The organism is Pseudomonas sp. CCC3.1, assembly GCF_034347405.1.
Classification (GTDB): Bacteria; Pseudomonadota; Gammaproteobacteria; order Pseudomonadales; family Pseudomonadaceae; genus Aquipseudomonas.
In genome coordinates this window covers 2,300,016-2,357,686 of sequence record NZ_CP133778.1, presented here as the reverse complement: position 1 = coordinate 2,357,686, position 57,671 = coordinate 2,300,016, and the positions used below count along the sequence as shown (strand labels likewise).

At 57.7% G+C, this 57,671-nt stretch carries 45 protein-coding genes, 1 tRNA gene and 3 pseudogenes (2 of these 49 cut by a window edge); 32 read left to right on the top strand and 17 right to left on the bottom strand.

Annotation, left to right across the window (positions count from 1 at the left end; all coding sequences use genetic code 11):
* Positions 1-1,433 carry the start of a SpvB/TcaC N-terminal domain-containing protein gene (locus RHM56_RS10700; protein ID WP_322241130.1) on the bottom strand. 3,079 nt of this gene lie to the left of the window's left edge, so only the first 1,433 of its 4,512 coding nucleotides appear in the window; its start codon is at positions 1,431-1,433; its stop codon lies off the left edge, out of view.
* Positions 1,434-1,832: 399 nt separating this feature from the next.
* On the opposite strand from RHM56_RS10700, the gene RHM56_RS10695 reads away from it, so the two are divergent.
* Positions 1,833-3,134: a hypothetical protein gene (locus RHM56_RS10695; RefSeq protein WP_322241129.1), complete on the top strand. Its 1,302-nt coding sequence runs from the start codon at positions 1,833-1,835 to the stop codon at positions 3,132-3,134.
* A gap of 38 nt (positions 3,135-3,172) precedes the next feature.
* Entirely contained in the window at positions 3,173-3,595 is a 423-nt protein-coding gene (locus tag RHM56_RS10690) for a hypothetical protein (RefSeq protein WP_322241128.1), read from the top strand.
* On the opposite strand, the pseudogene RHM56_RS10685 reads toward RHM56_RS10690, so the two are convergent.
* The 6 genes and pseudogenes from RHM56_RS10685 to RHM56_RS10660 form a co-directional block, all read right to left on the bottom strand.
* Positions 3,592-3,798: pseudogene (locus tag RHM56_RS10685) on the bottom strand (Arm DNA-binding domain-containing protein); the annotation flags it as partial. The gene RHM56_RS10690 and the pseudogene RHM56_RS10685 sit on opposite strands and share 4 nt — an antisense overlap.
* Before the next feature lie 396 nt (positions 3,799-4,194).
* Positions 4,195-4,270 (bottom strand) — tRNA-Gly (locus tag RHM56_RS10680).
* A 66-nt stretch (positions 4,271-4,336) separates the two neighbouring features.
* Entirely contained in the window at positions 4,337-4,894 is a 558-nt protein-coding gene (pgsA, locus tag RHM56_RS10675; protein WP_322241127.1) for a CDP-diacylglycerol--glycerol-3-phosphate 3-phosphatidyltransferase, read from the bottom strand.
* Between the two features lie 32 nt (positions 4,895-4,926).
* The gene (gene uvrC / locus RHM56_RS10670) at positions 4,927-6,750 is read right to left on the bottom strand and encodes an excinuclease ABC subunit UvrC (protein WP_322241126.1); all 1,824 of its coding nucleotides are present in this window, start codon (positions 6,748-6,750) and stop codon (positions 4,927-4,929) included.
* A 2-nt stretch (positions 6,751-6,752) separates the two neighbouring features.
* Positions 6,753-7,391 carry a UvrY/SirA/GacA family response regulator transcription factor gene (gene uvrY / locus RHM56_RS10665; RefSeq protein WP_261738573.1) on the bottom strand — a complete coding sequence of 213 codons (639 nt, stop codon included), beginning with the start codon at positions 7,389-7,391 and terminating at the stop codon, positions 6,753-6,755.
* A 135-nt stretch (positions 7,392-7,526) separates the two neighbouring features.
* Positions 7,527-7,892 carry a helix-turn-helix transcriptional regulator gene (locus RHM56_RS10660; RefSeq protein WP_322241747.1) on the bottom strand — a complete coding sequence of 122 codons (366 nt, stop codon included), beginning with the start codon at positions 7,890-7,892 and terminating at the stop codon, positions 7,527-7,529.
* 81 nt (positions 7,893-7,973) lie between these two features.
* Between RHM56_RS10660 and RHM56_RS10655 the strand changes: the two genes are divergently transcribed.
* The 8 genes from RHM56_RS10655 to alr all read left to right on the top strand — a co-directional run bounded on the left by RHM56_RS10655 (position 7,974) and on the right by alr (position 16,315).
* Positions 7,974-8,186 carry a DNA-binding protein gene (locus RHM56_RS10655; RefSeq protein ID WP_322241125.1) on the top strand — a complete coding sequence of 71 codons (213 nt, stop codon included), beginning with the start codon at positions 7,974-7,976 and terminating at the stop codon, positions 8,184-8,186.
* Positions 8,187-8,905: 719 nt separating this feature from the next.
* Positions 8,906-9,997, top strand: a complete 1,092-nt coding sequence (locus tag RHM56_RS10650; RefSeq protein ID WP_322241124.1) for a 3-deoxy-7-phosphoheptulonate synthase — start codon at positions 8,906-8,908, stop codon at positions 9,995-9,997.
* 275 nt (positions 9,998-10,272) lie between these two features.
* Entirely contained in the window at positions 10,273-11,154 is an 882-nt protein-coding gene (locus tag RHM56_RS10645) for a triacylglycerol lipase (RefSeq protein ID WP_322241123.1), read from the top strand.
* A 79-nt stretch (positions 11,155-11,233) separates the two neighbouring features.
* Complete coding sequence (locus RHM56_RS10640) at positions 11,234-11,515, top strand: peptidylprolyl isomerase (RefSeq protein WP_008150918.1); 282 nt, start codon at positions 11,234-11,236, stop codon at positions 11,513-11,515.
* A gap of 122 nt (positions 11,516-11,637) precedes the next feature.
* On the top strand, positions 11,638-12,408 hold the full coding sequence (locus RHM56_RS10635; RefSeq protein ID WP_322241122.1) for a 3-hydroxybutyrate dehydrogenase: 771 nt from the start codon (positions 11,638-11,640) through the stop codon (positions 12,406-12,408).
* A 149-nt stretch (positions 12,409-12,557) separates the two neighbouring features.
* Entirely contained in the window at positions 12,558-13,664 is a 1,107-nt protein-coding gene (locus tag RHM56_RS10630; protein WP_322241121.1) for an enoyl-CoA hydratase/isomerase family protein, read from the top strand.
* Positions 13,665-13,667: 3 nt separating this feature from the next.
* Positions 13,668-14,819, top strand: a complete 1,152-nt coding sequence (locus tag RHM56_RS10625; RefSeq protein WP_322241120.1) for an acyl-CoA dehydrogenase family protein — start codon at positions 13,668-13,670, stop codon at positions 14,817-14,819.
* Positions 14,820-15,085: 266 nt separating this feature from the next.
* Positions 15,086-16,315: an alanine racemase gene (gene alr, locus RHM56_RS10620; RefSeq protein WP_322241746.1), complete on the top strand. Its 1,230-nt coding sequence runs from the start codon at positions 15,086-15,088 to the stop codon at positions 16,313-16,315.
* An 81-nt stretch (positions 16,316-16,396) separates the two neighbouring features.
* Here the strand turns inward: alr and RHM56_RS10615 are convergent, their stop codons facing one another.
* On the bottom strand, positions 16,397-17,497 hold the full coding sequence (locus tag RHM56_RS10615) for a polyamine ABC transporter substrate-binding protein (RefSeq protein ID WP_322241119.1): 1,101 nt from the start codon (positions 17,495-17,497) through the stop codon (positions 16,397-16,399).
* Positions 17,498-17,911: 414 nt separating this feature from the next.
* Between RHM56_RS10615 and msuE the strand changes: the two genes are divergently transcribed.
* Together msuE and ssuD are read left to right on the top strand one after the other, a co-directional pair.
* Positions 17,912-18,475, top strand: a complete 564-nt coding sequence (gene msuE / locus RHM56_RS10610) for an FMN reductase (RefSeq protein ID WP_322241118.1) — start codon at positions 17,912-17,914, stop codon at positions 18,473-18,475.
* An 11-nt stretch (positions 18,476-18,486) separates the two neighbouring features.
* Positions 18,487-19,629: an FMNH2-dependent alkanesulfonate monooxygenase gene (ssuD, locus tag RHM56_RS10605; RefSeq protein ID WP_019409074.1), complete on the top strand. Its 1,143-nt coding sequence runs from the start codon at positions 18,487-18,489 to the stop codon at positions 19,627-19,629.
* Positions 19,630-19,844: 215 nt separating this feature from the next.
* Here the strand turns inward: ssuD and RHM56_RS10600 are convergent, their stop codons facing one another.
* Entirely contained in the window at positions 19,845-20,885 is a 1,041-nt protein-coding gene (locus RHM56_RS10600; RefSeq protein ID WP_322241117.1) for a LacI family DNA-binding transcriptional regulator, read from the bottom strand.
* Between the two features lie 214 nt (positions 20,886-21,099).
* On the opposite strand from RHM56_RS10600, the gene RHM56_RS10595 reads away from it, so the two are divergent.
* From RHM56_RS10595 to mgrA, 3 genes are read left to right on the top strand one after another with little or no spacing between them, the layout of a single operon-like run.
* A complete protein-coding gene (locus tag RHM56_RS10595; RefSeq protein WP_322241116.1) occupies positions 21,100-23,346 on the top strand; it encodes a TonB-dependent receptor in 2,247 nt (748 codons plus the stop codon).
* A complete protein-coding gene (locus RHM56_RS10590; RefSeq protein WP_322241115.1) occupies positions 23,347-24,666 on the top strand; it encodes an LLM class flavin-dependent oxidoreductase in 1,320 nt (439 codons plus the stop codon).
* A 30-nt stretch (positions 24,667-24,696) separates the two neighbouring features.
* The gene (mgrA, locus tag RHM56_RS10585) at positions 24,697-25,734 is read left to right on the top strand and encodes an L-glyceraldehyde 3-phosphate reductase (protein ID WP_322241114.1); all 1,038 of its coding nucleotides are present in this window, start codon (positions 24,697-24,699) and stop codon (positions 25,732-25,734) included.
* A 115-nt stretch (positions 25,735-25,849) separates the two neighbouring features.
* On the opposite strand, the gene RHM56_RS10580 is transcribed toward mgrA, so the two are convergent.
* The 4 genes from RHM56_RS10580 to RHM56_RS10565 form a co-directional block, all read right to left on the bottom strand.
* The gene (locus RHM56_RS10580; protein WP_322241113.1) at positions 25,850-27,286 is read right to left on the bottom strand and encodes an FAD/NAD(P)-binding protein; all 1,437 of its coding nucleotides are present in this window, start codon (positions 27,284-27,286) and stop codon (positions 25,850-25,852) included.
* Positions 27,287-27,405: 119 nt separating this feature from the next.
* Entirely contained in the window at positions 27,406-28,806 is a 1,401-nt protein-coding gene (locus RHM56_RS10575; RefSeq protein WP_322241112.1) for an LLM class flavin-dependent oxidoreductase, read from the bottom strand.
* 4 nt (positions 28,807-28,810) lie between these two features.
* Positions 28,811-29,257 (bottom strand): acyl-CoA dehydrogenase, encoded by a 447-nt coding sequence (locus RHM56_RS10570; RefSeq protein ID WP_322241111.1) that lies wholly within the window; start codon positions 29,255-29,257, stop codon positions 28,811-28,813.
* A 16-nt stretch (positions 29,258-29,273) separates the two neighbouring features.
* Positions 29,274-30,476: an SfnB family sulfur acquisition oxidoreductase gene (locus RHM56_RS10565; protein WP_322241110.1), complete on the bottom strand. Its 1,203-nt coding sequence runs from the start codon at positions 30,474-30,476 to the stop codon at positions 29,274-29,276.
* A gap of 416 nt (positions 30,477-30,892) precedes the next feature.
* Here RHM56_RS10565 and RHM56_RS10560 point away from each other — a divergent pair, with 416 nt between their 5' ends.
* Positions 30,893-32,119, top strand: coding sequence for an acyl-CoA dehydrogenase family protein (locus RHM56_RS10560; protein ID WP_322241109.1), 1,227 nt, complete (start codon positions 30,893-30,895; stop codon positions 32,117-32,119).
* Positions 32,120-32,159: 40 nt separating this feature from the next.
* On the opposite strand, the gene RHM56_RS10555 is transcribed toward RHM56_RS10560, so the two are convergent.
* The 3 genes and pseudogenes from RHM56_RS10555 to RHM56_RS10550 all read right to left on the bottom strand — a co-directional run bounded on the left by RHM56_RS10555 (position 32,160) and on the right by RHM56_RS10550 (position 34,494).
* Positions 32,160-33,578, bottom strand: a complete 1,419-nt coding sequence (locus RHM56_RS10555) for an aspartate aminotransferase family protein (protein ID WP_322241108.1) — start codon at positions 33,576-33,578, stop codon at positions 32,160-32,162.
* Positions 33,579-33,618: 40 nt separating this feature from the next.
* Positions 33,619-33,714: pseudogene (locus RHM56_RS25955) on the bottom strand (SDR family NAD(P)-dependent oxidoreductase); the annotation flags it as partial.
* Positions 33,715-34,494: an SDR family NAD(P)-dependent oxidoreductase gene (locus RHM56_RS10550; protein ID WP_322241107.1), complete on the bottom strand. Its 780-nt coding sequence runs from the start codon at positions 34,492-34,494 to the stop codon at positions 33,715-33,717. It abuts the pseudogene before it with no gap.
* Positions 34,495-34,590: 96 nt separating this feature from the next.
* Here RHM56_RS10550 and RHM56_RS10545 point away from each other — a divergent pair.
* A pseudogene (locus tag RHM56_RS10545) lies at positions 34,591-34,705 on the top strand (LysR family transcriptional regulator); the annotation flags it as partial.
* A 51-nt stretch (positions 34,706-34,756) separates the two neighbouring features.
* On the opposite strand, the gene RHM56_RS10540 reads toward RHM56_RS10545, so the two are convergent.
* Positions 34,757-36,112 carry an MATE family efflux transporter gene (locus RHM56_RS10540; protein ID WP_322241106.1) on the bottom strand — a complete coding sequence of 452 codons (1,356 nt, stop codon included), beginning with the start codon at positions 36,110-36,112 and terminating at the stop codon, positions 34,757-34,759.
* 189 nt (positions 36,113-36,301) lie between these two features.
* On the opposite strand from RHM56_RS10540, the gene RHM56_RS10535 reads away from it, so the two are divergent.
* The 15 genes from RHM56_RS10535 to RHM56_RS10465 form a co-directional block, all read left to right on the top strand.
* Positions 36,302-36,985: a response regulator transcription factor gene (locus RHM56_RS10535; RefSeq protein WP_019409082.1), complete on the top strand. Its 684-nt coding sequence runs from the start codon at positions 36,302-36,304 to the stop codon at positions 36,983-36,985.
* A complete protein-coding gene (locus tag RHM56_RS10530) occupies positions 36,963-38,351 on the top strand; it encodes a HAMP domain-containing sensor histidine kinase (protein WP_322241105.1) in 1,389 nt (462 codons plus the stop codon). The genes RHM56_RS10535 and RHM56_RS10530 overlap by 23 nt, the downstream gene beginning before the upstream one ends.
* A gap of 257 nt (positions 38,352-38,608) precedes the next feature.
* Positions 38,609-40,417 (top strand): ABC transporter ATP-binding protein, encoded by a 1,809-nt coding sequence (locus tag RHM56_RS10525; protein ID WP_322241104.1) that lies wholly within the window; start codon positions 38,609-38,611, stop codon positions 40,415-40,417.
* 605 nt (positions 40,418-41,022) lie between these two features.
* The gene (locus RHM56_RS10520) at positions 41,023-43,719 is read left to right on the top strand and encodes a TonB-dependent receptor (RefSeq protein ID WP_322241103.1); all 2,697 of its coding nucleotides are present in this window, start codon (positions 41,023-41,025) and stop codon (positions 43,717-43,719) included.
* A 255-nt stretch (positions 43,720-43,974) separates the two neighbouring features.
* The gene (locus RHM56_RS10515; protein ID WP_416194912.1) at positions 43,975-45,813 is read left to right on the top strand and encodes an extracellular solute-binding protein; all 1,839 of its coding nucleotides are present in this window, start codon (positions 43,975-43,977) and stop codon (positions 45,811-45,813) included.
* A 1-nt stretch (position 45,814) separates the two neighbouring features.
* Complete coding sequence (locus tag RHM56_RS10510; protein ID WP_322241101.1) at positions 45,815-46,885, top strand: microcin C ABC transporter permease YejB; 1,071 nt, start codon at positions 45,815-45,817, stop codon at positions 46,883-46,885.
* Positions 46,885-47,907: an ABC transporter permease gene (locus tag RHM56_RS10505; protein WP_322241100.1), complete on the top strand. Its 1,023-nt coding sequence runs from the start codon at positions 46,885-46,887 to the stop codon at positions 47,905-47,907. Before RHM56_RS10510 ends, RHM56_RS10505 begins: the two co-directional genes overlap by 1 nt.
* 15 nt (positions 47,908-47,922) lie before the next feature.
* Positions 47,923-49,527 carry an ABC transporter ATP-binding protein gene (locus RHM56_RS10500; RefSeq protein ID WP_322241099.1) on the top strand — a complete coding sequence of 535 codons (1,605 nt, stop codon included), beginning with the start codon at positions 47,923-47,925 and terminating at the stop codon, positions 49,525-49,527.
* A gap of 535 nt (positions 49,528-50,062) precedes the next feature.
* Positions 50,063-51,877 (top strand): ABC transporter ATP-binding protein, encoded by a 1,815-nt coding sequence (locus RHM56_RS10495; RefSeq protein ID WP_322241098.1) that lies wholly within the window; start codon positions 50,063-50,065, stop codon positions 51,875-51,877.
* A 226-nt stretch (positions 51,878-52,103) separates the two neighbouring features.
* Positions 52,104-53,537, top strand: a complete 1,434-nt coding sequence (locus RHM56_RS10490) for a TldD/PmbA family protein (RefSeq protein WP_323564705.1) — start codon at positions 52,104-52,106, stop codon at positions 53,535-53,537.
* Positions 53,537-54,871, top strand: a complete 1,335-nt coding sequence (locus RHM56_RS10485) for a TldD/PmbA family protein (protein WP_322241096.1) — start codon at positions 53,537-53,539, stop codon at positions 54,869-54,871. The genes RHM56_RS10490 and RHM56_RS10485 overlap by 1 nt, the downstream gene beginning before the upstream one ends.
* A 484-nt stretch (positions 54,872-55,355) precedes the next feature.
* The gene (locus RHM56_RS10480) at positions 55,356-56,171 is read left to right on the top strand and encodes an energy transducer TonB (RefSeq protein WP_322241095.1); all 816 of its coding nucleotides are present in this window, start codon (positions 55,356-55,358) and stop codon (positions 56,169-56,171) included.
* Between the two features lie 64 nt (positions 56,172-56,235).
* The gene (locus RHM56_RS10475; RefSeq protein WP_322241094.1) at positions 56,236-56,940 is read left to right on the top strand and encodes a MotA/TolQ/ExbB proton channel family protein; all 705 of its coding nucleotides are present in this window, start codon (positions 56,236-56,238) and stop codon (positions 56,938-56,940) included.
* Positions 56,940-57,341 carry an ExbD/TolR family protein gene (locus tag RHM56_RS10470; RefSeq protein ID WP_048369966.1) on the top strand — a complete coding sequence of 134 codons (402 nt, stop codon included), beginning with the start codon at positions 56,940-56,942 and terminating at the stop codon, positions 57,339-57,341. Before RHM56_RS10475 ends, RHM56_RS10470 begins: the two co-directional genes overlap by 1 nt.
* A gap of 171 nt (positions 57,342-57,512) precedes the next feature.
* Positions 57,513-57,671: the beginning of a TonB-dependent receptor gene (locus tag RHM56_RS10465; protein WP_322241093.1), read on the top strand. The gene runs 2,568 nt beyond the window's last position; 159 of the gene's 2,727 nt are visible here — the first part of the coding sequence; its start codon is at positions 57,513-57,515; the stop codon falls past the right edge of the window.

The window sequence follows — 57,671 nt, the reverse complement described above, 5'->3', positions numbered from 1 at the left end:
AGCGTAAAAAAACCACTTAACCCTGGTTGGGCCACGATCCAGTCCAGTTTTCCGTCGCCTGTCAGGTCGGTCAATGACTGCTGCACCGGCTTTGCGGAATCAGCCACCGGATGCTTGGGCAACTGCTGCCAAGGGCCATACTCGACTTGATCGGCACCCCCGGATTCGGCACGCATCGGTTCGCGATACAGCCAACTGTCATCACGTCGAGACAACACACCGGGCATGCCTTCGCCATAAAGATCCAGCAGTTGATACTGCTGGCCATCATTGAGCCCGGGCATCGACTCAAACTCAGTAAAGTGCTGATCTTGCAGTTGAAACGACGAGTAGGTGAACTCCACGGGTGGACGAAACTCGGCTGTTCCATCATCGGCATAGGCAATGAAATGGGCTGCCACCAGACAGTTGTAACTCAGCGGGCTAGTTTCATAGTTCATCAGCAGGCGTTGCACCAGCCGAGGCGACTCATCCCACTCACCGGGGAAGTGATGAAACATCAATACTTGGCGACACAGGCGCAAGTTGCCCAGTTCAAACCCGTAGGCAAAGCTTGAGTGCGGATCGCTGCGCACCGGCCACACGGTCTCTTCTTCATAGGTGGGCTTTTCAGTCAACTCGACTGTGCGTTCACCATAGTCCAATACCAGGTCGAAATGCCATTGAGCAGCGTTGAGTGTTTGTTCATCCCACAAATACAACGCGTCATGGGCCTCGAAATTGCCATAACGAACACGGTTCAGATAGCACTGAGCGATGAAGTTACGAGGATGATCCGGGGCCAGCCCCTCCTCGTCTTCAGACTTGTACTCGTAGAGCACATGTTCACCATGGGCGTTCATGGTTTCGTCCAGCAACCATTCGCCGACCCGAAGCGGGTTTTCCGGATCCGTACTGCGAGAGCCGGGTCGCAAGCCAAAAACAGACTGGCTGCCATCGGCGCTATACACCAGCCAAAAACCCGGGTCTAGCGGGTCTGTCAGTTTGACCGGGGCCGGCCGCCAATGCTCAATGCGATCAAAAGCCCCCTCGGCACGGGCATAGTGGCGAGTCACATCGTAAGCAATGCTCTGGCGGGTGATGCGCTCAACGACAGGCTCGCCGTGTGCATATCGCTCTGCCAGCCACACATCGCCGCTAGGGCCGACAATCACATCCTCGTCGGTGTAGGTGGGTACACCCTTGCTGGTGCGCCGGGCAACGTAGCCCAGGTTGAGTGCCCAGCCCAGACCGAACAGCCCGTTCCCGGCCGCACTGCTGTAACCCAAACTCAAAGAAGGCCCATAGCCACGCCCTGCCGACAAAGGCAAAGGCAGCCCACAATTGGCAGCCCCTGAACTGCCTACCGCCCCCCAACCTTTGCCGATACTTTGAATGGCACCGCCCCCTTTTGGCAGTGACGGGGTAGAAACACTCAGCGAGTCTTCGGCCATGATCAAATGCTCCGGCGATGCAGGGCTTTAGTTTTTTTGCGTGACTTGGCCAGCTTTGGGTAACTTGGCATTGGGCACAAGCGTCATTAGAAGAGGATTTGTAGCCATTTGAGCACCCTGGTCATGTTGGACGTCGAACCCCTACGCTACTGAACTTTCCTACTCTTGTGACCTGTCATTTCTTACAGGTGCTCAAACTATTTAAAATGCGCTAACGTGTCCTGATTGAACATCAGTCGCACATTCTCAGGCGGCGATGAGTATGTCTGTGTATCAAAATACCCCGACTCGAGCGACCCTCGTGGCCTGACTGTGCGCACGGTGGCATGGAACAGAAATTCAGCGCAGGAGACAGCTCAGGCAAACATTACGCTTGAGCGCTATAACGCGTTCGGGCGATTGAGCGCCCAAGACGCCCGTCATAACCGCTGCGGGCAACTGCTTCGACACGATGATCAGGCGAGCAGTCTGTGGCATGAGGCATTTGCACTCACCGGACAGCCGCTGAGCGAGGCACGTCAATTCTGCGCAGTGCTGACGCCACCTCACTGGCCTGAGTCTGAAAAAGATCTGGAAGGCAACCCGTACACCACCCACTGGCGGCACGATGCGCTGGGCGCGGTCATCGAGCAAATCGATGCGCTTGAACATGTGCAGCGTTTTGAGTTTGATATTGCGGGCCAGCCCTTTGCGTCCTGGCTTGACGGCGTCGCGCTACTCAAAAGCACGACCTACAACGCTTTTGGCCACGTAGAAATTGAGCAGGCAGGTAACGACGTCACTACCACGGCGTATTACTCCCCGCAGGGCGGCCTGCTATCAAACCTGAAGGCCAAAACCTCGACGGGCAAAACACTGCAAGACTTGAACTACCAGTACGACCCGGTAGGCAATATCGTGCACATTGAAGACCTGGCCCAGCCGGTGCAATGGTTTGCTGGGCAGCGTATTCAGGCCGTCAGTACGTATGCCTATGACACGCTCTATCAATTAACCCGCGCTACCGGTCGTGAAAACGCCAGTCAGACCATCGGCCCGAGCCTGCCAAGGCTGGAGATCTTTGGCGCGATAGATGAGAGCTGTTGGCGCAATTACAGCCAGACCTATAGCTACGACAGCGGCGGCAACCTGACTCAACTCAAGCACGATGCAGGGGCTGGCAATGCTTACACCCGCGAAATGGTCGTCGACACACGCAGCAATCGCAGCCTGTTCAAGGACGATTCACCAATAGATTTTGCCAACGCCTTTGATACCAACGGCAATCAACAAGCCTTGGTACCGGGTCAACTTATGCAGTGGGACAGTCGCAATCAGTTGCAGCTAGTCACCCAAGTGCAGCGCGACGCGCCGGATGGTCGGGACGACGACAGTGAAACCTACGTCTATGACGGCGGCGGGCAGCGTGCGCGCAAAGTGCGTCGCGCCAAAACCCGTGGTGGCGAGCACATCAGTGAAGTGCGTTATCTGCCGGGGCTTGAGATCCGCACCCGCACGACAGGCGAGCGATTGCACGTGGTGATCGCTCAAGCGGGGCGCAATGGCGTGTGTTTGTTGCACGGGGAGGATGGTACGGCCTGGTGGGCAGCGAAGATGCTAGGACATTCATCAAAGAGCATTACACGACCTATATCGCGCCCAAGATCCGCGAGAGAAAGGAGCGTTCCAAGGAGTCCGCCCTCAAACTTATGGCATCAATAGTTGGACCACAATCAGCCGGTATTACGCTCGACGCAATAGTGCAAAAGTTTGAAACATCTGCGCTTACTATCAATATCAAGCCTGATCTTCTAGACAATCTAATGGGCGATAGTGTCATGAATACGCGGGGAAGTAGTGGTCAAGCGAGAGACCCAGATTACATGCGGACTCGGGATGAAACTGAACCCCATCTCTTCCACTATCAGCATTCATCGATCCCTGATATCGCAAAACATGCGTTCTCACCCAATGCTACGTTATTTATGCCTCAGTACCGGCCGACATATGGAGTTGTAGACTTTAATCCTGATATCGGTGTCAGTACTCCGGATGGTGTGGAGCTTGGTGGTGCACCTTTTTATGGTGACACGGTTCTAGTTCTTAATTCCGCACAGACAGGCTTTATCACGCTCTCGGTAGTTGTAGCGACGCTATCCAGTCGTGGTGTCGTTCGCTGCTAACGTACAAAGACAGCGCCAAAGGAGGCCTCCATCTCGGGATCCTCGTGCTGCTTCGCACCGTGATGCAAGCGTGGATCAAGGCCTCTGGCGACCAGCGATCGAGCCTCTTCACGCAGCGCCCGCGCATCCTTCAAGGCAATCTCTGGGTAAGTATCCAATGCCAGCCTTTGGGTACGGCCATGCCACTGGAACCTGAAGTCCCAACGCTTGGAACCACAAGCAGGTACCTACAGCGACAAGCCGCGAACATCGCACAGGGAATACAGTTTTTGTTGGGGTTTGGCCTGCCGAACGGCAGTGTCGGACAAAAGCATACGCACCTCCGGACAATCCCGGTCAGCCACCACTGAGGGCGCCGGGCTGTGTACATGAACCGATCAATCGACCGGGGCAGTGTCATCAGCCAGGTGTCGCGCGCATATCGAATTGGGTGGACTGGGGGCTACCCCATTCCAGAAGACGGATTTTTGTACAACGTCGCGTCTGCTGGAGGCAGATCCTGATGGATCTCCCCAAACGAAAAAAGCGACCTAAAGGTCGCTTTTTCAAAGGCTTAGGAACATCACTGGATTTCAGTCGATGCCCTCAGAACCATAATTTGGAGCGGGAAACGAGACTCGAACTCGCGACCCCGACCTTGGCAAGGTCGTGCTCTACCAACTGAGCTATTCCCGCGTCTTGGTGGTGCGCATTCTATAGAAATCAAAGAATGCGTCAACCCCTTGATTCGAAAAGTTTTATTTATTTTGTAGAGGTGGTCTTCAAATGCGGCCAGGCAGCCCGTAAATATTGAACCATCGACCACAAAGTCAGCCCCGCAGCCACTAACAATAACGCATAACCGACCAAGACCCAGAAGCTGAAGTCGGACGGGTTGGCCAGCAAGATGATCAAAGCCAGCATTTGCGCTGCGGTTTTCCATTTGCCCATGTTCGAGACCGCAACCTGTGCACGCGCTCCCAGCTCTGCCATCCATTCGCGCAAGGCAGAGATGACAATTTCACGACCAATAATCACCGCGGCCGGCAAGGTCAGCCAGACGTTGTGGTGCTCTTGCACCAGTAACACCAGCGCCACTGCCACCATCAATTTGTCAGCCACCGGATCCAGAAAGGCGCCAAATGGCGTGCTCTGCTCCAGCCGTCGAGCCAGGTAACCATCCAGCCAATCTGTCGCGGCAGCAAATGCGAAGACTGAGCTGGCAGCTGCATAACTCCAGCTGTAAGGGAGATAAAACAGCAAAATAAAGAATGGAATCAGAAGAACGCGTAGAACGGTAATCAAATTAGGGATATTCATCGGCACAACTGGCTACGAGGTGAGGGGGCATTCTACTCGCTGTGTAGATTTGCATAAATCAACTCTGCGAGCTTTTTACTGATACCCGGTGCTTTGGCGATTTCTTCGATGCTTGCACGAGACAGCTCTTGTAATCCACCAAAATGTTTCAATAAGTCACGGCGACGGGTCGGCCCTACTCCTGCGATCCCTTCCAGGGTTGACGTCCGCCGGGTTTTGCCACGTCGAGCACGATGCCCGGTGATTGCAAAACGGTGGGCCTCGTCACGAATCTGCTGGATCAGGTGCAATGCCGGGGAATCACCTTTCAAGGTGAATTCATGGGCAGCATCATTCAGATAAAGGGTTTCGAAACCCGCCTTGCGGGTTGCACCTTTGGCCACACCGAGCAAAATCAGGTCTGGAACCGCCAATTCATTGAGTACGTCACGGGCCATTGAGAGTTGCCCCTTGCCACCGTCGACCAACAGGATGTCGGGCAATTTACCCTCACCTTCTTTCAGACGACTAAAACGGCGCATTAACGCCTGGTGCATGGCGGCATAGTCATCCCCTGGGGTCACACCTTCGATGTTGAAGCGTCGATAATCCGACTTGATTGGGCCCTCAGGGCCAAATACCACACAGGAAGCAACCGTAGCTTCACCGCTTGAGTGGCTGATGTCATAACACTCAAGGCGTTGCGGAATTTCATCAAGCTTCAATACTTGAGCCAGCGCTTCAAAACGCGCAGCCACATGCAAGCGGTTGGCCAGACGTGCGCTTAATGCTTGCTCAGCATTGGTGACAGCCAGTTGTTGCCATCGAGCCCGAGTGCCGCGCACGCGATAACTGATCGCCATCTCACGTCCGCGCAAGGCTTCGATCGCATCGCTGATAGCATCGAAACTCTCGTGTTCAACGTTAACAATCAGCTCACTTGGCAGGTCGCGCTCAGGGCTGCTGATGTAGTACTGCCCGAGGAAAGCGGCCATAACCTCGGCCACCTCCTCTTCAATCCCCACCTGCGGGAAGAAGTTCTTGCTGCCCAGCACTCGCCCGCCGCGCACATTGATTAAATGCACGCAGGCGCCGCCCGGGTTCACAAAGGCCGCGATAATGTCCACATCACCAGTCCCGCCTTCCATGCTTTGCTGATCCTGAACCCGACGCAGCAATGAGATCTGATCGCGCAGTTCTGCAGCACGCTCAAAATCCAGGGTGCTGGCAGCCTTTTCCATTGAGCTGTTGAGCTCATCGGTCAGTGCACTGCTGCGCCCCTCGAGGAACATCACCGAGTGGCGCACATCTTCTGCATAGACCTCAGGCTCGACCAAGCCTACACACGGTGCCTTGCAGCGTTTGATCTGATACTGCAAGCAAGGCCGGGTGCGGTTTTTGAAATAGCTGTCTTCGCACTGACGTACCAGAAACGTTTTCTGCAAAAGGCTCAGGCTTTCACGAATCGCGCCAGCGCTAGGGTAAGGTCCGAAATATCTGCCCTTCTGCTTTTTGGCTCCGCGATGAATGCTCAGGCGCGGGTATTCGCCATCCGACAGAAACACGTACGGATAGGATTTATCGTCACGCAGCAGAATATTGTAGGGCGGCCGCCATTCCTTGATCAGCGTCTGCTCAAGCAGCAGCGCTTCCGTTTCATTGGCGGTGATGGTGGTTTCGATTTGCGCAATGCGAGCGACCAGCGCGGCTGTTTTTGGCGCGAGCCCAGTTTTGCGGAAGTAACTGGCCAAGCGTTTTTTCAGGTTCTTTGCTTTGCCTACGTAAAGCAGACGAGCATCGCTATCAAACATGCGATACACGCCGGGCCTACCGCTGCAAGTCGAAAGAAATGCACTTGAGTCAAACACGTCAGTCATTGTTAACCAGCATCAACCATGCCATGACGAACAGCCAGCAAGGCTAGTTCAACATCACTTTTAACTGAAAGCTTCTCGTAAATACGATAGCGGTAAGTGTTAACGGTCTTGGGGGACAAGCAAAGCTTGTCGGAAATAACTTGAACCTTCTGGCAGCCGACAATCATCAATGCAATCTGAATTTCTCGCTCAGAAAGGGCATCAAAAGGAGAATCGCTGGCCGGCTGGAACGATTTAAGTGCCAATTGCTGAGCCACTTGTGGACTGATATAGCGCTGCCCTGCAAACACAAGACGTATAGCCTGAACCATTTCGGCCAAGCCGGCGCCTTTGGTCATATAGCCTGCAGCGCCAGCTTGCAACAAGCGCGTCGGGAACGGGTCTTCTTCACACACAGTTACGGCCACGACTTTAATGTCAGGGTGGCTGCGCATCATTTTGCGAGTCGCTTCCAGACCACCAATGCCTGGCATTTTGACGTCCATCAAGACCACATCCGGCTTCAGCTCACGCGCTTTGATGAGCGACTCCTCGCCAGATTCGGCCTGACCGACCACTTGCAAGCCTTCGATATCAGCCAGCATTCGTGTAATGCCCGTACGCACAAGATCATGATCATCGACCACTAGAACCCGAATCAAGTCGACACCTCGCAAATTGCGTCTTAGTTGGTTGCCGCTACCTTAGCAAAAAATAATTGAGGCAACCTACCTATCATGCGTTATCTGCTTTGACCTAGCGGTCTCAATATCACAAACCGGATGACGTGGTCTGACTCACACATCATTTGGCTCTTGACGTTTTTTTAACGGATGAGCGACAGACTTTTCCGCCAGGGCCGTAGTCAATTGCCTAATGGCATCCTGATCTTCTTTTTGCAGGACGCGATAACTGACCAAAATCTTTTCTTCTACTCGGCTCAGATTATCGAGTAGTGTTGGCGTCGGCGTTCCAGTGAGCACATAAAGTACATCCACTCCGCGTTCTGCAACGCGAGACAAATAATCAGCTTTCGGTGCGCGCTCCCCGCTTTCATATTTACCTTGGGCATTTGCCTCGACACCGCCTATCTCACCAAAAACTTTCTGTGACAGGCCAAGCCGCTCTCTTTCTTGCCTCAAACGCGAACCAATTCCACTCATTTGAATTCGAAATCCCATTTTTAGCCCCCATATGAATGGTATAATTCGCTACTGTTGAACAACATTGAACGGTTTTGAACTATGACCGGAATCCGTACTGCTGCACAAGCCAAGGCTTGGCTGGAACACCAGGGTAAGTCTGTTCAAGAGTTTGCTCGCGAACATGGCGTAGACCCGGCAACTACCTATCAGGTACTCGCCGGGCGAAAAAAAGGAAAGCGCGGAGAAGCCCATAAGGTGGCGGTCCTTCTGGGGATGAAGGATGGAGTAATCCTTCCCGACGCTCCCGAATAGAGGGGCGGTTACCGGTGATCTTTGTTGAGTATGCGCTCAATTGAGTTAAGTACTCGATTAACTGCCTACCGACATGGGCTTATTTGTCAGCACGTCTTGCGCGCCGAGAAACCGGGGCGAGAAATGCGTCCGGCTCGCCATTTACTCTTTTAAGGGTGGTTATCCGGTGGCTGACAATTGCGCATGGCTTTAATAGCAATTTTAGATTGAACCCGACCTATTCTCTCTTGTAAGCTCCAGACCACTCAGTGGAGATGACACATGTTGATTCACGTACACACAGACATAAGCCAGTCGGACGCTAACAAGCGCCAGGACGCTGCTGTGCGCGCGAACAACGCTCCCATGACTGCACGATTTTATTTTGGGTATTGGTTTAGCCACTGGCGCGCCTGATACCCTCCGGCGCCCATTTTGAACGGGTCGCCTACCAGAGAATTCTCACCCCCGGTCGGCTTCCCGACCGGGGGTTTTGTTTTTTCAGGCCCTGACAAATTACTGACTTTAAGGAATGAACACATGAACCACACCACTTATTACCGCTTCGACCTTTGCACTGCATGGCGATTTATCAGCCGCCGTTCGGGACAGTCTGCCGCCTCCGAACGGGCCCACATCGGTGGCACGCACGCACTCACAGCCAGTCTGGCCAATTGTCGAACACCCCAGTAGGGCTGAGCGCGCGGGAGAACCCGCCGCCTGCCCAGGAAGCAACTACCATGAACGCACCTACTTCTGCTTTGCCAAATGCTGCTCGCACCGCCACTGCCACGGTCTTGACCCAACGTCTGCCCAGCTCTTCAGAGCTCAAGCAACAACTGCCACTCAATGCAGACCTCCGTCTGTTGGTGAGTCGCCAGCGCCACGCCATTCGCTCCATCCTTAATGGCGAAGACCAGCGCCTGCTGGTCGTTGTCGGCCCCTGCTCCATCCATGACCCGATTTCCGCGCTTGAATACGCCAGCCATTTGGCCGCCTTGTCTCACGACCTGGGCGATGACATGTTGCTCGTGATGCGCGCCTACGTCGAAAAACCCCGCACCACCATTGGCTGGAAAGGCCTGGCTTATGATCCACATCTGGACGGCAGCGATGACATGGCCCATGGCCTGACCCTGTCACGCGAGTTGATGATCGAAATGCTGCGTATGGGCCTGCCCATTTCTACGGAGTTGTTACAACCCATGGCCGCCGGCTACTTCGACGACCTGCTGGGCTGGGTCGCGATTGGCGCACGCACCACCGAATCGCAAATACATCGCGAGATGGCCAGCGGCCTTGATTTGCCGGTCGGGTTCAAAAACGGTACCGATGGTGGTGTGGCAATTGCCTGTGACGCCATGCGCTCAGCGGCCCATGGGCATCGCCACTTCGGGGTGGATAGCCAAGGGCATCCGGCCATTATCATGACCCCAGGCAATCCAGACACGCATCTGGTATTGCGCGGCGGTCACAGCGGCCCGAACTATGATCGCGACAGCCTCGCCAAGGCCCGCGCCGGGCTTGAAAAAAACGCCATTCCTGCGCGTCTCATGGTCGATTGCAGCCACGCCAACAGCGGCAAAGACCCACTGCGTCAACCAGACGTCTTCAATGACGTACTGAAGCAACGCCTGGAAGGTGATCGCTCATTGATTGGCGTGATGCTTGAAAGCCATCTTTTCCAGGGATGCCAACCCTTGAGCAGCAACCTGCGGTACGGCGTCTCCGTCACCGACGGCTGCCTGGGCTGGGAGGCCACCGAACAGTTGCTGCGTAATGCCGCAAGCCAGTTGCAGCAGCAACGACGTTCGGCGAAGGCTACCCACTAAAAACCCACCAACGCTGACTATTGCGCACCGGCGGGCACTGCCCACGGTTGCGCTAAGTCGATTGTGGCTGAGAGCAAAGACGGCAAAAACTGTCTGAAAAGTATCGTTCGACAAACGAACACCGCCTTCTGCAACTAAGAATTATCGACCAAACGCTTTGATCAGCTATCCACCGCCATACCTTGCCTGAAGACACATCCTGCAACCCCGCCTGCCCGTCTTGTGCTCTCAACTAAGGTGTTTTTATAACCTAAAACATCGACTTGAGAACTCACATGACTGACACAGCAAACACCCAATACCCCATTTTATTGGTACATGGGCTCTTCGGTTTCGACCGAATTGGCCCATTCAACTACTTCAACGGCATTAAGGAAGCACTGCAGCGCGCAGGTGCCAGCGTCTTTATCGCCTCCCTTTCGGCAGCCCACAGCAATGAGACTCGCGGCGAACAGTTACTGGTGCAAATTGCCAGAATTCTTCAACAAACAGGCGCCAGACGGGTCAACTTGATCGGCCACAGCCAAGGCGCACTGACCGCCCGCTATGCGGCGGCCGTGGCACCGGAGTCTGTGGCCTCGGTCACATCGGTCAGCGGGCCTAACCATGGCTCTGAACTGGCCGATCGCCTGCGCCTGGCCTTCATCCCCGGCAAGTTGCCTGAAAAGGTCGCGGCGTCGCTGACCACCGCATTCGGCACCCTCATAACGATTATCAGTGGCAAGCCTCAACTGCCCCAGCATGCACTTCAAGCCCTCAATGCGCTGACCTCTGAAGGCGTTGCCGCCTTTAATTTGAAATACCCCCAAGGCCTGCCAAATACCTGGGGAGGCATGGGTGCCGCCAAGGTCAATGGCGTGTTTTATTACTCCTGGAGCGGCATTATCAAAGGCTCTTTACTTTCAGAGTCCATGAATTTGCTCGACCCCATGCACAATGCCTGCCGGCTACTTGCCACCTTTTTCACCACTGAATACAAAGAAAATGACGGACTGGTTGGCCGTTTCAGCTCACACTTGGGTACGGTGATTCAATCGGACTACCCCATGGACCACCTGGACACCATCAACCACTTGGCCGGCCTGACACGCCACAAGGCCAACCCCGTCGAACTGTATGTAAAACATGCGCAACGTTTGAAGAAGCAAGGCCTATAGCTGATCCGAGGGAACTTTGCCGAGATAAAACCCACTGAATCCGGTAGGCTCACCACTTTCTTGAAAGGAGTACTCCCTCATGGCTAAAGCCACTGCCCGTCATATCCTCGTTGCCAGCGAAGCCAAGTGCAACGAACTGAAAGCACAAATCGAAGGCGGCGCTGATTTCGCCGAAGTTGCCAAGGCTAACTCCACTTGCCCATCCAGCCGTCAAGGCGGCGACCTGGGCTCTTTCGGTCCAGGCCAGATGGTTAAAGAATTCGACACCGTGGTTTTCAGCGCGCCAATCAATGTCGTGCAAGGTCCGGTTAAAACCCAGTTCGGTTACCACCTACTGGAAGTCACCAGCCGCCAGGACTAACACCCCCCGGCTCTGTGTGAAAACGGCCCACCTTTTGGTGGGCCGTTTCGTATCCGAGTGGCGAACCTCGTGCTACGTTTCCTCATTGATGAACCTACCGTGTCTCACCTGAGGAATTGATCATGAGCCTTAAAGGTAAAACTGCCTTGGTTACCGGTTCCACCAGCGGTATTGGCCTGGGCATTGCCCAAAGCCTGGCCAAGGCTGGCGCCGATCTGATACTCAACGGTTTTGGCGACGCCAGCAAAGTCATTGCCGAACTGCAACAATTGGGTGGGAAGGTTGGCCACCACCCGGCAGATGTCAGCGACCCCGCGCAAATCGCCGACATGATCACTTATGCCGAACGCGAGTTTGGCGGCCTCGACATTCTGGTCAATAACGCCGGCATTCAACACGTGGCCAGCGTCGAAGAGTTCCCGGTAGAGCGCTGGGACTCAATCATCGCAATCAACCTGTCCTCGGTCTTCCACAGCACTCGCCTCGCCCTGCCCGGCATGCGCAAACGCGGCTGGGGCCGTATCGTTAACATCGCCTCGGTACACGGACTTGTCGGATCGGTCGGCAAAGCGGCCTACGTCGCCGCCAAACACGGCGTAATCGGTTTGACCAAAGTCGTGGGCCTCGAAACCGCCACCAGCAACATCACCTGCAACGCCATTTGTCCCGGCTGGGTATTGACCCCTCTGGTCCAAAAGCAGATTGACCAGCGCATCAGCCAAGGCATTGATCCGTATCAAGCGCAGCACGACCTGCTGGCCGAGAAACAACCTTCGCTAGAGTTCGTTACCCCACCGCAACTGGGCGAACTGGTGCTGTTCTTGTGCAGTGAAGCTGGCAGTCAGGTACGCGGCGCAGCCTGGAATGTCGATGGCGGATGGCTGGCGCAATAAGCACCCAACATCGCTACGTCTCTGCCATGCAAAAACGCACACCAACCCTGCACGTATCCGGGTTGTAATTGGCAAATTTGCACTGTTAGCATCGGCCATCGTTCGAACGCGAATACATTCTAAAAATAATGCACAGCAGGGAGTTAGTGATGACTGCTCAGGTTTCATCCTCACCGACACAGCATGTCGAGCCGCCCCACAGTACGGTACTGGCCGAGGTCCGTAACCACATTGGCCACCTGACTCTGAATCGTCCCAGCGGCCTTAACGCGATAGATCTGCCAATGGTCCGCAGCCTGCAACAGCATCTCAATACCTGGGCCCAAGATACCGATATCAAAGCAGTCGTGTTGCGTGGCGCAGGCGAAAAGGCCTTTTGCGCAGGCGGCGACATTCGCTCGCTGTACGACAGTTATAAAAACAATGACACCCTGCACACAATCTTCTTTGAAGAGGAATACGCCCTCGACCTGACCCTTCATCACTATGCCAAACCGGTGCTCGCACTGATGGATGGCTACGTGCTGGGCGGCGGTATGGGTCTGGCACAAGGCTCAGACCTGCGCCTGATTACCGAACGCAGCCGCCTGGCCATGCCAGAAGTGGCGATTGGTTATTTCCCGGACGTGGGCGGCAGTTATTTCCTGACGCGCACCCCCGGCCAAATGGGCACGTACCTGGGCGTCAGCGGCGTGCAGATTCGTGCCAGCGATGCGTTGTATTGCGGGTTGGCTGACTGGTACACCGACAGCAGCAAACTGGCTGAGCTGGACCAAAGCCTCGATAACCTCCAGTGGCAGCAATCGCCGCTCGAAGATCTCAAGTCCCTGTTGGCCAGCTTTGCCGTACACACCTTGCCCGATGCCCCACTGGCCACACTTCGACCGCTGATTGATGAGGCGTTCGCCCTCAACAGCGTGCCCGACATCGTCTCCCACTTACGCACGGTGACCGCGCCTGAATACCGCGAATGGGCCACCGAGACCGCCAACCTGCTGGAGACCCGCTCGCCGTTGGGCATGGCCGTCACACTCGAAATGCTTCGTCACGGCCGCACACTTGATCTGCAACAGTGCTTCGCCCTCGAACTGCACCTGGACCGTCAGTGGTTTGATCGCGGCGACCTGATCGAAGGCGTGCGGGCGCTGATCATCGACAAGGACAAAACACCACACTGGAATCCACCAACCCTGCATGAACTCGATTCGGCGCATGTCGCGAGCTTCTTCACAGACTTCAAACAGAGCGGAGTTTGAGCCATGCACGACCTCGAACTGACTGAAGAACAAGTGATGATCCGCGACATGGCCCGTGATTTTGCCCGTGGCGAAATTGCGCCCCACGCTCAAGCCTGGGAAAAGGCTGGCTGGATCGACGACGCACTGATCGCCAAGATGGGCGAACTCGGACTGCTTGGCATGATCGTCCCTGAAGAATGGGGCGGCACCTATGTCGACTACGTGGCTTATGCGCTGGCGGTGGAAGAAATCTCTGCCGGTGATGGCGCTACTGGCGCACTGATGAGCATTCACAACTCGGTGGGCTGCGGCCCGATCCTCAAATACGGCAGCCAGGCGCAAAAAGAAACCTGGCTCGCAGAATTGGCCAGCGGCCAATCCATCGGCTGCTTTTGCCTGACCGAGCCGCAGGCCGGCTCCGAAGCGCACAACTTGCGCACTCGCGCCGAGTTGCGTGACGGCCAATGGGTCATCAACGGCGCCAAGCAATTTGTCAGTAACGGCAAACGCGCCAAGCTGGCCATTGTCTTCGCGGTAACCGATCCGGAACTGGGTAAAAAAGGCATTTCGGCGTTTCTGGTCCCCACCGCGACTTCTGGTTTTATCGTTGACCGAACCGAACACAAAATGGGTATTCGCGCCTCGGACACCTGCGCCGTAACGCTCAACAACTGCTGTGTGCCAGAAGCCAACCTGCTGGGTGAGCGTGGCAAAGGCCTGGCCATCGCCCTGTCTAACCTGGAAGGCGGACGCATCGGTATTGCCGCCCAAGCCCTGGGCATTGCCCGTGCAGCTTTTGAGGCAGCGCTGGGATACGCCCGCGACCGTGTTCAGTTCGACAAAGCCATCATTGAGCACCAAAGCGTGGCCAACATGCTGGCCGACATGCAAACCCGCCTGAATGCTGCCCGCCTGCTGATCTTGCACGCCGCGCGCTTGCGCAGCGCGGGCAAGCCGTGCTTGTCCGAAGCCTCGCAAGCCAAATTGTTTGCGTCAGAAATAGCCGAGTTTGTGTGCTCCAAAGCGATCCAGATTCATGGCGGCTATGGCTACCTTGAGGACTACCCGGTGGAGCGTTACTACCGCGACGCGCGAATCACCCAGATCTATGAAGGATCGAGTGAGATTCAACGCATGGTGATTGCTCGAGAGCTGAAGAACTATCTGATCTGACGCGTGTTGCCTAACACCCTCACACTACCTCTCTCCCGGTGTGAGGTGTGCTGTGAACACACTCCAATGGGAGTGCCGCCTTCTGAGTGTTTATTAAGCGCGCTACAAGGCGCTTGTAACGCTTCTGGAATGGCTCGTTCATATTCGGGATGACGACACATTCGGTCATATCCGCGGCCTGGGGAGTGACTTTTCCTATACGCCGATCCTAGTATCGCCCGCGCTTTACCCCTCTTCCCTAAAAATAAAGTATGGAAACTCGGATGATGCCCTTTACTCGCACCCTGCTCGCCCTCTCGTTGGGCATGACATTGCTGCAAACCCCGGCCTTCGCCGCACCGCCTCTGACAATGACCAATGGCGTCGCACAGGTGAACACCCAAGACAGCAACGCTTGGGTCGAAATCAACAAAGCTGCGTTTGAACACAATATTCAGGTGCTGAAAAACACCCTCGCCGGCCAATCGAAAATCTGTGCCGTACTCAAGGCCGACGCCTACGGTCACGGGATTGGCTTGCTGATGCCATCGATCATCGCCACCGGCGTGCCTTGCGTGGGTGTCGCGAGCAACGAAGAAGCCCGTGTAGTCCGTGAAAGCGGCTATAAAGGCCAGTTGATCCGCGTGCGCACCGCCGCCCTGAGCGAGCTGGAAGCTGCACTGCCGTACAACATGGAAGAGTTGGTCGGCAACCTCGATTTCGCGGTCAAGGCCAGTCTGATTGCCGAAAAACACGGGCGCCCGCTGGTGGTGCACTTAGGCCTGAACTCCAGTGGCATGAGCCGCAACGGCGTGGAAATGACCACCGCGCAAGGTCGTCGCGATGCCGTAGCAATCACCAAAGTTCCGAATCTGGAAGTACGGGCGATCATGACCCACTTCGCCGTTGAAGACGCCGACGACGTGCGCGCCGGGCTCAAGGCGTTCAATCAGCAGGCGCAGTGGCTGATGAACGTTGCCCAACTGGACCGCAGCAAAATCACCCTGCATGCCGCCAACTCGTTCGCCACCCTGGAAGTGCCGGAGTCGCACCTGGACATGGTCCGCCCTGGCGGCGCGCTGTTCGGTGACACCGTGCCTTCGCACACCGACTACAAACGCGTGATGCAGTTCAAATCCCACGTGGCGTCGGTCAACAGCTACCCCAAAGGCAACACCGTAGGTTACGACCGCACCTACACCCTGGGCCGCGACTCGAAACTGGCCAACATCACCGTTGGCTACTCCGACGGCTATCGCCGCGCGTTTACCAACAAAGGCATTGTGCTGATCAACGGCCACCGCGTACCCGTGGTGGGCAAAGTCTCCATGAACACCCTGATGGTGGACGTGACCGATGCACCCGACGTGAAAAGCGGCGATGAGGTGGTGCTGTTCGGCCAGCAAGGCAAGGCTGAAATCAGCCAGGCCGAGATAGAGGACATCAACGGCGCGTTGCTGGCTGACCTCTACACCGTGTGGGGCAACTCCAACCCGAAAGTGCTGATCGATAAATAAACCCACCCCTTGCCTCGCGATCTTTTAAAGATCAAAAGATCGCGAGGCAAGCTCGCTCCTACGGGTTGTTGTGCAAGTCGGTTATTTATCCGACTTGATGCTGGTCCATGTCCGGGTACGCACACGCTCAAGTTTCTGCGGCAGTGGCTGTACCACATACAGCGATTTCAACGCTTCAGGTGTCGGGGTCAGGTTCGGGTTGCCAGTGATTTCTTTATTGATCAGCGGCATCGAATCCTTGTTGGCATTGGGGTAACCCAAGAAATCGCTGATCGAGGCGATGACTTTAGGCTCCAGCAACGTATTCAAGAACTCATGCGCTTCTTCGACATTTTTCGCGCTTTTTGGGATGGCGAAGGTATCAAACCAGATCGGCGCGCCTTCTTTCGGCAAGCGCCAATCCACTACGACCCCATTCCCCGCTTCCTTGGCCCGATTGCCAAACTGGTAGAAGCTGCCTGAGTAACCAATCGCCACGCAAATATCACCATTGGCAATATCGGTCATGTATTTGGCTGAGTTGAAGTAGGTGACGTAAGGACGAATCTTCAACATCAGCGCTTTGGCTTTTTCATAGTCATCCGGGTTCTGGCTGTTCGGGTCCAGCCCCAGATAGTGCAACGCCAGCGGCAAGATTTCCGAAGGTGAATCGAGCATTGCCACGCCGCACGATTTCAGCTTTTCCATGTTCTCGGGCTTGAACACCAGGTCCCAGCTGTCCACCGGGGCATTCTCACCCAGCGCCGCCTTGACCTTGGCCGGGTTGAAACCGATCAACACCGTGCCGACCATGTATGGCACCGCGTACTGGTTGCCGGGGTCATTGGTCTCCAGCAGTTTGAGCAAAGCTGGGTCCTGATGTTGCCAGTTGGGCAGTTTGGACTTGTCCAGCTTTTGAAAAACCCCAGCCTTGATCTGGGTGTCCAGGAACTGATTGGACGGCACCACCAGGTCATAACCCGAGTTGCCGGTCAGCAGCTTGGCTTCCAGCGATTCGTTGGTGTCGAAGGTATCCCATGTCACTTTGATCCCGGTGTCCTTGGCAAAGTCTTTGGGCACTGACGGCAAAATGTAGTCCGCCCAGTTATACACCCGCAGTTCGCGCTGCTCGGCCTGCACCGCGCAGGCCAGTAGCGATAGCCCACATAGCGTGGCGCCGAGTAAGCGTTTCATAGTGCTCATGGTTGAGTTCCCCATCTTTGGCGTGAGATCGATAGTTGTTATGTTCTGTACACGGCAGCAGCCCGCAAAGGGGCAAGGGTCTGGAAGACAACTCTTGGGTGGTTGTGAAGTTGACTTGATTCTTGCCGACAGAGGGGTTGGCTCACAGAGGTAGGCAGGCCAAAAAGGGATCGTTATGGCCATTGTTTGTGTCCGAATCTATGTCCGATATCGGCCCTTCCAAGCACTCAAGTGTTCGCCCAGCAACTGTTGAAAATCAAACAGCAAATCTGCAATTAACCACTCAAGCAACAGCACATGGCTTGCGCAAGCCATGGGAGCCCTCGTGTTTGCGGGGCTTGGGCTTTTGGTACGGAGATTGCTGACAGGGAGTATCTGTCCACATTCTGCTGGTCATTAGCCAAGGATTCGTACATGCCTAACGCGCTGCAAGTCGTCGTCGTTTCGGGAGGGGCGTACAGCCCTTCGCGCACTCTGGTTCTGGCCAAGGCCATTGTTGATGAGCTGCAAACCCGACTCACTCTCGAAACCCGCCTGATTGAACTGGGCAGCATTGCCCGGCAACTCGGTGGCGCCTTGTCGCGTCAGGAACTGAGCCCCGAGGTCGAGGCCGAGATTCAGGCCATTGAAAACGCCGACCTGCTGATCATTGCCACGCCGGTTTATCGCGGCTCCTACCCTGGCCTGCTCAAGCACCTGTTCGATCTGGTGGACATCAACGGCCTCATCGACACCCCGGTGCTGCTGGCCGCCACCGGTGGCAGCGATCGACATGCGCTGGTGCTCGAACATCAACTGCGCCCGCTGTTCGGGTTTTTCCAGGCGCTGACACTGCCGATTGGCGTGTATGCCACCGAAGCCGACTTCGCCAATTACCAAATAATCAGTGAGCCCTTGAAGGCTCGCATCCGCCTTGCTGCAGAACGTGCCGCGCCGCTGTTTGGCGTGTCTGCCAAAAACTTGCTGAAAATCGCTTAAGGACTTCTTTCATGGATGTGTTCTGGTTCCTTCCTACTCACGGCGACGGCCACTATCTGGGCACCACCAAAGGCGCTCGCCCGGTCACGCTCAACTACCTCAAACAAGTGGCGCAAGCCGCCGATGACCTGGGCTACCACGGCGTCCTCATCCCTACGGGGCGCTCGTGCGAAGACTCGTGGGTCATCGCCTCGGCCCTGGTGCCGCTGACTGAACGCCTGCGCTATCTGGTGGCGATTCGTCCGGGGATAATTTCGCCGACCGTCTCGGCGCGCATGGCCGCCACCCTGGACCGACTGTCCGGTGGGCGCGTGCTGATCAATGTGGTGACCGGCGGTGACCCGGATGAAAACCGGGGTGACGGCAGCTTCCTCGATCACAGCGAACGCTACGAAGTGACCGACGAGTTTCTGAAAATCTGGCGTCGGGTATTACAAGGCGAATCGGTGGATTTCGAAGGCAAGCACCTGCGCGTACAGAACGCCAAGGCCTTGTACCCGCCGGTGCAAAAACCCTACCCGCCGCTTTACTTCGGCGGCTCATCCGAAGCGGCCCACGCACTGGCAGCCGAACAGGTGGACGTGTACCTGACCTGGGGCGAGCCGCCAGCCGCGGTGGCCGAAAAAATCGCTGATGTGCGTGAACGCGCCGCCCGCTTGGGCCGCACCGTACGCTTCGGGATTCGCCTGCACGTGATCGTGCGCGAAACTGAACAAGAAGCCTGGAAAGCGGCCGACACCCTGATCGAACACATCAGCGACGAAACCATCGCGGCGGCGCAAAAGTCGTTCTCGCGCTTTGACTCTGAAGGCCAGCGGCGCATGGCGGCACTGCACGACGGGCGCCGTGACAACCTGGAAATCTCGCCTAACTTGTGGGCGGGCGTTGGTTTGGTTCGCGGCGGCGCCGGTACGGCGCTGGTGGGTAATCCGCAACAAGTGGCGGCACGCATCAAGGAATACGCAGACTTGGGCATCGAGAGCTTCATCTTCTCTGGCTACCCGCACCTGGAAGAAGCCTACCGCTTCGCCGAACTGGTGTTCCCGTTACTGCCTGAACCCTACGCCAGCCTGGCGGGTCGCGGCATCACCAACCTGACCGGGCCATTTGGCGAAATGATCGCCAACGACGTATTGCCGGGCCAGGCGAAATAATCTGTAGGCGATTCTATGGGGCGCGGCAACAGCGATGCGTTTTTTGCGCGCGCCATAGATCTTAGGCTCTGTACGAAATGTATCTGCGCTCGGTTATGCGGCGTTGAAAACAGGCTCGGAATGCTCATTTACAACCCGTAAACTCCGCTTCCTCGCCTGTTTTCGCCTTGCCTAACCTTCGCTCGAAAACATTTCGTACAGATCCTAGTTCGTACCTACGCGCTTTCGCGCTCGATCACACGGCAATCCAGCAGATTGAGCCGTTGCACGTGCCCTTCTATCGACAATACGCCAAGGCTTTGCAGCACGCGGGTAGCGGCCAGTACGCCGATCTCCAGCGCAGGCGGTTTGATGGTGCTCAAGCTCGGCAGCAACATGCCGGCAAACGGGTAATCCCCAAACCCCAGCACCGCGCAATCACCCGGTATGTTTAAACCCGCCCGCTGCCCCGCCAGCAAGCCGCCGGCCGCCAGGTTATCGTTGGCAAAGATGATCGCGTCCGGGCGCGACGAGCCGCTCATCAGCGCTTGCATGGCCTGTTTGCCCGCATCGAAAGGCGCTCGATTCGCGTCCGGGGCAAACACCCAAGGTTGGAGCCCCAACTCACGAACGGTGACCGCGTAGCCATCGCGGCGCTCCAGCGCGCTGAAATCCCCCGGCGCACTGTTCTGCACAAAAGCAATGCGCCGACAACCCTTGTCATGCAGGTAACGCGCCGCCGCAACCCCCACCTCGTAATGCGAAAACCCGATCTGCATCGGCTCGCGCTCGGGCTGGTAGTCCCAGGTTTCAATGATCGGGATGTCAGTCTCGGCGATCATTTTTTCAGTCGCAGGGCTGTGAAAATGGCTGGTCAATACCAGCGCCGCCGGAGACCACCCAAGAAATGCCCGCACCGCGTTTTCTTCCTGCTCGACGCTGAAGTAACTCGAAGCAAGCAACAGTTGATAGCCATGACGGCTCAAGGTGTCGCTGAACCCTTGAATGGTATCGGCAAAGATCGGCCCGGAAATGTTCGGGATAACCATGCCGACAATCTTGCCCCGCGCCGAGGCCAAACCACCGGCCACCAGGTTTGGCACATACCCAAGCTCGGCAACCACCGCAGCAATGCGCGCGCGGCGCTCAGGCGAGACCTGTTCCGGCTGGTTGAAATAACGCGACACAGTGATCGCCGACACATCGGCTGCACGCGCTACGGCGTTCAGAGTGATCCGCCCTGCTCCACGTCGTTTACGGGGTTTGTCCTTATCCATATGGCATCTCTAAACCAAACCAAAAGGTATATAAAAATAGTTTTTAGGTATTTGACGATCTATGTGGCGCGTATCAATACTGGCGATGTTAGCGCTAACAAGTTAACCAGAACAACGTTTGTCTGCTACTCGCTCGAGCGAATGCCCCAGACACAGAAAAGGTGCTGCCTACCCACAACGGCAGCGGTTCAGGGCATTTTTTTCGAGCACAACCATGCACAACACTCCTGGGGTCCCACACACACTGGCGCAGTCAATCCGCGCCGCCACGCCACGTCGCGCCCATTTGGGCTGGCTGCTCGCCGGGCTGACGGTGCTGCCATTGCCGGGCGCATTTGCCGCTGACAGTGCCGACACCGAGCCAACACTCAAATCTGTGACAGTCACCGCGACCCGCCGCGAAGAATCGCTGCAAAAAGTTCCGGTCGCCGTAACAGTGCTGGATGGCGAGCAACTTGAACGCGATAACCGCACCAGCGTGTCAAGCATCGTCCAGCAAGTGCCGTCGCTGAATTTTCGAACCGGCGCGTCGAACAAGGACACTTCGCTGTTCGTTCGCGGGGTCGGCACGATTTCTACGTCGCCGGGTGTTGAACCGACTGTGGCCACCGTGATCGACGGCGTGGTGTATGCCCGCCCCGGTCAGTCAACCCTGGACCTGCTCGACCTCGACCGGATTGAAGTACTGCGCGGCCCTCAAGGCACGCTGTTCGGCAAAAACGCCTCGGCCGGGGTGCTCAACATCACCAGTAAAGCGCCTACCGCCGAGACCCACGGCTACATTGATCAGTCGTACTACAGCGGCAACGAAAGCCGCACCCGCTTCGGGATTGGCGGCAGTTTGATCCCCCACACCCTGAAAGGCTCATTCACCGCACTGGTCGGCAGTTATGACGGCAACGTCGACAACGTCAACAACGGCCAGGAGGTCAACGGCTACAACCACAAGGGCGCCCGCGGCAAGCTGGAATTCACGCCCAACGACGACGTGAAATTCACCCTGATCGCCGACTACATGCAGTCTCACGATGACGCGCCCAATGGCGTGGTGACCCAGTCGCTGGCCCCGACCTTCACGGGCGCCCTTAATCCGGTGAATCCATCGAGCGACAATCGCAAGATCAACACCGACACCCGCACCCACGTCAACGACACCAACAAAGGGGTTTCCGGCCAGTTGGACTGGAATCTGGGGGATTACACCCTGACCTCGATCACCGCCTGGCGCGGCTGGGACAATACTCAGTATCAGGATGGCGACCGTCTGAGCAGCGTCACCGCCGCCTTCCCCGGCACCGCCGACAAAGGTGATCTGTCGTTCGATCAGTACTCACAGGAAGTCCGCCTGGCCTCGCCCAAAGGTGAGTTTCTGGAGTACGTCGGCGGGCTGTTCTACATGCACGGCAAAGACGATGAAACTTACCAGCGCACGCTGACCACCACCACGCGCGTGGACCGAGGCATTGCCAACTACAGCACCACCAGCGACAGCTATGCGGTGTTTGGTGAAAGCACGCTGAACTTTACCTCACGCTTTCGCGGCATCGCCGGCCTGCGCTACACCCATGACCGGCTGGAGTATGACCACAGCCGGGTCTCGACCTCGGCTACGGCGGTCAGCGGCATCAACCCCGCCACCAGCAGTTCCGGCTCGGTTGATGAAGACGGCTGGTCCGGACGTCTTGGCGTTCAGTACGACCTGAGCGAAGCAGTGACCACGTACCTGACTTACTCGCGCGGCTATAAAGGTCCGGCCTACAACGTGTTCTTCAACATGCAGCCACGCGACACCCAGGCCTTGAAGCCCGAAACCTCCAATAACTGGGAACTGGGGATCAAAACCAGCACCTGGAACAATCGCCTGACGGCCAACCTCGCCATCTTCCACAGTGATTACGACAACTACCAGGCCAACTTCTACGACACCGTTGCCGGGCAAGTGGTGACTCGCTTGATCAACGCAGGCAGTGTCAGCACTGAGGGTGTCGAACTGGATTACGCCCTGCAGGCCACCCAACAACTGAAGCTCTCAGGGGCCCTGGCCTACACCCGCGCCCGGATCGATGAATTTGCCTGCCCTGCCGGTGCGGCTGCCTCGTGCAACGTCAACGGCAAGACCCTGCCCTTCAGCCCGGACTGGAAAACCTACGTGCGCGCTGACTACACCATCCCTCTGGACAACGGCCTGGACATCGAACTGGGTACAGACTATGGCTGGCAAAGCGAAGTGCAATACGACATCAGCCAGAACCCCAACACCAAACAAGGCGCCTACGGCATCTGGAATGCCAGCGTTGCTCTGGCCGACTACAGCAACGGCTGGCGGGTGTCGGTGCTGGGCAAAAACCTGGCGAACACGTCGTACTCGCCCCTGCTGGCCAGCGGTGGCAACTATATCTACCGTGCGGTACCACGCGATGACGAACGTTACTTCGGCATTCAACTGCGCAAGGACTTTTAAATGGCCCGTCAAATCAAGCTCGGCGCATTCCTGATGACCAGCGGTCACCACATTGCCGCGTGGCGCCATCCTGATGTTCCGGCCAATGCCGGGGTCGATTTCGCCCATTACAAGCGTTTGGCACAGACTGCCGAGGCTGCCCGCTTCGATGCCCTTTTTCTGGCTGACAACGTGGCCATCGCCCCCAGTGACATTGCCAGCCGCACCGCGCATTCGGTGCACTTCGAGCCGCTGACATTACTCTCGGCCCTGAGCGCGGTGACCGAGCACATCGGGCTGATTGCTACGGCCACTACCAGTTACAACGAGCCGTACCACGTGGCGCGCAAGTTTGCCTCCCTTGATCACCTGTCAGGCGGGCGTGCTGGCTGGAACCTGGTGACCTCCGACAACGCCGCCGAAGCCATGAACTTCGGCCGCGAGCAGCACTTTGGTCACACCGAACGCTACAGCCGGGCGCGCGAGTTTCACCAGGTGGTGACTGGGCTCTGGGACAGCTGGGAAGACGACGCCTTTGTCCGCGACAAGACCAGCGGGGTGTTTTACGACCCTGACAAACTGCATGTACTTAACCACGTCGGCGAACACTTTCAGGTCAAGGGTCCACTCAACGTAGCGCGCTCGCCACAAGGGCACCCGGTGGTGGTGCAAGCCGGGTCGTCCGAAGCCGGTCGCGAGCTGGCGGCGCAAACCGCAGAAGTGGTGTTTACCGCTCAGACCTCGCTGGCCAATGCACAGGCGTTCTACACCGATCTCAAAGGCCGTCTGACGCGTTACGGACGTAGTGCCGATGAGCTGAAAATCATGCCCGGCATGTTTGTGGTCGTCGGCGACAGCCAAGCCCTGGCCCAAGAAAAATTCGAGGCCTTTCAGCAATTGGTAGAACCGCAGGTTGGCGTCGCCTTGCTGGGGCGCATGCTGGGCAACTTTGACCTGTCTGAATACCCGCTGGACGGCCCATTGCCGGAACTGCCGCTGACCGACAGTGGTCAACAAAGTCGGCAGAAGCTGTTGACCGAACTGGCTGGCAGGGAGAACCTAAGCCTCGCTGAACTGGGCCGAAAGATTGCTGGCGGCCGAGGGCACTACAGCCTGATTGGTACCCCTGTACAGATTGCCGATGAACTGCAGTGCTGGTTCGAAAACGGTGCTGCGGATGGTTTCAATATTCTGGTACCGCACTTGCCAGGCGGCCTGGAAGACTTCGCGCAAGAGGTGGTACCAGAACTGCAAAAACGCGGATTGCTACGCACTCACTACGAGGGCACGACACTGCGTGAAAATCTGGGCTTGAAGCGTCCGGCCAACCGGAATGCATAGTCTTCACTACACTTGGACAGAGACTATTCGATGACTTACATCGCTGCCGAAAACCGCTATGAATCCATTCCTTATCGCCGTGTAGGCCGCAGTGGCCTCGTACTGCCCGCCTTGTCTCTGGGGCTGTGGCACAACTTTGGCGACAGTACGCCAATCGACACCCAGCGCGCTCTGTTGCGCACCGCTTTCGATCTGGGCATCAACCATTTTGACCTGGCCAACAACTACGGCCCGCCATACGGCAGCGCCGAGATCAACTTTGGTCGTTTGCTGCGTGAAGACTTCAAGCACTACCGCGATGAACTGATCATCTCCAGCAAAGCCGGTTGGGACATGTGGCCCGGCCCCTACGGCCAGGGTGGCGGTTCGCGCAAACACATCCTCGCCAGCCTCGACCAGAGCCTGCAGCGCCTGGGCCTGGACTACGTCGATATTTTCTACTCGCACCGCTTCGACCCGGACACCCCACTGGAAGAAACCGCCAGCGCACTGGCCACCGCTGTACAACAGGGCAAGGCACTGTACATCGGTATCTCGTCGTACTCCGGGGTCAAGACCCGCGAAATAGCCGCGCTGCTTAACGAGTGGAAAGTGCCGTTGTTGATTCACCAACCGGCGTACAACCTGCTCAATCGCTGGGTCGAGAAAGACCTGCTGGACACCACAGAAGCGCTGGGCGCTGGCGTGATTGCCTTCACCCCACTGGCACAGGGCGTGCTAACCGACAAATACCTGAATGGCATCCCGGCGGATGCGCGGGTCAATCGTCCGGGCGGTGGTTCATTGCAGGCCAAGCATTTGTCTGAAGCCAACATTGCCCATGCGCGTGCACTTAACGAGATCGCCAAACGCCGTGGTCAAAGCCTCGCCCAGCTGGCATTGGCCTGGACCCTGCGCGACCCGCGCGTGACCTCGGCACTGATTGGCGCCAGCCGTCCAGAGCAGATTATCGAGAACGTTGGGGCGTTGAAGAACCTGGCGTTCAGCGCTGAAGAGCTGGCCGAAATCGACCGCTTTGCACTGGAAGGCGGGATTAATCTTTGGGAAAAACCGTCTACGGCGGAGTAACCCACCCGTTTGACTGTGGAAACGAGCTTGCTCGCGATGCAGACAACGCAGTGTCATTGAAGTGCGCGTTGATCCAATCGCGAGCAAGCCCGCTCCCAACGGGAGTTTGAAGCCGTTACAACGCGTGTTCAGCCAAGCGCGCCGCCAATGCCTTGGCTTGCAAGGCAACATCTGTCACCGCGGTACTTTCCCACCATTCGCCACGCAATGGCGGGCCCATGGCAAACAGCCGTTTGGCAACCTCTGATTGGGCGTTCAACACCGCCCCGCTCCGATCCGCCGCAATGCCCAAGCCCAAATTCCCCGGACGAATCAATCCCCGCTCCAGCAACTGCCGGGGCAAGGCTTTATCCACCCGACGCCAGTCGTATTCGATGCCGGTGGAGTTGATCAACCCATCGCCCTCCACCACCCTCACGTCCGCTTGCCCGCGATAGCGCAGGCGAATCCGCGGGCGTCCATCGGCGCTCACTTCTACCCCTTGCAACGAGGCTGCGCGAAGGGTCAAGCGGCCCTCCTCCAACAGTTTTTCCAACAAGGCATTGCCCTGTGGCGGGGAGCGATGGTGATGGCTTTCCCACCACGGCCGCACATGACGCACAAACTGTCGGCGCTGTACATCGCTGGCCTGGCTCCACAGCCTGCCGATATGCACGCGCACAGTGTCCAGAGGGGCCTGCCAATCAATCCCCGCCGCCTCAGCCAGCTCGCACTGACGACGCAACGCCCGCAGCAGTTGCAGCGGACTGCGCACATCGGGCGAAAGGGTCAAGAAGTCTTCCCAGGCCGGTGGCTGACGTCGAACATGCGGCAACAGGCCATGCCGTGAAAACACCTCGATTGGCCCGCGATGCCCGGCCCGATTCAGCGACTCCAGCGCATCCACCATGGTCAGCCCGGAGCCAATGATCAGCACCCGCGCATCCACCGCCAACCCGCGCAATGCCTCGACATCCCACGGGTCCAGCGCCGCCGCGTTCAACCCGCTGGACTGGCGTTGCGCCGTACGCGCCGCCGGGAACATGCCGGTGGCCAGAACCGCCGCAGCGGCCTGCAACTGGCGGCCACCTTTGAGGGTAACCTGCACCCGATTGTCATCGGCTTGCAGGTCGACCACTTCGTCGCGAACATGGGTCAGGCTCGACCCTTGCGGCGTGCCGATGGCCAACGCCTCGGCCAGGCGCTGCTGGGCGTATTGGCCAAACAGTCCGCGTGGCGGGAACAAATGCGCGACCGGCACATGCTGCTCATCAGACTCGGGCCAGCCACCGTCCGCAATGTACGCTTGCAGCCAGCGGGTCAGATCATCGGCATCGTCCGGATCGACGCTCATACGCGCCGCGTTGCCGTTAAGGGTGTGCCCCAGTTCAGTGGCGCTGTAGGCCTCGCCCCGGCCCAGTTCGGCACGCGGCTCGACCAGAACAATGTGTCGGGCCCCCGCTAAACGCAGCAATTGCATGGCCAGCAAGGTGCCGCTCAGGCCACCGCCAACAATCAGCACATCGGCCTCACGGATGGCAGAGGTTGCCTGTCCGCCTTGTGGCTCACTCATGGTTATTCTCTCTTTTGGATGTAGGAGCGAGCTTGCCTCGCAATCTTTTGATCGTTTAAAAGATCGCGAGCAAGCTCGCTCCTACAGGGGCCTCTTTCACTAAAATGAACAACATTGCATCAGGCGCGGTCTTTCTCCCGCGCTCGGTTCAGTTCGCCGAGATTACGGTACCCCGCCCCCGAGTGCCAATCGGCCAGTTTGGGGCCTTCACCAAACAGCTTCTCGCGCAATGTCCCCGGCGCGTATTCCTTTTTGTACACCCCGCGCTTTTGCAGCTCTGGCACCAGCAAGTCCACGGCATCGATAAAGGTTTCGTGGGTCACCGCGTAGGCCAGATTGAAGCCGTCCACGTCAGTGTCGGCCACCCACTCTTCAAGCAGGTCTGCCACGGTTTCCGGGCTGCCGACAAACAGCGGGCCAAAACCGCCAATGCCCACCCAGTCCGCCAGTGCATTGGGCGTCCAGATGGTATTTGGATCGGCTGTCGAAAAGGTTTCCACCGCCGATTGAATGGCGTTGGTGTGCACATGCTTGAGCGGCTCGTCAGGTTTGAACTGGCTGAAGTCGATCCCGGTCCAACCAGAGATCAAGGCCATCGCGCCTTCGTAGCTGACGTAGCTTTTGTACTCTTCAAACTTGGCTTTGGCCTTGGCGTCGGTCTCGCCGAGGATCACGGTTTGCAGGTTGAAAATAAGGATTTTCGACGGATCACGGCCCGCTTCGGCAGCGCGACGGCGAATATCGGCCACGGTCTTTTTCAGCAGCACTTTGGACGGCGCCGCCACAAACACGCACTCGGCCTGCTCGGCGGCAAACTGCTTGCCACGGCTGGATGCACCGGCCTGGTAGAGCACCGGGGTGCGTTGCGGCGAAGGTTCGCAAAGGTGGATGCCCGGCACCTGGAAGTGTTTGCCAACGTGCTGGATCTCGTGGATTTTACTCGGGTCACTGAACACCCGGCGCTCGCGATCACGCAGGATGGCGCCCTCTTCCCAACTGCCTTCCCAGAGCTTGTAGCAGACTTCCAGGTATTCCTCGGCGTAGTCGTAGCGTGAGTCGTGCTCGGTCAGGGCTTTTTGCCCGATGTTTTTGGCACCGCTTTCCAGGTACGAGGTGACGATGTTCCAGCCTGCACGGCCCTTGGTCAGGTGATCGAGCGTCGACAAGCGACGGGCGAATGGATACGGGTGCTCAAACGACAAGGACGCCGTCAGGCCAAAACCCAGGTGTTCGGTAACCATCGCCATCGGCGGAATCAGTTGCAGCGGGTCATTGACCGGCACTTGCGCGCCCTGGCGAATCGCCGCATGACCGTTGCCTTGATAGACGTCATAAATGCCCAGCACGTCAGCGATAAACAGCCCGTCGAACTTGCCGCGCTCAAGGATTTTTGCCAGATCGGTCCAGTATTCGAGGTCTTTGTACTGCCATGAGCGGTCACGCGGGTGCGCCCACAGGCCGGGCGACTGGTGCCCCACACAGTTCATGTCGAAAGCGTTGAGACGAATTTCACGGGACATCGAATTACTCCTGAAGCTGTGGCGGCACGACGCCGTTCAAACGGTGGTTGCCAATAATCTGGTACTGCCAGCGCAAGGGTTCGCGGCCTTCCTGGGAAGGCGCCGCCGGGCGGCTGCCAGTGAGTTCCTGCTGAACATTGCCCACCGCCTGTAACGCCTCGGCGCTGGCGATCACGGCTTCGGCGGTTGCAACAAACGTCTCGGGGGCCGTGCCCGTAAAGTGTTCGGCGCGTTGATAGAGCGCATCGGCAACCTCGATGCGGATGTGCAAATCGCCAAATTTGCCGATGATGTACGGGTCGTCTACGGCCTTGTTCAAGCCGCTGAGCGCCCACGGCTGGGCCTGTTCGCGCACGAACGTCAGGGTGTGTTCCAGGCCTTGGCGCGCAAGGCGCAAGTCTTGCGCGGCTGCCGCAAGCTGGTTGGGCAAAGCAATTGCCGGGCTGTTCATAGTCGTGATTCCTCGATCAATTCCAGGCATGGCGTGGAGGCTGGATACCGTTGAGCAGGCGGTTGCCAATGAGGTGATATTTCCAGCGCGCCGGGTCATGCAGGGTGTGGGTCCGCGCATTGCGCCAAAAACGGTCCAGGTTGTGTTTGCCGAGCACCGAGCGGGTACCGGCCAGTTCGAACAGCTTGCTGCTGGCAAGCAAGGCAATTTCAGCCGACAGCACTTTGGCCTGAGCCACGATCACAGAGGCTTCGGCCACACTCTCTTCGCTGGGCGAAGCCAGTGCGTGGTCGATGGCCCGACCGGCCTTGGCTAGAATCGCGTCGGTACCATTCAAGCGCCATTGCAGATCGCCGATGGCGGCAATGGTGTAAGGATCTTGCCAGCCATGTTCCTGCTGGCTGTCGACCCAAGGCCGCGCCAGCCGCGCGTGGATCAGCGCCTGTTCAAACGCGCCATGGGCGATGCCGGTGTCCACCGCGGCCTGAATAATCTGCGAAATCGGGCCATCGGCGGTGGGCTCGTCAAACGCTTTGTGTGCTGGGATCACCGCGCTCAGCGGGACACGCACAGCCTCCAGAACAGCGCCGCCACTAGCGGTGGTGCGCTGACCGAAACCGTCCCAACTGTCGATGATGGTCAGCCCCGGATTGTCACGTTCAACGAAGGCGATAAAGGCCCGGTTCTGTTCATCAACCCCAACGGCCGGAACAATGTGGGCGAACAGCGCGCCGGTGCAGTAGAACTTCTCACCGTCGATCACCGCGTGATCGTCTTCAAAGCGAATGCGGGTTTGAAAAGCGCCTACGTTCTTGCTTTTGGACTCCGAAAAAGCATTGCCGAAGCGCCAGCCGTCCAGCGCTTTGCCGTAGTAATAACGCTTTTGTTCTTCGCTGCCGGTGTGCAGCAGAATGTCCAGCACGCCCAAGTGGTTCTGCGGGATTTGCCCCAAAGAAGAATCGGCGGCCGAAATGATCTTGATCACCTCGGCGACCGTCACATAAGACACCCCGGCACCACCGTAGGCCTTGGGCACAGTAATGCCCCACAGACCACTGGCGGCAAACTCATCCAGCTCAGGTACCGGCAAGCGGCGGTCACGATCACGCACCGAGGCTTCTTCGGCAAAACGCACCGCCAAGGCGTTAGCCACCTCAATAGCCTCGGCATCGGACGTGATCACGTGGGCCTTGGCAGGGGGTGATACAGAAATGCTCATGGGCAGACTCCAATGCAATGGAAAACACTGAAGGCGCTATTGCACAGGTCGTGCCGCTTTTAAATATCTATATAAATCAGTAATTTAATAAATTTTACAGCGAGCAAATCGCAGCAGCTACCGTGCAATCTGTCCACTTGCTGTTGGCTATGCAACAGTTGGCCAAGCAACACATGACCTGTAGGAGCGAGCTTGCTCGCGATCTTTTGACCTTTAAAAAGATCGCGAGGCAAGCTCGCTCCTACAGGACTTCAATCGCTGTTGGGGTGGCGTACAGGTTGTTAATCAGCTGTTGCAAAACCAACAGTATGGCCCGCATAAAAACGCCAATCCCCCGGATTCTCGAGCTGTGGGGGAACGGCACAGACTGTGCAACCGACATGCCAGTGACCTTTCATTTATGCAGGAGCATTGTCATGAGCCAAAACCCTCTGTCCGTCGGCACCGACTATGAAACGCTGGCCAATCGATTCCGCCCGCTGTTCCGGCAAATCGCCGCCGGTACGGTTGAGCGCGAACAGGCCCGCGAACTGCCCTTCGAGCCAATCCGCTGGCTGAAAGAAGCAGGTTTGGGCGCCGTCCGGGTACCGGTGGCATTCGGCGGCGCAGGTGCTTCGATCAGCCAGCTGTTTCAATTGCTGATCGAACTGGCCGAGGCCGACTCCAATATCGTGCAATCGCTGCGCGGCCATTTTGCTTTTGTCGAAGACCGCCTCAACGCCCCTTCCAGTCCGACGCGGGATGCCTGGTTCGCACGCTTCGTGGCCGGAGACCTGGTGGGTAACGGCTGGACCGAAGTCGGCGCAGTCAAACTCGGAGAAGTCATCACTAAAGTACGGCCGCAAGGCGCGGACTTTGTGCTCAACGGCGCCAAGTACTACAGCACCGGCAGCATTTTTGCCGACTGGGTCGATGTCTACGCCCAGCGCTCGGACAACGGCGCCGATGTGATCGCCATCGTCGACGCTCGCCACGCTGGCGTCACCCACAGCGATGACTGGGACGGCTTTGGCCAGCGCACCACCGGCAGCGGCACTTCGGTGTATATCGATGTACCGCTGAGTGCCGAACAGGTCATCCCGTTCGAAACCCGCTTCAAATACCAGACCGCCTTTTACCAGTTGGTGTTGCTGGCCGTTCTGGCCGGGATTGGCCGTGCGGTGGAGCGTGATGTGGCGCAGGAAGTCCGTGATCGCAAGCGCGTGTTTAGCCATGGCACGGCCGACACCACGCGCGGTGATGCGCAAATACAACAAGTGGTCGGGCAAATATCGGCACAGGTATATGCCGCCGAGGCCGCGACCTTGCGTTCGGCCGAGCCCCTGCAGCGCGCGTATGTCGCGCGTTTCAGTGACGATGCCGAAGCCGAACGCCACGCCAATATCGATGCCGAAATCGAGACATCAAAGGCTCAGATCGTGGTCTCGGAGTTGATCCTGCGTGCCACCAGCGACCTGTTCAACGCGCTCGGCGCTTCGGGCGTGAGCGTCAACAAGTCCCTCGACCGCCACTGGCGCAACGCCCGCACAGCTGCGTCGCATAACCCATGGATCTACAAAGCCCGGATTGTCGGGGACTGGACCCTCAACGGCACCGAACCCCTGTACGTGTGGCAAATCGGTAATAGCGTCAAAACGGGTTAAGGCTGTTGTAGTCGCTGATGTGTGGGCGCTGGATAGTGACTCAAGCGCCTTGGGAGTGCTCTGGGAATTCGACGCGCGCGCCAGGTAGTGCGAGCAAGACGCTGAGTGCCTGATCCAGTTCGCTGATCAGCCGCTCGACATCGGCGGTGCTGGTCTGTGGGCAGCACAGGGTCATGTTGTGGAACGGCGTGATCAGGATCCCGCGGTTGATCAGATACAGGTGCAAGGCCATTTGCAGGCTGTCATGGAAAGCGGCCTCGGCTTGTGCGCCGGTCTTGGGCGGCGTGGCGCAGAATTGAAACTCGCAGCGTGCCCCCAGCTCAGTCACCGACCAGTGCAACCCGTGCCGCTTGAACACCTGTCGCAGCCCTTCGGCCAATTGAGCCGCCAGCGGCAAGATGTGCTGGTAAGCCTGTTCAGTCATGACTTCTTGCAGGTTGGCGCGCATGCAATGCATCGCCAGTGCGTTGGCCGACAAGGTCGTGCCCATGCCGCTGTGGCCATGGCCAGTGCTCTGCTCGCTGTTTTTTTGCTGCACAGCTCGCATGCCTGTGGCCACGTGCTCGGTAAAGCCGAACACCGCACACGGAACACCGCCTGCGATGGGTTTGCCGACCACAAAGAAATCCGGCTGCAAGTCCCACAGGCGGGTGCAACCGCCGATGCCGGTGGAGATGGTGTGGGTTTCGTCGATGATCAGCAGGCTGGCGTATTGGCGCGTCAGTTCGCGGCATTTTTGCATAAAGCCTGGCTCGGGCAAGACCATGCCGATATTGGTCATGGCGGGCTCGCACAGCAGTGCACACACATCACCCTGAGCCAGAGCGGCCTTGAGCGCTTCAATGTCGTTGAACGGGATGGAGCGGCTGTACTGCGTCAAGTCATAGGCCTGGCCAACCAAGCCTGAGCGATGCACGGTGGCGCCCTCGCGATTGCGCACCATCACGTCATCGACCGTGCCGTGGTAGCAGCCATCAAACACCAACAAGGTGTTGCGCTGGGTGATCGCCCGCGCCCAGCGCACAACGTAACGATTGGCGTCAGTGGCGGTGGCGGTGACTTGCCAAAACGGCAAGCCGAAGCGCTCGGCCAGCAGCTCGCCGCAGACCACAGCATCTTCCCCCGGCAACATGGTGGTCAGGCCTTTGCTCGCCTGTTCGCTGATGGCACGGGCGATGGGGGCGGGTGAATGGCCGAACATGCTGCCGGTGTCGCCCAGGCAAAAGTCGGTGTACTCATGACCATCGACGTCGGTAAAGCGCGCGCCCTGAGCGTGTTGCACAAAGAGCGGCGTGGGCATGGACCAGTCGCTCATCCAGTGCATGGGCACGCCGTTGTACAGATTGGCCTGGGCACGCTCCGCCAGCGCAATCGACTTGGGATTGCTCTGGATAAAGCGCTCACGCTCATTGGCTGCGAATGACGCCACCGCTGACTCGCTGATTCCACTGCTCGACATACATAAACCCTTTTATTAATCACGCTGGTTTGGGCGGTCGTTAATTGCCAGCCGATAAGCCGCAATCAATCGCCATGTCTGCTCCGGTAATCGACCGGGCTGCGGGCTGACACAAGAAAAGCGCCAATTCAGACAGCTAAGGTGCCTTGTTCTCGACCAGACAATTGCCGCCGTCCACCACCAACACTTCGCCGGTGATGTAACTGGCCTCGGATGACGCCAAAAAGGCCACCGCGCTGGCGACTTCACGCGGGTCGCCTGCTCGGCCTATTGGCACATAACGGGCGGCTACGGCCTCTTCGGGCGTGCTGGAACCCGTCGCAACCCAGCCGGGAGCAACGCTGTTGACAGTGATCCCGTGTTTCGCCACTTCGAGCGCCAGCCCCATGTTCATACCCAGCATGCCGGCCTTGGCCGCGCTATAAGCCGCTTCCCCGGGGTTGCTGCCACGCGTACCGGTGGTCGAACTGATATTGACGATGCGCCCGTAGCCACGCGCCTGCATGCCGGGCAGCACTGCTCGCGTGAGCAAAAAGGCGGTGGTCAGGTTGCGCGCCAGTGACAGGTTCCAGGTGTGCAGATCCATGTTTGCCAATGCCGCAAAGGGCTCCGGACTGCCTTGCATGGCCATGCCAGCGTTGTTCACCAGAATGTCGATTCGCCCCCACACGGCTTCGGCCCACTGACCCAACTCGCGAACCTGCTGTTCATCGGTCAGGTCCGCCACACGGCCCTCGACCTCAACCCCTTCAGCACGCAGTTCAGCGACCCGTGCAGCGATGCGCGCACTGCTCGCGGTGATGATCAACTTGACACCCGCCTCACCCAGCCTGCGGGCAATGGCCATACCGATGCCGTGCTCGCTGCCGACTCCACTGACGAGTGCCACGCGGCCTCGGTCTATCGCGTTGAACATGGCGCCTCCCCCAAAATGCTGTAGGTGTGGGACTGAAATTTAGGTTCATAAATCTGATAATTAAAGACGATTATCATCAACAAAACTGACAACCACATGGCCTTTACCAGTGAATCACTCAACGTGTTTCTCGCAGTCGTCGACAGCGGCTCGTTCTCTGCGGCAGCCCGCAAGCTAGGGCGCGTGCCTTCGGCGGTGAGCATGGCGGTGTCGACATTGTCTGGGTCAAGAACCGCCCGCTCGGGTTGGGCGGTGTCGAGACCTACACCAATCGTTGAATCGGTTTGTGCCGCCAGACCAGCCGGTAATACGCAGTCTGCATCAGCAGCATCGCGATATAGGTCACCGGGAACGCCATCCACACGCCTTCCAGGCCGAAGTGCGCATTCAGCGCATAGGCCACCGGCAGTTCAATGCACAGCACGCAGAATACCGTAATGCCCATCGGCACCAGCACCACGCCGCTGGCGCGCATGACCCCGCTGATCGCAGCCTGAAAGCCAAACACCAGAACACTCCAGAGCATGATGTGCAGCAGGTGTTCTGCCCGTGCATGCGCCTGTACGTCAGTGATGAACAGCCCCAGTAACCAGTCGGACAACACGTAGCCGAGCACCACCAAGAACCCGGTCAGGCACAGGTTGATCAACAACCCGGTGCGCAAGATCGAACCGATGCGCTCAGGACGCCCGGCACCAATGGCTTGGGCGCCGAGGATCGACGCGGTGATGGCAATCGACAGCGCCGGGAACTGCACGTAATTGACGATTTGCGTCACCGCACCATAGGCCGCCGTGGCCTCGGAGCCATGGCTGTTCACCAGGGCCAGAATCACCAGCTCCGACAGCGATAACACCACCATCTGCAAGCCGGTCGGCAGACCGATGCGCAATACCTTGCCGAGGATTTCCCGGTTCAGGCGCAACGCCCGCCACAATGCTCGATCAGGCGCCATGACATGTTTTTTATGACGCAGGCGCAGTACCAGAAACAGCATGGCCAACACGTTACTCACAAGACCTGCCAGCGCGGCACTCTGGATGCCCATTTTCGGCAGTCCTGCCCAACCGAGAATCAATGCCGGGGTCAGTACCAGGCCCACGGCGGTCGAGACCATCAGCGCCAGCAACGGCGACACCGTGTCACTCACCCCCCGCAACAACTGGGTAAACAGGATAAACACCAGCAACGACGGCATGATCAGCATCATCATCCGAGCATACCCCACGGCCTCGTCCAGGACGTCAACCGGGGTTCCCAGCGCCTGCAACGCCGGACGCGCAAACACGCTGCCCAGCACCGCTGCCGCCAGCCCGATCAAGGCCCCCAAGGTCAGCGTGGCGCCGGTGATCTGCTTGACCATCGCCGTTTCCCGCGCGCCCCATGCCTGACCAATCAGCACCGAAGCACCCGCGCCAAGGCCGATGACCAGGGCGATAAAAAAGAAAATAATCGGAAACATCCCCGACACCGCTGCCAGCGCTTGAGTCCCCAGCAGTTGCCCGACGTAGATTCCGTTAAGGGTGCCGGAAAAGCTCTGCAAGAAATTGGACAGCACCATCGGCGCGAGAAAGACCAGATAGATCTTCCACAGCGGCCGTTGTGAGGGGGTTTGCATAACGGAGGGGTCCTGATTAAAAAAGCGGTGACGCGTTATACCGCACACCGGTCAGTTTTTGTTACCAAACACAGCGTGTGGACTACCCTAGTCTGACCCTCAGCTGAACATGAAACATTATTAAGAAACGTTTCAGCTTTTTAGGGGCAAAATGTGCTCACTGCTCAAGAGACCTACACAGGTGACGGTATGACCCGCATTTTGACCATCGAAGATGATGCCGTAACAGCGAAAGAGATCGTGGCTGAATTGAGCAGCCACGGGTTGGAGGTTGACTGGGTCGCCAATGGCCGTGAAGGCCTGGTGCGCGCCGTGAGCGGCGACTATGACCTGATTACCCTCGACCGGATGCTTCCGGAGCTGGATGGGCTGGCCATTGTAACCACCCTGCGCACCATTGGTGTGAGCACGCCGATTTTGATGATCAGCGCGCTGTCTGACGTGGACGAGCGCGTACGCGGCCTGCGGGCCGGTGGCGATGATTACCTGACCAAACCTTTTGCCAGCGACGAAATGGCCGCCCGGGTTGAAGTCTTGCTGCGGCGCAAAAGCCCGGTCGACAAGCACGAAACTTCGTTGCGCGTGGCCGACCTTGAGCTGAATCTGATCACCCGCGAAGCCAGTCGCGCCGAGCAGCAACTGAGCCTGCTGCCCACCGAATACAAGCTGCTGGAATTCCTGATGCGCAACACCGGGCAAATCCTCTCGCGGATGATGATCTTCGAAGAAGTCTGGGGCTATCACTTCGACCCGGGCACCAACCTGATCGACGTGCACATCGGGCGCCTGCGCAAGAAAATCGACCCACAAGGCCTGGTGCCGCTTATTCGCACTGTTCGAGGCTCGGGTTATGTCATTGCCGAACCCCTCTAAGGGCTGGCGTTCTTCCAGCAGCCGGCTGCTGGCGCTGTACAGCTTTTTGTTCGTGGCCTGGAGCTGCATCCTCATGGGGGTGCTGTATTACGAGGTGTCGGACTACCTGGGTAACCTGGCCAAACACTCGCTGATGCAGCGCCAACATCTGTTTGCGCGCTTTCATGGCGAGCAACTGGATGATGCGCTCGCCACCAGCATGACATTCGATATGCGCGCAGTTGATGCCTATGGACTGTTTGATTCGCAACAACAGCACATCAGCGGCCCGATTCGCAGCATCCCCTCCGACCTGCCGCTGGATGGCCAGATTCACGAGTTGGCCACTTGCATCGCTTCCGACGACCCCGACCTGCCACAAGACAGCTGCGACGCGGTGGCCACCCAGACTCAAGATGGGCGCTGGCTGGTGCTGGTGCGTGATAACGGCTCGCTGTTCGCCGTGACGCGGATCATCCTGCATGCGCTGGTGTGGGGCTTGTCACTGACCATCATCCCAGGCATTGCTGGCTGGCACTTGCTGCGCCGCCGACCGCTGCAACGTATCCGGGCGATTCAGGTCAGCGCCGAGGCGATTGTCGCTGGCGACCTGACCTACCGCTTGCCGCTGTCCAACCGGCGTGACGAACTGGACATGCTGGCCGCCATCGTCAACGCCATGCTCGACCGGATTGAGCGGCTGATGCATGAGGTCAAAGGCGTGTGTGACAACATCGCCCACGACCTGCGAACCCCGCTCACCCGCTTGCGAGCGCAGTTGTACCGGATTCAGCAACAAGCGGTAGAAGGCTCACCTGAAGCGCTGCAACTGGATGAAGTGATCGGCGAAACCGATACCCTGATGGCCCGCTTTCGCGGGTTATTGCGCATTTCCGAGCTGGAAGATCACCAGCGGCGTTCGGGTTTCCTGCAACTCGAACCATTGGCCTTGCTTCAGGAACTGTACGATTTTTACCTGCCACTGGCTGAGGAGGGACAGGTCACGTTGATTTTGGACACCCCGCCAACACTTCCCAGTCTTACGGGTGACCGCGCGTTGTTGTTTGAAGCACTGGCCAACCTGCTGAGCAATTCGATCAAGTTCACCCCGGCGGGCGGCGAAGTGATTTTGCGGGCGACCGATGACGAAGGCAGCCCCCGCATTGAAGTGCTCGACACCGGCCCCGGCATTCCCGAGGCCGAGCGCAAAGCCGTGTTCCAGCGCTTTTACCGCAGCGACGACAAGCACGCAGGCTTTGGCCTTGGCCTGTCCATCGTGGCGGCCATCGTCAACCTGCATGGCTTTGGCCTTGAAGTTGGCAGCCGTGAAGGCGGCGGCGCGAAACTGACGCTGCACTGCCGCCAAAGCCTGATCAACGTGGGGTAAAAAACATCACCCTCTGCCCGTAGCAGTTGCCGAGCTCCGCGAGGCTACGTCCGACGACGCAGTCGTCGTGAAACGACAATCGGGATCATTCATATCAATCCGATTCTCAGGTTTACGATTGCTACGCAACCGGACGTAGCCTCGCGGAGCTCGGCAACTGCTACGGGTTCCGAAGACTTTTTTATTCAATAATAATCTGGCACGGTTCTTTCTTGCTTTTGCGCACTTGCATTTCTGCGACTGCGTAAAGGGAAGACATGTCTGAGTTAGACGCTATTACGGTTCCACCTAAACGACCCTGGGCCTTTGTGTGGCACTACATCCGCCAGAACCCGGGATGGTATTGGGCAATCGCCGTGCTGCAAATCGGCGCCGCGATGAGCGCCACCCTGATGCCGTATGCCATCGGCCGTATCACCGGCGCCGTCAGTGATGGCCTGTGGGATCACGCGGATGTGCTCCGGGCGAGCCTCCCGGCGCTGGGCCTGCTGTTTGGCCTGGCAGTGGCGCAAATGGTGTTCGCCCGTGGCGCAACCTTCTGCATGATCATGGTCCGCCCGCAACAGAAGGTGCAGATCACCCGTGATCTGTTTGCCTACCTGCAACAGCATTCACCGCGCTATTTCGGCGAGCATTTTGCCGGGAGTCTGGCGCAGCGCATCAGTGAGGGCAGCATCGGCTTGCTGGATGCCACCTGGGTGCTGATCGTCGAAATGCTACCGATTCTCGTGGTGCTGGCGACGAGCCTGGTCTTGCTGACACTCGCCTCGCCCTGGCTAGGGCTGGGCTTGCTGGTGTGGGTGGTGAGCTATTCGCTGCTGGCGTATGTGCTGTCACGCAAGGCTCAGGTGCTGGCCAATAATCACGCCAAAACCCGCAGTGTGACCACCGGCAAAATAGTCGATGCCGTGAGTAACCTCAGCAGCATTCGGCTGTTCGCCCGCCAAGACTTTGAACTCGGCTATTTGAGCCGCTACCAGTCCACCGAAAAGCAGGCGGCGCAGCGTTCGTTCTTCTATCAGGAGAAAATCCGCCTGTTGCAAGACAGCCTGTCAATCGTGCTGCGCGTTGGCCTGGTCGCACTGGCACTGTATTTGTGGCACGCAGGCAAAATCAGTGTCGGCGAGTTGGTGATGGTTGCCACTCTGGGCCTGATGATCGTGGCCCAGTGCAGCTTTCTGAGCATGCAGTTCATGCATTTTTTCGAATTCATCGGCAACATCGAAAACAGCATCAACACCCTGCTGCAACCCCACGAAATGCCAGATCGCAAAGGTGCCCAGCCTGCACTTATCGACAAGGGCTCAATCCACTTTCGCGATGTGAATTTCAGCTACAACCCCGGAAAACCCATCTTCAAACAGTTCAATCTGCATATTCTGGCCGGGCAACGGGTGGGGATTGTCGGTCTGTCGGGGTCAGGCAAATCGACCTTGCTCAACCTGCTTTTGCGCGCCTACGACCCGCAAGGCGGAACCATTGAGGTCGACGGCATTAACGTGCTGGACATGACCCAGCAATCGTTGCACGAACATATTGCTTTAATCCCCCAGGAGCCTGGCCTGTTCCACCGTTCATTGCGCGAGAACATTGGCTACGGCGACGTGCACGCCAGTGATACGCAAATCACCCAAGCGGCACAACGGGCCCACGCCCATGACTTTATCCTGCAAATGCCCGAAGGCTACGACGCCTTGATTGGCGAGCGCGGGGTCAAGCTATCGGGGGGCCAGCGCCAACGCATTGCCATTGCACGAGCCTTGCTCAAGAACGCACCGATTCTGGTGCTGGACGAAGCCACAGCCAGCCTCGATTCAGAGACTGAAAGCCTGATTCAAAACAGCCTCGACGACATCATGGCGGACAAAACCGTATTGGTTGTGGCACATCGACTGTCTACCCTCGCCCATCTGGACCGAATAGTCGTGCTGGATAAAGGCATCATTGTTGAAGATGGCAGTCATCAACAATTACTTGAACGTGAAGGCCTGTATTACCGACTGTGGCAACACCAGTCGGACGGTTTGTTAAGTGATAGCGACGCGCCAACGTTATCCACGTCTTAACGACTGTAGGAGCGAGCTTGTCTCGCGATCTTTTAAAGATCAAAAGATCGCGAGACAAGCTCGCTCCTACAAGGATATAGCCGCATACAGCTAATTTTTTAACGCTAACGCTATAACCCGATAACTTTTCAACTGTACGAATAAATAGCAACGAACTGTCACATCAATGTACGGTTTCTAACACCAAAGCCGCGCCCTGCCTGATTGTCCGACAATAGCAATGCAGGCCATTCTTATTAAATCCCGCCTCTCTAAGTTCGCAAGAACGCGTCGTTTTAACGCGGCCTAACACTGCCTGCCTCCGCCGAGCCATTTATATAAAAATTATAAAAAAGTTCACATGATTTACATCAATCAAACGTATTGGCACACCGGTTGCTTTACCCAGCTTAACCAAACCAAACATTAGCCATTAAAACGCCATCGTTAAAGAGATCCCGTTGTCACCACGCAGTACTGAATGCCGCGCGCGGACGCTGTTTTGTCCGCGCAGGGGGAGCGGCTTGCTTGAAGAAAGTGATTTGCCAAGGGTCGACACAACCCAACCGGAGTCATGAGGGCCCACAAGGCCATTCCAACAAACATCTAAAAAGTCGGATGGAACCATGCAGAACAAGCGTTCAGGTTTTAACTTAAAACCACTGGTTGCAAGCCTGCAACGGCACCGTTTGGTGCCGTTGTATCTCATCGCTCTGGGGATGAGCGCGGGCCAGTTACAGGCAGCAGAAACAAGTGCGGCACAAGACTCAAGCAGCCAAGGGACGGCAGCACCAACCACCCAACTGCAACGCGTTGAGGTGACGGGCTCGGCCATTCGCCGGGTGGATGCCGAGACGGCGGTACCCATCACCATTCTCAGCGTCGAACAATTGCGTAATGAAGGGGTGACCACCACTGCAGAACTGATGCAGCGGGTCAGCGGTAACCAGTCGCTGGTTAACGCGGCACGCTCTGTGGGATCGTCATCAGGGGGCTCAAGCTTTGCCGACATGCGTGGCATCGGCGCCAACAAAACGCTGGTGCTGCTCAACGGCCGACGCTTGGGCAATAACGCGGTCGACGGTTCGGCTGTCGACTTGAACACCATCCCTTTCGCCGCCATTGAGCGGGTAGAAGTATTGCGCGACGGCGCATCAGCCCTGTACGGCACTGACGCCATCGGCGGGGTGATCAACTTCATTACCAAAAAATCACTGACTGATGGCTCCCTGACCCTGGGCGGTGACACACCCAGCCACAGCGGCGGTGGCAGCAGTCATGACGTGAATGCCAGTTGGGGTTACGGCGACCTGGAAAAAGACCGCTTTAACGTGTTCGGTGTGGTGGGCTACAACAAGCAGGACAGCCTGCAAGCCAAGGATCGCTCGTTCTCTCAAAGTTACGTCCCGGGCCGTGGTCTGGACCAAACCTCTGGCGTTTCGTACCCGGCCAACTACAGCCAGAATGGCGTGACCACTAACCCGTTGTCGGCCACCGGCTGCAACGGTACTAACCTGGTCTCACGCCAGGGTGTGTGCCGCTACAACACCCGCGACTATCTGGACCTGGTGCCGGAAACCGAGAAGACCTCGTTCTTTGGCAAGGCCACCGGCAAGATCACCGATGACGACAACGTCAATCTGGAATACTTCTGGGCGCGCAATAACAACGCGGTCGCGATTGCGCCATCGTCGCTGACCGGCCTGACCATGGACCCGACCTCGCCTTATTTCCCCGGTAATGGCATCACCCCGGCGTCCTCCAGCGCGTCCTTCGATCCGACCCAGCCGATTGGGCTTAACTGGCGCGAAACCGCTGCCGGTGGCCGCTCAACCAAAGACCAGAACACCAGCCAACGCTTGGTGCTGAGCTTTGATGGCCTCGCCAAAGGCTGGGATTACAACCTCGGCGCTTCGTACAACCAAAACTCGGTGACCGAAAGCATCACCGGCGGTTTTGTCAGCGACTCCGCCATGATCGACGGCATTGCCAATGGCATCATCAACCCGTTCGGCCCGCAAAGCGCAGCCGGTCAGCGGCTGATTGATGCCAACCAATACCACGGCCAGTACATCTCTTCTGTCGGACGCGTATCGGCCATTGATGGCCGCGCCAGTCGTGAAATCGGTGACTGGTTTGGTGCTGGACCTTCCGGGCTCGCGGTCGGTGGCGAATACCGCCAAGAGAAATTCCATCAAAGCTACGCGCAGTTCGCAGGCGATCTGGGCAGCCTCGGCGTCGACCCTGATGCGGGCGTCTCAGGCGATCGCACCGTCAAGGCGCTGTACACCGAACTGAACGTGCCAGTACTGGACAGCCTCGAACTGTCGGCCGCCGTGCGTCACGACAAGTACAGCGACTTCGGCAGCACCACCAACCCGAAATACTCATTCCGCTACCAGCCGGTCAAGGAGCTCGTGGTACGCGGTGCTTACAGCGAAGGCTTTCGCGCACCGTCGCTGTATGAGCTGTACAACCCGCAATACACCACGTACACCCAGGGTTTCTACAATGACCCTCGACTGTGCACCGGCGGCACTGTGCAGCCGGGTGGCGATGCCGGTCGCGACTGCGGTCAGCAATTCCATAACCGCACGGGGGGCAACACCGATCTGTCGCCAGAAACCGCTCGCAACCTAACCCTGGGCTTTGTTTATCAACCGGTGCGTGAACTGTCTGTGGGCCTGGATTTCTGGTGGATTCACATCGCCAACCAGATCGCCGAGTTCCCGGAATCCACCGTATTTGACGATCCCAACACCTATGCCGATCGTTACATTCGCAACGCCGATGGTTCCCTCAACTACGTGCAGACCGGCCTCGCCAACCTGGGTGCAGTTAAAACCAGCGGTGTGGACGTCAGCGTCGACTACAAATTCCCGAACACGCCGTACGGCCAGTTCGGCCTGGGTCTGCAAGGCACTTATGTCTCGCGCTATGACTACCAGACCACCATTGGTGGCAGCTACACCGACAAAGTCAGCGCGTTTCAAGACGACGGCATGATTGCGCGCTGGAAGCACGTGTTGAGCGGCACCTGGAACCTGGGCGCCTACCGCGCTTCGTTGGTCAACCGCTTCACCAGCAGCTACAAGGACGCCAACCCAGACGCTAACGCGCGCGTCGCGTCGTACACCCTGTGGGATATTTCGGGAGGCTACACCTTCGACAAAACCGTGGACCTGGACGTCGGGGTTAAAAACCTGTTTGACCGCGACCCGCCGTTCACCAATCAGGCCTATAACTTCCAGAGTGGTTACGATCCACGTTACGCCGACCCGCTGGGTCGTACCTTCTTCGCCCGTGCGACTTACCACTTCTGAGTACCGCCTGCAGAAACCGTTTTGCCCTTCACCGGGCAAGCGCATAGTGAGCGCACGACGATGATCTTGTGCGAGCGGGCTTGCCCGCGAGGGTATCAACACGGTTCAACAGAAAAACCGTATCGCCTGCATCGCTGGCAAGCCAGGCTCCCACAGTTGCTCCCATAGCCTTTCAGCACCGGGCTGTGGGACTTTTCAAAGCAGTCGATGATTCAACACGCGGCACAAGGAAATTCCATCATGTCTTCACTGTTCATGCCCCTGCTCCGCTCGCTGCTGGTGCCGGTGCTGTCTTGCCTGTGCCTCAGCGTGAGCGCTGCACCCGGCCCCGCCATGACGGTCTATGGCGAAGCGCCCAAATACCCTACCGGTTTCCAGCACTTTGACTACGTGAACCCGAGCGCGCCCAAAGGCGGCTCGCTCAGTCGATCGGCGATGGAAATCGGCCAGTTCAATTACATCGCGCCCTATATCGATCAAGGCACCGGTGTCGTGCAGGTTGATCAATGGGTCTATTCGCCCCTGGCCTTTCGCTCACTGGATGAGCCTTACACGGTCTACGGACTGATCGCGCAAACCATGGAGCGCGACCCTGACGGCCTGTGGGTGCGCTTTAACCTGAACCCCAAAGCCCGTTTTGCCGACGACACGCCGATCACCGCGCCAGATGTGGCTTTCACCTACAACACCCTGATGACCAAAGGCAGCCTGAGCTATCGCATGCTTTATGGCGAGGTCAAGGACGTGGTCATCGAAGGCCCGCGGCAAATTCGCTTCGACTTCAAAAGCAACCAGAACCGCACCCTGGCACTGGATTTGGCCAGCATGCGGATTTTGCCGGAGCATTGGTGGAAGACCCGCGACTTTGCCAATGGCGGCGGCTTTGAACCGCCATTGGGCAGCGGCCCGTACTCGGTGTCGCACGTCGATCCGGGGCGCAGCATCAGTTTTGAACGCAACAAAAACTGGTGGGCCAAGGACTTGCCCGTCAGTAAAGGGCTGTACAACTTCGACCGCCTGACCGTGAATTTCTACAGTGACACCGACATCGCCCGCCAATTGCTCAAGGCCGGTGCCTTTGATTACAACCGCGAGTTCTCGGCTACTGGTTTCAGCATCGGCTACGAGAGCCCTGCCCTGAGCGACGGACGCCTGCAACGCGGGGTCTTCGCCAAGGACAAACCCGGCGCGGCCCAGGGCTTTGCCTTCAACTTGCAGAATCCGTTTTTTCAGGACCGCCGCGTGCGCCAGGCGCTGAGCCTGTTATGGGATTTCGAGTGGACCAACAAACAGATGATGCGCAATTTTTATGTGCGTCAGCAGAGCTACTTCCCGAAAAGTGAAATGGCCGCGACCCAACTGCCTGATGCCCGCGAACTGGAAATCCTCGAACCTTTGCGCGGCAAGATCCCCGATGAAGTGTTCACCCAGGTCTACCAAGCCCCCAAAACCGATGGCAGCGGTTATATCCGCGACAAGCAACTGCAAGCCCTGGCGTTGCTCAAAGAAGCGGGCTGGAGCCCTAAAGCCAACAAATTGGTGAATGCCCAAGGACAGCAACTGAGCTTCACCTTCCTGGACGGCCAAGGCGGTTTTGACCGCATGATCATGCCGTACAAGCGCACCCTGGCGCAGATCGGCATCAACATGGACATCCGCAAGATCGACTCGGCGCAATACGTTAACCGCCTCAACGCCCGCGACTACGACATGATCGTGGTCGCCTTTCCGCGCAGCGGCCAGCCCATCGTCTCGCCGGGCCGCGAAATGTACGACATGTTCGGCTCACGCAGCGCCACTCAGGTTGGCTCCTCCAACTCCTTTGTGCTGCGCGACCCAGCGGTCGACACCTTGCTCGACGGGCTGGTGCAAGCCAACAGCCGCGAAGAAATGGTGCACTACGCCCGTGCCCTCGACCGGGTGCTGCAATGGGGCTATTACCTGATCCCCAACTACTACTCGGTAGGCACCCCGACCGCGTACCAGAACCGTTTCGGCCGCCCGGCCCTGGAGCCCAAGTTTGACGAGGGCCTGGACACCTGGTGGGAAGTCAGCAAAACCGCACACACCAACGCACAGTTGAAGGGGTATTGAGATGCTGCATTACATCAATCGGCGTTTATTGCTCATCATCCCCACGTTGCTGTGCATTTTGGTGGTCAACTTTTTGATTGTGCAGGCTGCACCAGGCGGCCCGGTCGAACAGGCCATTGCCCGTTTGCAGGGTTTCAGTGGCGCGGCTGTCGGCGGTGGTGGCGGCGAAATGGCCGCCGTTGGCGCCGGGGCCAGCCGCAGCAGCCGGGGTCTGGACCCGGCACTGATCGAGGAAATCACCAAGCACTATGGTTTTGACAAACCCATGCATGAGCGCTTGTGGCTGATGCTCAAGAACTACGCTCAGCTGGATTTCGGCAACAGCTTTTTCAGGGGGGCCAAGGTCACGGACCTGATCCTGCAAAAGCTCCCGGTCTCCATCTCGCTGGGGTTATGGGCCACGCTGATTACCTACCTGATCTCGATCCCGCTGGGCATCCGCAAGGCGATTCATAACGGCAGTGCGTTTGATGTGTGGACCAGCACCGCAATCATCATCGGTTACGCGATGCCAGCCTTCTTGTTCGCCATCTTGCTGATCGTGGTGTTCGCGGGAGGCAGTTATGTGAGCTGGTTTCCGATCCAGGGCATGGTCTCGGATGACTTCGACAGCCTGAGCTTCTTCGGCAAGATCGCAGACTACCTGTGGCACATGGTGTTGCCGGTCAGCGCCCTGGTGATCGGCGGATTCGCCACGCTGACCATCCTCACCAAAAACAGTTTCCTCAACGAGATCAGCCGCCAATACGTGGTCACCGCACGGGCCAAGGGCCTGACTGAACAGCGGGTGTTGTACGGACACGTGCTGCGCAACGCCATGTTGCTGGTGGTGGCTGGCATTCCCCAGGCGCTGATCGAGGTGTTCTTCGCCGGTTCCTTGCTGATCGAGACCATTTTCAACCTCGATGGCATCGGCCGCATGAGCTACGAGGCGGCGATCTCGCGGGACTATCCGGTGGTGTTCGGCACGTTGTTCCTGTTCACCCTGTTCGGCCTGCTGATCAAGCTGATCGGCGACATCTGCTACACCTTGCTCGACCCCCGTATCGACTTCTCGGCGAGGACTGCCTGATGTTTACCCTCTCTCCTCTGAGCCGTCGGCGCTTCGCCCACTTCAAGGCCAACCGCCGTGGCTGGTGGTCACTGTGGCTGTTTGTCGGCCTGTTCGTGGTGTGCCTGGGCGGCGAACTGATCGCCAACGACAAACCCTTGGTCATCCATTTCAAAGACCAGTGGTACTTTCCAATCGTCTCCAGCCACATCGAAACCGACTTTGGCGGCGAGTTGCCCTTCGAACCTGATTACCGCAGCGATTACGTGCGCCAACTGATTACCGGCCAAGGGGGCTGGATGCTCTTTGCGCCCATCCCGTTCAGCTCCGACACCGTCAATTACGACCTTAAGGTGCCCTCCCCCAGCCCGCCCAGTACCAGCAACTGGCTGGGCACTGACGAACAGGCGCGCGACGTGCTGGCACGGGTGATTTTCGGCGCACGGATTTCCATCCTGTTTGCCTTGATCCTCACTGCCATCAGTGCGCTGGTGGGCATTACTGCCGGGGCCTTGCAAGGCTTTTATGGCGGGCTGGTGGACTTGATCGGCCAGCGCGTACAAGAAGTCTGGGCCGGACTGCCGGTGCTGTATTTACTGATCATCCTCTCGGGCTTTATTGCCCCCAGCTTCTGGTGGCTGCTGGGGATCATGGCGCTGTTCAGTTGGCTGGCACTGGTAGACGTGGTGCGCGCCGAGTTCTTGCGCGGGCGCAACCTGGAATACGTGAAAGCAGCGCGGGCATTAGGCCTGACCAATGGCGCACTGATGCGTCGGCACATACTGCCCAACGCCATGACCTCGACCCTGACCTACCTGCCGTTCATTTTGACCGGCGCGATTGCCACCCTCACTGCGCTGGACTTTCTGGGCTTCGGCATGCCGCCGGGCACCGCCTCGCTAGGCGAGTTGATCGGCCAGGCCAAACGCAACCTGCAAGCCCCGTGGCTGGGCCTGACCGCGTTCTGCGCGCTGGCGTTGATTTTGTCGTTACTGGTGTTTATCGGCGAAGCCTGCCGCGATGCCTTTGACCCTCGGTCTTGATAATTGAGAACTGACATGAGCGACACATTGATTGAAATACGTGACCTGCGCGTCGGCTTCGGCAGCAAGGAAGTCGTCCACGGGGTCAACCTCGACATCCGCCGTGGCGAGTGCCTGGCGCTGGTGGGTGAGTCGGGCTCGGGCAAGTCGGTCACGGCGCATTCGATTCTGCGCCTGCTGCCGGGCAAGAACGTGCACACACACGGCAGCATCCGCTACAACGGCATCGATCTGGTGAATGCCAGCCCTGCGCAATTGCGCAGCCTGCGCGGCAACCGCATCGCGATGATCTTCCAGGAGCCGATGACCTCGCTTAACCCGCTGCACACCGTGCAAAAGCAAATCAGCGAAATCCTCATCACCCACAAAGGCCTGAAAAACCGCGCCGCCCGTGACCGCACCCTGGAGTTGCTGACGCTGGTGGGTATACGCGACCCCGAAAAACGCCTCAACGCCTACCCGCATCAACTGTCCGGTGGCCAACGCCAGCGGGTGATGATCGCCATGGCGCTGGCCAACGAGCCGGAGCTGTTGATTGCTGACGAACCGACCACGGCACTGGACGTGACGGTGCAGCAAAAAATCCTCGAACTGCTGATCGACCTGCAACAGCGCCTCGGCATGTCGTTGTTGTTGATCAGCCACGACCTCAACCTGGTGCGCAAAATCGCTCAGCGCGTGTGCGTGATGCGCGGTGGCGAGATCGTCGAGCAAGCCGACTGCGAAGACCTGTTCCGCGCTCCGCAACACCCTTACAGCCGCCTATTGATCGAAGCCGAACCTAGCGGCTGCCCGGTGCCCGGCAATCACCTGCACACCCTGCTGGAAGTCGACAACCTGAAAGTCTGGTTCCCCCTGCCCAAGCCGCTGTTCAGCCGCGAGCGGCATTACGTCAAGGCGGTGGACGGGGTCAGCTTTGCGCTGAAAAAAGGCAAAACCCTGGGCATTGTCGGCGAGTCCGGCTCGGGGAAATCGACCCTAGGCCAGGCCATTTTGCGGCTGGTGGATTCGCAGGGCGATATTCGCCTGAACGGCAAACAACTGAACAGCCTCAACCAGGACGCACTGCGCCCGCTGCGCCGACATATGCAGGTGGTGTTTCAGGACCCGTTCGGCAGCCTGAGCCCGCGTATGTCAGTGCAGCAGATCATCAGCGAAGGCCTGCTGGCCCACGCCATTGGTACCGAGCAAACGCGTGAAGACGCGGTGATTCGCGTGCTCCAAGAGGTCGGGCTCGACCCCCAAAGCCGTCACCGATACCCGCATGAATTCTCGGGTGGGCAGCGCCAGCGTATTTCCATCGCCCGTGCGCTGATCATGGAACCTGAGTTGATATTGCTCGACGAACCGACCTCGGCACTGGACCGCACCGTGCAAAAACAAGTGGTCGACTTGCTGCGCGACCTTCAGGCCCGGCATGGTCTGACCTACCTGTTTATCAGCCATGACCTGGCAGTGGTGCATGCCTTGGCCCACGACATGATCGTGATCAAGGACGGCAAAGTGGTGGAACAAGGCGATGCGCAGTCGATATTCGAAAACCCGCAGCATGCCTATACCCAGGAGCTGTTGCAGGCCAGTAGTTTGAAACCGGTTCGAGCAGAAGCCGAATTAGCCTGAGAACGCAAATCCCCTGCAGGAGCGAGCTTGCCTCGCGATCTTTTAAAAGATCAAAAGATCGCGAGGCAAGCTCGCTCCTACAGAAGGGCGTTACGTTTTTTTACAAAAATTAACCTAACTTGGCACAGTTTTTCCTTGTCATTGTGCGTTAGCAATTCACCGGTCGAATTTACGGCTTCCGGGGTGCGTAACCCGCACCAATTGCGAACGCGGACGCAAACGCTGTCCACATTCAGTGCAAAGACTGACCAAAAGTCATGTCAATGACCGACTGCTTTAAAGGAATAAGAACGATGTCTGATGTCTGCACGCTGCAAAGAATGTCCCGCCTGTGCCCCTGCGCGTTCGTCTCGTGTTTACCCTCCCGCGCCACTCAATCCCCCCCAGGCATCGATACATAGCCTGAACTGCGTCGTCGTGCCCGCCATGCGTTTGGGCGCTGGATAGACGCGTATTGCCTTTCGAAATGCCCGTACTTGGCCAACTCTCTTCGAGCTGCCAAAGCGGACTTCTTTGCTTTGAAAAAAGGTCAGTCATGTCTGAAGTTGACGCTATTTCCGTTCCTCCCAAACGGCCGTGGGCTTTTGTTTGGCATTACATCCGACTGTATCCGCGCTGGTATTGGGCCATTGCCGCGTTGCAAATCGGCGCTGCCATGACCGCCACCTTGATGCCGTACGCCATCGGCCGCATTACCGGCGCGGTCAGCGATGGTGCGTGGGATCACGCTGATCTGTGGCAGGCCAGCTTGCCCGCCCTGGGCCTGCTATTCGGTCTGGCCGTGGCACAAATGCTCTGCGCCCGTGGCGCGACGCTGTGCATGATCATGGTTCGGCCGCAGCAGAAAATACGCATCGTGCGGGATTTGTTCGCCTACTTGCAGCGCCATTCGGCGCGTTATTTCGGCGAGCATTTTGCCGGCAGCCTGGCGCACCGCATCGGTGAAGGCAGCATTGGCCTGCTGGAAATCACCTGGTCGTTGGTGGTCGAAATGCTGCCGATTCTGGTGGTACTGGTCACAAGTCTGGTGTTGCTGACACTGGCGTCGCCCTGGTTGGGGCTGGGTCTGCTGCTGTGGGTGGTGGCGTATTCGCTGCTGGCTTTTGTGCTGTCACGCAAGGCACAAGTGCTGGCCGCTGATCATGCTCAAGCACGCAGTGTCACCACCGGCAAGATTGTCGACGCCGTCAGCAACCTGGCCAGCATCCGCCTGTTTGCCCGTCAGCACTTCGAACTCGACTACCTGACCCGTTACCAGACCCAGGAAAAACAGGCCGCGCAACGCTCGTTTTTCTATCAGGAAAAAATCCGTCTGTTGCAGGACAGCCTGTCGATTGTGTTGCGTGTCGGCCTCGTTGCCCTGGCGTTGTACTTGTGGCACGTGGGCAAAATTGACGTCGGCCAACTGGTGATGGTGGCTACATTGGGCCTGATGATCGTGGCTCAGTGCAGCTTCCTGAGCATGCAGTTCATGCATTTCTTTGAGTACGTCGGCAACATCGAGAACAGCATCAACACCTTGCTGCAACCTCACGAAATGCCGGATCGGGCGAATGCCGTCCCCGCCGACATTAAAAAAGGTGCCATCCAGTTTCGCGACGTGCACTTCGGCTACAGCCCGGACAAACCGATTTTCAAGCACTTCAACCTCAATATTCGAGCAGGTCAGCGGGTCGGGATTGTCGGGCTGTCCGGCTCCGGCAAGTCGACATTGCTCAACCTGCTCTTGCGTTCATATGACCCGCAAAAAGGCAGAGTCGAAGTCGATGGCGTTGATATTCAAGGCATGACCCAGCAATCGCTGCACAGCCATATCGGCCTGATCCCACAGGAACCAGGTTTGTTTCACCGCTCACTGCGGGAAAACATCGGTTACGGCGACGTACACGCCAGCGAAGCACAGATCGTGCTGGCCGCCAAACGCGCCCATGCCCACGACTTTATCCTGCACATGCAGGACGGTTATGACGCTTTGATTGGCGAACGTGGGGTCAAATTGTCGGGCGGTCAGCGCCAGCGCATCGCCATTGCGCGGGCCTTGCTGAAAAACGCACCGATTCTGGTGCTCGATGAAGCCACCGCCAGCCTCGATTCAGAAACCGAAAGCCTGATTCAAAACAGCCTGGACGACATCATGGCGGACAAAACCGTGCTGGTCGTAGCTCATCGTCTGTCGACCATCGCGCATCTGGATCGCATTGTGGTACTGGACAAGGGTTTGATTGTTGAAGATGGCAGCCACCAACAGTTAATTGAACTTAAAGGTCTTTACTACCGTTTGTGGCAGCATCAATCAGATGGTTTGTTAAGTGAAAGTGATGCATTGAAAGATGACTTACTGGTCACTTAGTCCATTAAACAGTGGCCATTACAGACAATCTGCGCCTATTAACTTACTTATTGATTAAACGCGCCCTTTGCTGCCTGTTTTATAGAGTGCTGATTTAACCGATCAAACCCATATGCCCCAACACACACTGTTTGGTGGCAAACCCAGTGAACATTACCCGTGTTCATTAACCCTATAAGGCCCTGCCATTAAAACTGGGGGCCTTGTTCTGAAAAGGACAGTCATGATGAGTAGTGCACAATCGTCGCTCAGACGGTTTATGCAAACCTGCGCGCATTTGCCCGATTTTGTTTCCCTGCGCCTGGTTGAACATCAATCACACACCTTGGCCGTGACCCGCAATGTTATTGAACCGCCCTCCTTGCGCAATGAATGCGGGGTGATGGTGTGTGTGCATGTCGACGGCCAACAGGCCTTTGCTGCGACCAGCGACATCACGTTGCCAGGCCTGCAACAGGCACTGGAACGTGCACAACAAACGGCCAAAGCCCTGCACGGCCACAGTCTGTTGCAGCACCCTGCGGCGAAAAACCAGGGCATTCAGGCGCACTACCGCTCTCCCGAACTGGACCTGGCGTTGCCGGACACTGCCGACTGGCTGGCGCTGTTAATGCAAACCTCGCAGCAAGTGCCCAACGACCCGCGACTGGTGCATTGGTCGGCCCGCCTGCGCGTGGTGCAAGAACAACAGCTGTACCTGGACAACCAAGGCGCTGATATTTTGCGCAGCCAGCAGCAGTTATTCCCCGAAATTGGCGTCAACGCCTTTGATGGCCAGCAAAGCCAGCGCCGCACTTATAACGTTGCGCAGCAAGGCAGCGCCAATATCGTCACCCACTCAGGCTTTTTGGATGAGGCGCGGCGCGTTGCTGATCAAGCACTGCAATTATTGCTGGCCCCCAATACCCCGCAAGGCCCACGGGACGTGCTGTTGATGCCGGATCAGATGATCCTGCAAATCCACGAATCGATTGGCCACCCCCTCGAAATGGATCGAATCCTGGGCGATGAACGCAACTACGCGGGCACCAGCTTTGTGACCCCTGACATGTTTGGTCATTACCGCTATGGCTCCGACCTGCTGAATGTCAGCTTCGACCCGAATGTCTCCGGCGAACTGGTGAGTTACAGCCATGACGACGAAGGTTTGCAGGCCGAAAAACAGCTGCTGATCAGTCAGGGCATTTTGCAGCGGCCCATGGGCGGCGCGCTGTCCCAGGCCCGCAGCGCCTTGCCGGGAGTCGCCAACAGTCGCGCCTGCAGCTGGAACCGGGCGCCTATTGATCGCATGGCCAACCTCAATATCGAGCCCGGCGATCAGTCGATGCAGCAACTGATTGGCGGCATCGAACACGGCATTTTAATGGCCACCAACCGCTCCTGGTCGATTGACGACGCGCGCAACAAGTTCCAGTTCGGCTGTGAATGGGGCCAGCTGATTGAAAACGGTGAGCTGGGCGCAGTGGTGAAAAACCCGAATTATCGCGGGATTTCGTCGCAGTTCTGGCGCAAGTTGAGCGCCGTGGGCGATGCCTCGACTAACGAGATCATGGGCACGCCTAATTGCGGCAAGGGCGAACCTAACCAGGGAATCACCGTTGGCCACGCGTCCCCGGCCTGCGTTTTTAGCCATCTTGATGTGTTCGGAGGCCAAGCCTGATGAGCAATTGCCGATTCGCCAGCGCCTTCAAAACGCTGGAACACTGGCTCAAACAGCAGTTGCATGCCCAAGAACATTTCACGTTGTGGTATGCCGCCGAAGACAGCCAGTTCGTGCGTTTCAATCACGGCAAAGTGCGCCAGGCCTACCCGGTGCTGCAAATTGAGTTGACCGTACGCCTCATCCTCGACGAACGACACGCCAGCGCGCGGATAAACCTGAGCGGCGATTTCGAGCAAGACACCGTGCAATTGGGCCAGACCCTCACTCTACTGCGCGGCGTACTCGATGTACTGCCCGCCGACCCGTATCTATTACTCAACACTGAGCAGTGGACATCTGAACGTCAGGTGCCGGGGCGCGTTCCTGAGTTGCAGCAAGCCATCGACAGTATTTGTGACTTGAGCCAAGGCCTGGACATGGTCGGCATTTATGCCGCCGGCACCCTGTATCGCGGGTTCGCCAATAGCTGGGGCGCCTGCGGCTGGCATGAATGCGCCAACGCGCTGTTTGACTGGAGCCTGTTCGATGCCAGTGGTGAAGCGGTCAAAAGCACCTATGGTTCAGCCGATTGGGATGCACAGGTTTTAGCCGATTTGTTTGCAAAAGCCCGCGAACAACTGCACCACCTGAGCACACCCAGAATCAGCCTCAAACCCGGACAGTACCGAGCTTACCTGGCACCTGCGGCATTGGATGAGGTGCTGTCGATGCTCAGTTATGACGCATTTTCGGCCAAGGCTTTCGCCAACCGCCAGAGTGCGCTGCAACAATTGCAACTCGGCAAGCAGCAACTGTCGCCACTGGTAAACCTGCGCGAGCAACCTTCAAGCGGTTTTGAACCCGGCTTCGGACATGACGGTGCACCACGACAGAACATCGACCTGATCCAGGCAGGAAAATTGGTCGGACAGTTGGTCAGCTCGCGTTCGGCCGCCGAATACGGCTTGCAGGCCAACGGCGCCGACCAGCAGGAAATACCCCACACACTGGTCATGGCACCCGGCGAACTGGCCACGGCGGATGTGCTGCGCGAACTGGGAACGGGCTTGTACATCAGTAACTTGTGGTACTTGAACTATTCCGATGCGGGCTCGGCACGCATGACCGGCATGACCCGCTTTGCCACCTTCTGGGTTGAGAACGGCGAGATCGTCGCGCCCATCGAAACCATGCGTTTTGATGACAGCGTGTACGACATGCTGGGCACTCATTTGCTGGCCCTGACGCGTGAACAAGCCTTGTGCATCGACTCGCGCACCTATGAGCGTCGTTACCTGGACAGTCACGTCCTTCCGGGCGCTCTTTTAGAGCGCTTGACCTTGACGCTCTAATACACCGGTTAAATGATGCACTGTTAACAGGCAACACCCCGTTACTTTGGTGCACTACTTTATAACTCGACCGTATTAACGTTTGATTGTCGGACAATAAACCCGATGATCAAAGTCGACAAGTAAGGCACCTCGTATGACTAAGTGGCGTTAATTAAGTACGCAACTTATTAACGCCACCGATTTGATGAATCCGCGTCGTGCAACATGAATATTGCCTTATGAAAACTGCAATTTCTTATTGTTGGCACAGCGGTTGCTATACATAACTTAACGAAATCTTACAAAACTCCAAGAATCGATCCGTTGACTTAACTAGCAGGAGCTCACATGACAACTTCCCCCCGCAGTGGCTAAACCCGTTTACACGTGACCACTCACGTGAGCGAACGCCATTGAAATAACCGTTGAACACATAGTTCTCGTCCCTGCACGCAAGGGCGAACGGAGCCTTATTGCCCTTCATTTTGTCGAGGGACTCTTAATGAGTGACGAGGTAAAACATAAAGAGCGGCCTGCCCCTCTACTCGGCGCTGAGCGTGTGCAGCAGTGGACTCATATTCCACATGTTCCCAACACCTCGCAGCCGGGCGGGCTGAGCAAGCCGCACATCCTGTTGCTGATCGGCGTGGTTGCCGTGCTGCATGGCAGCGCCTGGTGGTTTTTCCAGCAGTCCAGACCCGCCCCGGTGATTACCCCGCCGGAAATTCCGGAAATGACCGTCGAGCTCACCAGCCCGGCGCCACCGGCACCGCCTGTCGAGGAGCCGCCACCACCACCACCACCGCCGCCAGAACCCGAAGCACCGCAAGAAGATGAAGATGCGGTCAAGGAGCCACCCCCTAAACCTGTGGAGAAACCCAAGCCCATCGAAAAACCCAAGCCTGTGGTCAAGCCCAAGCCGGTGCAGAAACCGCAACCGCCCAAACCCGCACCACCGGCACCTGCGGCGCCAGCAGCACCCACCGCGCCAACTGCGCCCGCAGCCCCGGCAGCAGCGCCTGGACCGGTCAAGGAAACGGCTGCGGTGTCCGGATTGGCCAGCCTTGGCAACCCGCCACCGGAATACCCGGCCCTGGCATTGCGCCGCAATTGGGAAGGTTCGGTGGGGTTGAAAATCAAGGTGCTGCCCAACGGCCGTGCCGGTTCAGTGGAGGTCATCAAGTCCAGTGGCAAGCAAGCGCTGGATGACGCCGCCGTCGCCGCTGTACGCAACTGGAAGTTTGTCCCGGCCAAACGCGGGGACACACCGATAGAAGGGTTCGCCACCCAAACCATTGCTTTCAAATTGCCGGAATAACCCCATCGGGTACCGACACTTACTTAATTAGCCGCGTTATTTAACCGCAGTGCGAGGTATAGCCATGAACGAGTCTCTGTCTTCCATGATTGTCCCGGGGGTACTTTGGGCATTGGTGCTTTTTTCGGTGATGAGTTGGGCCTTGTTGCTCATCAAGTCATCGCAATACCTGCGTCAGAAATCCCAGAACAACCAATTCACCAAAGCCTTCTGGGCCGCTCCCGACTTGCTGACCGCAGCCGAACACGCCAGCCAGTACCCAGGCTCCCTGGCCCGCATCGCCAACAGTGGTTTTGAAGCCATGATCGTCGATGACACGCCACGCACCACGCAACAATTGGCCAATACCATCAACCGCTCCGACCGCCTGGAACGCAACCTGCGTCAGCAGATCCAGAAAGAGCGCCGCGCCCTTGAAAGCGGCCAGGCGATTCTCGCCAGTATCGGCAGCACCGCGCCCTTCATCGGTCTGTTCGGTACGGTCTGGGGCATCATGGAAGCCTTGCAAAGCATCGGCGCCAGCGGCTCCGCCAGCCTGGAAACGGTTGCCGGCCCTATCGGCCACGCCCTGATCGCCACCGGTGTCGGCATCGCGGTCGCGGTGCCTGCGGTGTTGATTTACAACTTCTTCCTGCGTCGCCTCAAACTGGCCTCGGCCAACATGGACGACTTTGCCCATGACTTCGACGCCCTCGCCCAGCGCAGCGCCTTCGCCATCGACCGCCAGGCCATTGCCACCAAACGCACCGCCGTGCGGGAGGCAAGCTGATGTCTTTCTCAACGCAAGACAGCGATGAAGTGCTCAGCGAAATGAACGTCACCCCGCTGGTGGACGTGATGCTGGTACTGCTGGTGGTGTTCATCGTGACCACGCCGATGATGACCAACGCCATCAAAATCAACCTGCCCAAGACCGACGCCGTGGCCACCGAGAAAAAGAAAGACCCGGTGGTGGTCAGCGTCGATCAGGACGGCAAATTCTTCCTGGCCAAAAACGAAGTGGCCCCTGAACTGCTGGAAAAAAGCCTGCAGGACGTCAAGGCCCAGGACCCGGAAGTGCGGGTCCAGTTACAGGCTGACGAGGGTGTCAATTACGGCCAGGTAGCCAAGGCCATGGCCTCGATCGAGCGCTCCGGCATTACCAAGATTTCGGTAATGACCGCGAGGTAACGCTTAGCTGTTTCCCGCTGTAACCCAACGCCGCGCGCGAACGCTGTTTGTTCGCGCAGGGGAGCGGCTTGCTTGAAAAAAGTGTTTTGCCACGGGTCGACACAACCCAACTGGAGTCATGAGGGCTCACAAGGCCATTCCAATAAACGTCTGAAAAAGTCGGAATTAACCATGCAGATGAAGAGTTCAGGTTTCACCCTCAAACCGCTCGTTGCAAGCTTGCAGCGCCACCGTTTTGTGCCGCTGTATCTGGTTGCTCTGGGGATGAGCGCAGGCCAGTTGCAAGCAGCAGAAGCCAGTGCACCCGATGACTCGGCCAATGCGGTCAGC

Excerpts from the sequence above, each read along its gene's own strand:
- RHM56_RS10655 (WP_322241125.1), top strand. The coding sequence starts at position 7,974 with ATGACCGGAATCCGTACTGCTGCACAAGCCAAGGCTTGGCTGGAACAC.
- mgrA (WP_322241114.1), top strand. The coding sequence starts at position 24,697 with ATGACTTACATCGCTGCCGAAAACCGCTATGAATCCATTCCTTATCGC.
- pgsA (WP_322241127.1), bottom strand. The coding sequence starts at position 4,894 with ATGAATATCCCTAATTTGATTACCGTTCTACGCGTTCTTCTGATTCCA.
- RHM56_RS10650 (WP_322241124.1), top strand. The coding sequence starts at position 8,906 with ATGAACGCACCTACTTCTGCTTTGCCAAATGCTGCTCGCACCGCCACT.
- RHM56_RS10580 (WP_322241113.1), bottom strand. The coding sequence starts at position 27,286 with ATGAGTGAGCCACAAGGCGGACAGGCAACCTCTGCCATCCGTGAGGCC.
- RHM56_RS10470 (WP_048369966.1), top strand. The coding sequence starts at position 56,940 with ATGTCTTTCTCAACGCAAGACAGCGATGAAGTGCTCAGCGAAATGAAC.
- RHM56_RS10500 (WP_322241099.1), top strand. The coding sequence starts at position 47,923 with ATGAGCGACACATTGATTGAAATACGTGACCTGCGCGTCGGCTTCGGC.
- ssuD (WP_019409074.1), top strand. The coding sequence starts at position 18,487 with ATGGATGTGTTCTGGTTCCTTCCTACTCACGGCGACGGCCACTATCTG.
- RHM56_RS10570 (WP_322241111.1), bottom strand. The coding sequence starts at position 29,257 with ATGAACAGCCCGGCAATTGCTTTGCCCAACCAGCTTGCGGCAGCCGCG.
- RHM56_RS10495 (WP_322241098.1), top strand. The coding sequence starts at position 50,063 with ATGTCTGAAGTTGACGCTATTTCCGTTCCTCCCAAACGGCCGTGGGCT.
- RHM56_RS10540 (WP_322241106.1), bottom strand. The coding sequence starts at position 36,112 with ATGCAAACCCCCTCACAACGGCCGCTGTGGAAGATCTATCTGGTCTTT.
- RHM56_RS10475 (WP_322241094.1), top strand. The coding sequence starts at position 56,236 with ATGAACGAGTCTCTGTCTTCCATGATTGTCCCGGGGGTACTTTGGGCA.
- RHM56_RS10560 (WP_322241109.1), top strand. The coding sequence starts at position 30,893 with ATGAGCCAAAACCCTCTGTCCGTCGGCACCGACTATGAAACGCTGGCC.
- RHM56_RS10625 (WP_322241120.1), top strand. The coding sequence starts at position 13,668 with ATGCACGACCTCGAACTGACTGAAGAACAAGTGATGATCCGCGACATG.
- RHM56_RS10510 (WP_322241101.1), top strand. The coding sequence starts at position 45,815 with ATGCTGCATTACATCAATCGGCGTTTATTGCTCATCATCCCCACGTTG.
- RHM56_RS10630 (WP_322241121.1), top strand. The coding sequence starts at position 12,558 with ATGACTGCTCAGGTTTCATCCTCACCGACACAGCATGTCGAGCCGCCC.
- RHM56_RS10520 (WP_322241103.1), top strand. The coding sequence starts at position 41,023 with ATGCAGAACAAGCGTTCAGGTTTTAACTTAAAACCACTGGTTGCAAGC.
- RHM56_RS10515 (WP_416194912.1), top strand. The coding sequence starts at position 43,975 with ATGCCCCTGCTCCGCTCGCTGCTGGTGCCGGTGCTGTCTTGCCTGTGC.
- RHM56_RS10645 (WP_322241123.1), top strand. The coding sequence starts at position 10,273 with ATGACTGACACAGCAAACACCCAATACCCCATTTTATTGGTACATGGG.
- RHM56_RS10565 (WP_322241110.1), bottom strand. The coding sequence starts at position 30,476 with ATGAGCATTTCTGTATCACCCCCTGCCAAGGCCCACGTGATCACGTCC.
- RHM56_RS10590 (WP_322241115.1), top strand. The coding sequence starts at position 23,347 with ATGGCCCGTCAAATCAAGCTCGGCGCATTCCTGATGACCAGCGGTCAC.
- RHM56_RS10505 (WP_322241100.1), top strand. The coding sequence starts at position 46,885 with ATGTTTACCCTCTCTCCTCTGAGCCGTCGGCGCTTCGCCCACTTCAAG.
- RHM56_RS10635 (WP_322241122.1), top strand. The coding sequence starts at position 11,638 with ATGAGCCTTAAAGGTAAAACTGCCTTGGTTACCGGTTCCACCAGCGGT.
- RHM56_RS10530 (WP_322241105.1), top strand. The coding sequence starts at position 36,963 with ATGTCATTGCCGAACCCCTCTAAGGGCTGGCGTTCTTCCAGCAGCCGG.
- RHM56_RS10535 (WP_019409082.1), top strand. The coding sequence starts at position 36,302 with ATGACCCGCATTTTGACCATCGAAGATGATGCCGTAACAGCGAAAGAG.
- uvrC (WP_322241126.1), bottom strand. The coding sequence starts at position 6,750 with ATGACTGACGTGTTTGACTCAAGTGCATTTCTTTCGACTTGCAGCGGT.
- RHM56_RS10640 (WP_008150918.1), top strand. The coding sequence starts at position 11,234 with ATGGCTAAAGCCACTGCCCGTCATATCCTCGTTGCCAGCGAAGCCAAG.
- RHM56_RS10615 (WP_322241119.1), bottom strand. The coding sequence starts at position 17,497 with ATGAGCACTATGAAACGCTTACTCGGCGCCACGCTATGTGGGCTATCG.
- RHM56_RS10525 (WP_322241104.1), top strand. The coding sequence starts at position 38,609 with ATGTCTGAGTTAGACGCTATTACGGTTCCACCTAAACGACCCTGGGCC.
- RHM56_RS10595 (WP_322241116.1), top strand. The coding sequence starts at position 21,100 with ATGCACAACACTCCTGGGGTCCCACACACACTGGCGCAGTCAATCCGC.
- RHM56_RS10575 (WP_322241112.1), bottom strand. The coding sequence starts at position 28,806 with ATGTCCCGTGAAATTCGTCTCAACGCTTTCGACATGAACTGTGTGGGG.
- RHM56_RS10490 (WP_323564705.1), top strand. The coding sequence starts at position 52,104 with ATGAGTAGTGCACAATCGTCGCTCAGACGGTTTATGCAAACCTGCGCG.
- RHM56_RS10600 (WP_322241117.1), bottom strand. The coding sequence starts at position 20,885 with ATGGATAAGGACAAACCCCGTAAACGACGTGGAGCAGGGCGGATCACT.
- RHM56_RS10480 (WP_322241095.1), top strand. The coding sequence starts at position 55,356 with ATGAGTGACGAGGTAAAACATAAAGAGCGGCCTGCCCCTCTACTCGGC.
- RHM56_RS10660 (WP_322241747.1), bottom strand. The coding sequence starts at position 7,892 with ATGAGTGGAATTGGTTCGCGTTTGAGGCAAGAAAGAGAGCGGCTTGGC.
- msuE (WP_322241118.1), top strand. The coding sequence starts at position 17,912 with ATGCCTAACGCGCTGCAAGTCGTCGTCGTTTCGGGAGGGGCGTACAGC.
- RHM56_RS10550 (WP_322241107.1), bottom strand. The coding sequence starts at position 34,494 with ATGTTCAACGCGATAGACCGAGGCCGCGTGGCACTCGTCAGTGGAGTC.
- alr (WP_322241746.1), top strand. The coding sequence starts at position 15,086 with ATGCCCTTTACTCGCACCCTGCTCGCCCTCTCGTTGGGCATGACATTG.
- RHM56_RS10485 (WP_322241096.1), top strand. The coding sequence starts at position 53,537 with ATGAGCAATTGCCGATTCGCCAGCGCCTTCAAAACGCTGGAACACTGG.
- RHM56_RS10555 (WP_322241108.1), bottom strand. The coding sequence starts at position 33,578 with ATGTCGAGCAGTGGAATCAGCGAGTCAGCGGTGGCGTCATTCGCAGCC.